Origin of the sequence: Pseudomonas sp. F9001 (assembly GCF_013385435.1) — a bacterium.
Lineage (GTDB): Bacteria > Pseudomonadota > Gammaproteobacteria > Pseudomonadales > Pseudomonadaceae > Aquipseudomonas.
Genome location: NZ_JACAPX010000032.1, coordinates 106,034 through 162,891, shown reverse-complemented (window position 1 = coordinate 162,891; position 56,858 = coordinate 106,034). Strand labels below are relative to the sequence as shown.

54 protein-coding genes (1 of these 54 cut by a window edge) are annotated in these 56,858 nt (G+C 61.3%); 20 read left to right on the top strand and 34 right to left on the bottom strand.

The features are described from left to right. From HX818_RS25430 to HX818_RS25415, 4 genes are all read right to left on the bottom strand, one after another. Positions 1-325 carry the 5' portion of a pseudouridine synthase gene (locus tag HX818_RS25430; protein WP_003215483.1) on the bottom strand. It extends 317 nt beyond the left edge of the window, so 325 of the gene's 642 nt are visible here — the first part of the coding sequence; the start codon lies at positions 323-325; its stop codon lies beyond the left edge, outside the window. A gap of 71 nt (positions 326-396) precedes the next feature. Beyond that, positions 397-1,896 (bottom strand): AMP nucleosidase, encoded by a 1,500-nt coding sequence (amn, locus tag HX818_RS25425; RefSeq protein WP_172834544.1) that lies wholly within the window; start codon positions 1,894-1,896, stop codon positions 397-399. 174 nt (positions 1,897-2,070) lie between these two features. After that, entirely contained in the window at positions 2,071-3,723 is a 1,653-nt protein-coding gene (locus HX818_RS25420; RefSeq protein ID WP_177020942.1) for an acyl-CoA dehydrogenase family protein, read from the bottom strand. Positions 3,724-3,811: 88 nt separating this feature from the next. After that, positions 3,812-6,190, bottom strand: a complete 2,379-nt coding sequence (locus tag HX818_RS25415) for a hybrid sensor histidine kinase/response regulator (protein ID WP_102604766.1) — start codon at positions 6,188-6,190, stop codon at positions 3,812-3,814. Positions 6,191-6,476: 286 nt separating this feature from the next. Here HX818_RS25415 and HX818_RS25410 point away from each other — a divergent pair, with 286 nt between their 5' ends. From HX818_RS25410 to HX818_RS25395, 4 genes are all read left to right on the top strand, one after another. Further along, entirely contained in the window at positions 6,477-7,274 is a 798-nt protein-coding gene (locus HX818_RS25410; protein ID WP_003215474.1) for a hydroxymethylpyrimidine/phosphomethylpyrimidine kinase, read from the top strand. An 18-nt stretch (positions 7,275-7,292) separates the two neighbouring features. Beyond that, entirely contained in the window at positions 7,293-7,916 is a 624-nt protein-coding gene (gene thiE / locus HX818_RS25405) for a thiamine phosphate synthase (protein ID WP_177020941.1), read from the top strand. Between the two features lie 17 nt (positions 7,917-7,933). Beyond that, a complete protein-coding gene (gene hemL, locus HX818_RS25400; protein WP_003215470.1) occupies positions 7,934-9,217 on the top strand; it encodes a glutamate-1-semialdehyde 2,1-aminomutase in 1,284 nt (427 codons plus the stop codon). 225 nt (positions 9,218-9,442) lie between these two features. Further along, the gene (locus tag HX818_RS25395) at positions 9,443-10,009 is read left to right on the top strand and encodes a tetratricopeptide repeat protein (RefSeq protein WP_177008851.1); all 567 of its coding nucleotides are present in this window, start codon (positions 9,443-9,445) and stop codon (positions 10,007-10,009) included. On the opposite strand, the gene HX818_RS25390 is transcribed toward HX818_RS25395, so the two are convergent. The 6 genes from HX818_RS25390 to HX818_RS25365 form a co-directional block, all read right to left on the bottom strand. Further along, the gene (locus HX818_RS25390; protein ID WP_003215467.1) at positions 10,001-11,113 is read right to left on the bottom strand and encodes a succinylglutamate desuccinylase/aspartoacylase family protein; all 1,113 of its coding nucleotides are present in this window, start codon (positions 11,111-11,113) and stop codon (positions 10,001-10,003) included. The two genes, HX818_RS25395 and HX818_RS25390, sit on opposite strands and share 9 nt — an antisense overlap. A gap of 9 nt (positions 11,114-11,122) precedes the next feature. After that, positions 11,123-11,833, bottom strand: coding sequence for an ABC transporter permease (locus HX818_RS25385; RefSeq protein WP_003215465.1), 711 nt, complete (start codon positions 11,831-11,833; stop codon positions 11,123-11,125). Further along, entirely contained in the window at positions 11,830-12,546 is a 717-nt protein-coding gene (locus tag HX818_RS25380) for an ABC transporter permease (protein ID WP_003215463.1), read from the bottom strand. Before HX818_RS25380 ends, HX818_RS25385 begins: the two co-directional genes overlap by 4 nt. 31 nt (positions 12,547-12,577) lie before the next feature. Continuing rightward, a complete protein-coding gene (locus HX818_RS25375) occupies positions 12,578-13,336 on the bottom strand; it encodes a transporter substrate-binding domain-containing protein (protein WP_177020940.1) in 759 nt (252 codons plus the stop codon). Positions 13,337-13,374: 38 nt separating this feature from the next. Further along, positions 13,375-15,429 (bottom strand): FAD-dependent oxidoreductase, encoded by a 2,055-nt coding sequence (locus HX818_RS25370; protein WP_177020939.1) that lies wholly within the window; start codon positions 15,427-15,429, stop codon positions 13,375-13,377. A 283-nt stretch (positions 15,430-15,712) separates the two neighbouring features. Further along, the gene (locus HX818_RS25365; RefSeq protein ID WP_003215457.1) at positions 15,713-16,039 is read right to left on the bottom strand and encodes a DUF1820 family protein; all 327 of its coding nucleotides are present in this window, start codon (positions 16,037-16,039) and stop codon (positions 15,713-15,715) included. Positions 16,040-16,171: 132 nt separating this feature from the next. Here HX818_RS25365 and miaB point away from each other — a divergent pair, with 132 nt between their 5' ends. The 5 genes from miaB to lnt all read left to right on the top strand — a co-directional run bounded on the left by miaB (position 16,172) and on the right by lnt (position 21,582). Continuing rightward, positions 16,172-17,497: a tRNA (N6-isopentenyl adenosine(37)-C2)-methylthiotransferase MiaB gene (miaB, locus tag HX818_RS25360; RefSeq protein WP_102369960.1), complete on the top strand. Its 1,326-nt coding sequence runs from the start codon at positions 16,172-16,174 to the stop codon at positions 17,495-17,497. A gap of 218 nt (positions 17,498-17,715) precedes the next feature. Continuing rightward, on the top strand, positions 17,716-18,717 hold the full coding sequence (locus tag HX818_RS25355) for a PhoH family protein (RefSeq protein WP_003215453.1): 1,002 nt from the start codon (positions 17,716-17,718) through the stop codon (positions 18,715-18,717). Continuing rightward, positions 18,710-19,183 carry an rRNA maturation RNase YbeY gene (ybeY, locus tag HX818_RS25350; protein ID WP_003215452.1) on the top strand — a complete coding sequence of 158 codons (474 nt, stop codon included), beginning with the start codon at positions 18,710-18,712 and terminating at the stop codon, positions 19,181-19,183. Before HX818_RS25355 ends, ybeY begins: the two co-directional genes overlap by 8 nt. A gap of 27 nt (positions 19,184-19,210) precedes the next feature. Then, positions 19,211-20,050: an HlyC/CorC family transporter gene (locus tag HX818_RS25345; RefSeq protein ID WP_003215451.1), complete on the top strand. Its 840-nt coding sequence runs from the start codon at positions 19,211-19,213 to the stop codon at positions 20,048-20,050. Between the two features lie 8 nt (positions 20,051-20,058). Next, positions 20,059-21,582 (top strand): apolipoprotein N-acyltransferase, encoded by a 1,524-nt coding sequence (gene lnt, locus HX818_RS25340; RefSeq protein WP_177020938.1) that lies wholly within the window; start codon positions 20,059-20,061, stop codon positions 21,580-21,582. A gap of 123 nt (positions 21,583-21,705) precedes the next feature. Here the strand turns inward: lnt and HX818_RS25335 are convergent, their stop codons facing one another. Beyond that, positions 21,706-22,467, bottom strand: a complete 762-nt coding sequence (locus tag HX818_RS25335; protein ID WP_102369961.1) for a YdcF family protein — start codon at positions 22,465-22,467, stop codon at positions 21,706-21,708. A 103-nt stretch (positions 22,468-22,570) separates the two neighbouring features. Then, positions 22,571-22,888, bottom strand: a complete 318-nt coding sequence (locus HX818_RS25330; protein ID WP_008436575.1) for a hypothetical protein — start codon at positions 22,886-22,888, stop codon at positions 22,571-22,573. 261 nt (positions 22,889-23,149) lie between these two features. Here HX818_RS25330 and leuS point away from each other — a divergent pair, with 261 nt between their 5' ends. The 5 genes from leuS (at position 23,150) to HX818_RS25305 (ending at position 29,165) form a co-directional block, all read left to right on the top strand. Then, positions 23,150-25,756 (top strand): leucine--tRNA ligase, encoded by a 2,607-nt coding sequence (gene leuS, locus HX818_RS25325; RefSeq protein ID WP_177020937.1) that lies wholly within the window; start codon positions 23,150-23,152, stop codon positions 25,754-25,756. 90 nt (positions 25,757-25,846) lie between these two features. After that, complete coding sequence (gene lptE, locus HX818_RS25320; RefSeq protein WP_008436571.1) at positions 25,847-26,452, top strand: LPS assembly lipoprotein LptE; 606 nt, start codon at positions 25,847-25,849, stop codon at positions 26,450-26,452. A 39-nt stretch (positions 26,453-26,491) separates the two neighbouring features. Next, positions 26,492-27,529 (top strand): DNA polymerase III subunit delta, encoded by a 1,038-nt coding sequence (gene holA / locus HX818_RS25315; protein ID WP_008436560.1) that lies wholly within the window; start codon positions 26,492-26,494, stop codon positions 27,527-27,529. 84 nt (positions 27,530-27,613) lie between these two features. After that, positions 27,614-27,778: an alternative ribosome rescue factor ArfA gene (gene arfA, locus HX818_RS25310; protein WP_003176285.1), complete on the top strand. Its 165-nt coding sequence runs from the start codon at positions 27,614-27,616 to the stop codon at positions 27,776-27,778. Between the two features lie 61 nt (positions 27,779-27,839). Beyond that, positions 27,840-29,165, top strand: coding sequence for a lytic murein transglycosylase (locus HX818_RS25305; protein WP_177020936.1), 1,326 nt, complete (start codon positions 27,840-27,842; stop codon positions 29,163-29,165). A gap of 133 nt (positions 29,166-29,298) precedes the next feature. On the opposite strand, the gene HX818_RS25300 is transcribed toward HX818_RS25305, so the two are convergent. The 13 genes from HX818_RS25300 to HX818_RS25240 form a co-directional block, all read right to left on the bottom strand. Beyond that, the gene (locus HX818_RS25300) at positions 29,299-30,234 is read right to left on the bottom strand and encodes an LD-carboxypeptidase (protein WP_003215442.1); all 936 of its coding nucleotides are present in this window, start codon (positions 30,232-30,234) and stop codon (positions 29,299-29,301) included. Positions 30,235-30,467: 233 nt separating this feature from the next. Continuing rightward, positions 30,468-31,487: a lipoyl synthase gene (gene lipA, locus HX818_RS25295; RefSeq protein WP_003215441.1), complete on the bottom strand. Its 1,020-nt coding sequence runs from the start codon at positions 31,485-31,487 to the stop codon at positions 30,468-30,470. 2 nt (positions 31,488-31,489) lie between these two features. Continuing rightward, positions 31,490-32,137, bottom strand: a complete 648-nt coding sequence (lipB, locus tag HX818_RS25290; protein WP_177020935.1) for a lipoyl(octanoyl) transferase LipB — start codon at positions 32,135-32,137, stop codon at positions 31,490-31,492. Beyond that, a complete protein-coding gene (locus HX818_RS25285) occupies positions 32,137-32,412 on the bottom strand; it encodes a DUF493 domain-containing protein (RefSeq protein ID WP_003215438.1) in 276 nt (91 codons plus the stop codon). Before HX818_RS25285 ends, lipB begins: the two co-directional genes overlap by 1 nt. 84 nt (positions 32,413-32,496) lie before the next feature. Beyond that, entirely contained in the window at positions 32,497-33,654 is a 1,158-nt protein-coding gene (locus tag HX818_RS25280; RefSeq protein ID WP_003215437.1) for a D-alanyl-D-alanine carboxypeptidase family protein, read from the bottom strand. Between the two features lie 185 nt (positions 33,655-33,839). Next, positions 33,840-34,838, bottom strand: a complete 999-nt coding sequence (locus HX818_RS25275; RefSeq protein ID WP_003215436.1) for a septal ring lytic transglycosylase RlpA family protein — start codon at positions 34,836-34,838, stop codon at positions 33,840-33,842. Further along, positions 34,838-35,851 carry a lytic murein transglycosylase B gene (gene mltB / locus HX818_RS25270; RefSeq protein WP_003215435.1) on the bottom strand — a complete coding sequence of 338 codons (1,014 nt, stop codon included), beginning with the start codon at positions 35,849-35,851 and terminating at the stop codon, positions 34,838-34,840. The genes HX818_RS25275 and mltB overlap by 1 nt, the downstream gene beginning before the upstream one ends. A gap of 17 nt (positions 35,852-35,868) precedes the next feature. Beyond that, positions 35,869-36,972: a rod shape-determining protein RodA gene (gene rodA / locus HX818_RS25265; RefSeq protein WP_050442794.1), complete on the bottom strand. Its 1,104-nt coding sequence runs from the start codon at positions 36,970-36,972 to the stop codon at positions 35,869-35,871. A gap of 31 nt (positions 36,973-37,003) precedes the next feature. Next, on the bottom strand, positions 37,004-38,902 hold the full coding sequence (gene mrdA / locus HX818_RS25260; protein ID WP_177020934.1) for a penicillin-binding protein 2: 1,899 nt from the start codon (positions 38,900-38,902) through the stop codon (positions 37,004-37,006). A 15-nt stretch (positions 38,903-38,917) separates the two neighbouring features. Continuing rightward, the gene (gene rlmH, locus HX818_RS25255) at positions 38,918-39,385 is read right to left on the bottom strand and encodes a 23S rRNA (pseudouridine(1915)-N(3))-methyltransferase RlmH (protein WP_003185785.1); all 468 of its coding nucleotides are present in this window, start codon (positions 39,383-39,385) and stop codon (positions 38,918-38,920) included. Between the two features lie 9 nt (positions 39,386-39,394). Continuing rightward, positions 39,395-39,889, bottom strand: coding sequence for a ribosome silencing factor (gene rsfS / locus HX818_RS25250; protein WP_003215432.1), 495 nt, complete (start codon positions 39,887-39,889; stop codon positions 39,395-39,397). A 69-nt stretch (positions 39,890-39,958) separates the two neighbouring features. After that, complete coding sequence (nadD, locus tag HX818_RS25245) at positions 39,959-40,603, bottom strand: nicotinate-nucleotide adenylyltransferase (protein ID WP_003215431.1); 645 nt, start codon at positions 40,601-40,603, stop codon at positions 39,959-39,961. Continuing rightward, a complete protein-coding gene (locus HX818_RS25240) occupies positions 40,603-41,868 on the bottom strand; it encodes a glutamate-5-semialdehyde dehydrogenase (RefSeq protein WP_177020933.1) in 1,266 nt (421 codons plus the stop codon). Before HX818_RS25240 ends, nadD begins: the two co-directional genes overlap by 1 nt. Positions 41,869-42,044: 176 nt before the next feature. Here HX818_RS25240 and HX818_RS25235 point away from each other — a divergent pair, with 176 nt between their 5' ends. Then, positions 42,045-42,728 carry a DNA-3-methyladenine glycosylase gene (locus HX818_RS25235; RefSeq protein ID WP_102369965.1) on the top strand — a complete coding sequence of 228 codons (684 nt, stop codon included), beginning with the start codon at positions 42,045-42,047 and terminating at the stop codon, positions 42,726-42,728. A 113-nt stretch (positions 42,729-42,841) separates the two neighbouring features. After that, on the top strand, positions 42,842-44,158 hold the full coding sequence (locus HX818_RS25230) for a bifunctional DedA family/phosphatase PAP2 family protein (RefSeq protein WP_003215428.1): 1,317 nt from the start codon (positions 42,842-42,844) through the stop codon (positions 44,156-44,158). On the opposite strand, the gene HX818_RS25225 is transcribed toward HX818_RS25230, so the two are convergent. The 4 genes from HX818_RS25225 to HX818_RS25210 form a co-directional block, all read right to left on the bottom strand. Next, a complete protein-coding gene (locus tag HX818_RS25225; RefSeq protein WP_102369967.1) occupies positions 44,155-44,361 on the bottom strand; it encodes a hypothetical protein in 207 nt (68 codons plus the stop codon). The two genes, HX818_RS25230 and HX818_RS25225, sit on opposite strands and share 4 nt — an antisense overlap. A gap of 112 nt (positions 44,362-44,473) precedes the next feature. Beyond that, positions 44,474-45,064 carry an LON peptidase substrate-binding domain-containing protein gene (locus HX818_RS25220; protein ID WP_003215426.1) on the bottom strand — a complete coding sequence of 197 codons (591 nt, stop codon included), beginning with the start codon at positions 45,062-45,064 and terminating at the stop codon, positions 44,474-44,476. Positions 45,065-45,085: 21 nt separating this feature from the next. Continuing rightward, positions 45,086-45,802 carry an LrgB family protein gene (locus tag HX818_RS25215; RefSeq protein ID WP_177020932.1) on the bottom strand — a complete coding sequence of 239 codons (717 nt, stop codon included), beginning with the start codon at positions 45,800-45,802 and terminating at the stop codon, positions 45,086-45,088. Then, positions 45,799-46,161 (bottom strand): CidA/LrgA family protein, encoded by a 363-nt coding sequence (locus tag HX818_RS25210; RefSeq protein WP_003215424.1) that lies wholly within the window; start codon positions 46,159-46,161, stop codon positions 45,799-45,801. The genes HX818_RS25215 and HX818_RS25210 overlap by 4 nt, the downstream gene beginning before the upstream one ends. Positions 46,162-46,340: 179 nt before the next feature. Between HX818_RS25210 and HX818_RS25205 the strand changes: the two genes are divergently transcribed. From HX818_RS25205 to HX818_RS25195, 3 genes are all read left to right on the top strand, one after another. Then, the gene (locus HX818_RS25205; protein WP_003215423.1) at positions 46,341-46,796 is read left to right on the top strand and encodes a MaoC family dehydratase; all 456 of its coding nucleotides are present in this window, start codon (positions 46,341-46,343) and stop codon (positions 46,794-46,796) included. 103 nt (positions 46,797-46,899) lie between these two features. Further along, positions 46,900-48,618 carry a C13 family peptidase gene (locus tag HX818_RS25200; protein WP_008436527.1) on the top strand — a complete coding sequence of 573 codons (1,719 nt, stop codon included), beginning with the start codon at positions 46,900-46,902 and terminating at the stop codon, positions 48,616-48,618. 28 nt (positions 48,619-48,646) lie between these two features. Further along, entirely contained in the window at positions 48,647-49,288 is a 642-nt protein-coding gene (locus HX818_RS25195) for an oxidoreductase (RefSeq protein WP_003215421.1), read from the top strand. 137 nt (positions 49,289-49,425) lie between these two features. Here the strand turns inward: HX818_RS25195 and HX818_RS25190 are convergent, their stop codons facing one another. The 5 genes from HX818_RS25190 to HX818_RS25170 form a co-directional block, all read right to left on the bottom strand. Beyond that, complete coding sequence (locus HX818_RS25190; protein WP_023659172.1) at positions 49,426-49,710, bottom strand: YceK/YidQ family lipoprotein; 285 nt, start codon at positions 49,708-49,710, stop codon at positions 49,426-49,428. Next, the gene (gene ubiX, locus HX818_RS25185) at positions 49,703-50,332 is read right to left on the bottom strand and encodes a flavin prenyltransferase UbiX (protein WP_177020931.1); all 630 of its coding nucleotides are present in this window, start codon (positions 50,330-50,332) and stop codon (positions 49,703-49,705) included. Before ubiX ends, HX818_RS25190 begins: the two co-directional genes overlap by 8 nt. Then, a complete protein-coding gene (mpl, locus tag HX818_RS25180; protein WP_177020930.1) occupies positions 50,329-51,678 on the bottom strand; it encodes a UDP-N-acetylmuramate:L-alanyl-gamma-D-glutamyl-meso-diaminopimelate ligase in 1,350 nt (449 codons plus the stop codon). The genes ubiX and mpl overlap by 4 nt, the downstream gene beginning before the upstream one ends. A 218-nt stretch (positions 51,679-51,896) precedes the next feature. Continuing rightward, a complete protein-coding gene (locus HX818_RS25175) occupies positions 51,897-52,883 on the bottom strand; it encodes a hypothetical protein (RefSeq protein ID WP_256346377.1) in 987 nt (328 codons plus the stop codon). Positions 52,884-53,116: 233 nt separating this feature from the next. Then, positions 53,117-55,027 carry a sigma-54-dependent Fis family transcriptional regulator gene (locus HX818_RS25170; RefSeq protein ID WP_177008860.1) on the bottom strand — a complete coding sequence of 637 codons (1,911 nt, stop codon included), beginning with the start codon at positions 55,025-55,027 and terminating at the stop codon, positions 53,117-53,119. Positions 55,028-55,313: 286 nt separating this feature from the next. Here HX818_RS25170 and HX818_RS25165 point away from each other — a divergent pair, with 286 nt between their 5' ends. Next, the gene (locus HX818_RS25165; protein WP_003219398.1) at positions 55,314-56,834 is read left to right on the top strand and encodes an aldehyde dehydrogenase family protein; all 1,521 of its coding nucleotides are present in this window, start codon (positions 55,314-55,316) and stop codon (positions 56,832-56,834) included. The last annotated feature ends 24 nt before the right edge of the window (positions 56,835-56,858 follow it).

Below are 56,858 nucleotides of genomic sequence, written 5' to 3'. Positions count from 1 at the left end.
CCACCTGCACCCAATAGGTTTTCGCCAGCTTGTGCTTGGGGTCCGCGATGCGCGCCTGCAATTGGCCGTCGTTGGTCAGCAGCAACAGGCCTTCACTGTCACGGTCCAGGCGCCCGGCCGGGTAAATGCCGGGGATGTCGATGAAATCCTTGAGGGTCGCCCGCCCGCCTTCATCGCTGAATTGGGTCAGCACATCGAAGGGTTTATTGAACAGGATCAACTTGGGATCGGCCGGTGGCGCCTTGGCGACACGACGCGGGGCTGACGAGGTTTGCGGACTTTTCACACCGGGGCGGCGAGAAACAGGACGGGCAGGACGGGACATGGCAAAGGAACATCTAACGGTCAGGACCGACAATGCTAGTGGCCTGACCGTTAAATAACCATCCCAACCGTTTAGCGAAACGGCGGCTCGTCGAAGCTGCGCAGTTTGCGCGAGTGCAGCGAGTTGAGTTCGGTGCGCAACAGATCCACCGCCTCGATACCGATCTTCAAGTGCTGGCTGACCGCACGCTCATAGAACGCGTTGGCCGATCCCGGCAGCTTGATCTCGCTGTGCAGCGGTTTATCCGACACACACAGCAACGTGCCGTACGGCACCCGCAGGCGGTAGCCCTGGGCGGCGATGGTGCCGCTTTCCATGTCCACGGCCACGGCGCGGGACAGGTTGATCAGCGGACGTTCCTGGGCCCAGCGCAGCTCCCAGTTGCGGTCGTCGTAGGTCAGCACGGTGCCGGTGCGCAGGCGTTTTTTCAGCTCTTCGCCTTTCTCGCCGGTGACGTTGGCCGCGGCTTGCTGCAAGGCCATCTGCACTTCGGCCAGGGCCGGGATCGGAATGTTCGGCGGCACTACCCGGTCGAGAATCCCGTCGCGACGCATATAGGCGTGAGCCAGCACGTAGTCACCGATGGTCTGGGATTGGCGCAGCCCGCCGCAGTGACCAATCATCAGCCAGCAATGCGGGCGCAATACGGCGAGGTGGTCGGTGATGTTCTTGGCATTGGACGGGCCGACGCCGATGTTCACCAGGGTCACACCATGGCCGTCGCTCGCCTGCAAGTGGTAGGCCGGCATCTGATAACGGTGCCAGACCACGCCGGCAGCAATGGCAGACGCTTCGCCGTGGTCCATGCTCTTGTCGATGATCACATTGCCCGGCAGCACCATGCGGATAAAGCGCGGGTCGCTGCGCAACTGTTCCAGGCCATGCACGATGAACTGGTCAACGTAGCGGTGGTAGTTGGTCAGCAAAATCCACGGCTGCACATGGCGCCAGTCGCTGCCGGTGTAGTGCACCAGGCGGCGCAGGGAGAAGTCGACGCGGGCGGCATCGAACAATGCCAATGGCAGCGGGTCGGTGTTTTCCCAGTCGTACAGCCCGTCGGCGATGCCATCGGTGGCGGCAGACAGGTCGGTACTCGGGAACACCCGCGCCAGCGTGGCGGCAGTCACACCGGAGCCGGCCAGTTCGTCACCCTGCTCCACCACGTACGGGTAGGGAATGTTCTGCTGGCTGACGCCCACTTCCACCGTCACGGTGAAGTCGTGCATCAACGGCACCAGTTGCTCCAGCAGGTATTTGCGGAAGGCCGACGGATGGGTGACGGTGACGCTGTAGGTCCCCGGCAACTGAACCTTGGCATACGCCCGGGTGGTCTGTGGGACTTCGCCCTGCACCAGGTAGGTCAGGCGCAGTTCCGGGTAGCGAAACATCGCACGTTGTTCAGCGTCGGGTTCGACGCGGTCTTTGAGGTAGCGCTTGAGGGCTTGATTGAGCGCGCCAGTGGCACGCTCATGGAGAGCCGCCAGCCGATCCACGGCTTCTTCGGCGGTTTGAACGACAACAAAAGCTTCGGTCACGGTAAGCATCCTGTGTTCTGACTTGCAGGCCTTCATCTTGCCTGTATCCCTGGCGCACTGGAACACCGGAATTGGAATGCGATCAATAATGTGGGAGCGGCGGTGCGACGATTCGACTTGCTCGCGAAAGCGGTAGGTCAGTCAGCACATGTATTGGCTGATCCACCGCCTTCGCGAGCAAGCCCGCTCCCACATTTTGACCGTGTTTGTTCAGGAAAAAGGAGGTGTCGAGCGCGCGACAATCGCTTCCACATTCACACCCCGCGGCAAGGTGCCATAGACCCGGCCCGACGACTCACCCAGTCGGCTGGCGATAAAACCGTCACTGACACTGGCATTACCCGCCTCCAGCAACAACTTGGCCTGCAGTGCCACGGCAATGTCCTCGGTCAGTTGTCGGGCACGGTACTGGATGTCCTGGGTGTCCATAAAGCCCGACTTCAACTGCTCGATGTGCCGCGCCAGGTGCTTGTGACCGTGGCCATCCCCCAGCTCGACAAACAGCGCTTCCAGCACGCCCGGTTCTTTGGACAAGGCCCGCAGCACATCCAGGCACTGCACATTGCCGGAACCTTCCCACGTCGAGTTGACCGGCGCCTCACGGTACAAGCGCGGCAGGATACTGTCCTCGACATACCCCGCACCGCCCATGCACTCGGCGGCTTCGTTGATCATCGCGGGCGCGCGCTTGCAGATCCAGTACTTGCCCACCGCCGTCACCAGCCGGGCGAATTTGGCTTCCTGTTCGTTATCCAGATGGTCCAGCGCGCGCGCCATGCGCATGCTCAAGGCCAGGGACGCCTCGCTTTCCAGGGCCAGGTCGGCCAGTACGTTCTGCATCAACGGTTGCTCGCTGAGCACCCGGCCACCTACCAGGCGGTGAGCGCAATGATGGCTGGCCTGGGTCAGCGCCTGGCGCATCAGGGCGCTGGAGCCGACCATGCAATCGAAGCGGGTCATCGCCACCATCTCGATGATGGTCGGTACGCCGCGCCCTTCTTCGCCGATCATCCAGGCCAGCGCGCCACGAAACTCCACTTCGCTGGAAGCGTTGGAGCAGTTGCCGAGCTTGTTTTTCAGGCGCTGGATGTAGAACTCGTTGCGGGTGTCATCCGGGCGGTGCCGGGGCAGCAGGAAACAGGTCAGGCCCTTGTCGGTCTGGGCCAGGGTGAGGAAGCCATCGCACATCGGCGCCGAACAGAACCACTTGTGCCCCACCAACTCATACGCCTGGCCCGGGCCGCCAGCGCCCACCGGGTAAGCGCGGGTGGTGTTGGCGCGCACGTCGGTGCCACCCTGTTTCTCGGTCATGGCCATGCCGATGGTGGCGCCGGCCTTGTGGGCGATGCCGACGTTGCGCGGGTCGTATTCGGTGGCGAGGATTTTCGGCAGCCAGGTTTCAGCCAAGTCTGGCTGCAGGCGCAGGGCCGGGACGCAGGCGAACGTCATGGTCAGCGGGCAGCCGGTACCGGCTTCGGCCTGGCTGTGCAGGTAGGTCATCGCCGCGCGGGCCACATGGGCGCCGGATTGCGGATGGGCCCACGGCAACGACGGCAGGCCGTGTTCGACGGCGGTGCGCATCAGCTCGTGGTAGGCCGGATGAAACTCCACCAGGTCGATGCGATGGCCAAACCGGTCATGGCTGTTGAACACCGGTTTGTTCTGGTTGGCCAGGAACCCGGCTTCCATCAGCGGCCCGCCCGCCAGCGCACCATAGGTGTCGATGCGCTGCTCGGCCCAGCCGGCGCCGAAGCGCCGGGACCAGTCTTGCAGCGGCAAGTCGATACGGTACAGGTTGGTGCCGTCCAGGGACGGTGGCTGGTTGGTGACGTCGTGGGTTTCGGCGAACTGGTGCAGGTTCATGACGGGCCTCCTGAAAAAAGGCCACGTTCATTGAGGCCTGAATTTCAGTTAAGCACCGTCACCCGGGTTAAAAAAGTGGCATAAACGCCTAATTGGCGGCGCTTTCACCCTCAACCATATGCAACAACCGCAGTTGCAGCACCCGTTGCAGGGCCTCGAAACGTACCGGCTTGGCCACTCGGTCGGTGATACCCACGCCGTGGCAGCGCTCGCGTTCCGGGGCTTGTAACGAGGTGCTCAAGGCGATCACCGGCAGCTCACCACAACCGGGCAACGCACGGATCTGGCAGCACAGCGAAAAGCCGCCCTCGGGCACATCCAGCAACACTGCGTCGAAGGTTTGACTCTGCAGCAACGCCAGGGCGGCCGGCCCATTGTCGACGGTTTTCACCCGATAACCGAGCTTGAGCAACATGCCGCGCACCACCAGTTGCGCCACGCTGTTGTCGTCCACCAGCAGCACCGTGCACTCCTGCGGCGTGCGTTGCGCCTGCGGTACTCGCCGCACGGCAGCGAGTTCGGGCTGGACGGGGCTGACCGCAAGCTCCAGCTGGAAGCGACTGCCGCGCCGCGGCTCGGAATTGTGGGTGAGGCGCCCACCGAGCAACTCGATCAATTGCCGGCAGATCGCCAGGCCAATGCCCATGCCGCCGTATTGACGAGTGGTCGAGCCATCGAGCTGGAAGAAGCGCTGATACAGGGTCGCCTCATCGAGGTAGGCGAAGCCGATGCCGGTGTCAGTGACAATGAAGGTCAGGCGCAGCGTTCCATCCGCCTGGGGTACACCGACCACCCGTACACGCACCGAGCCCTCGTGAGTGAACTTGAAGGCATTGTCCAACAGGCAATCCAGGCATTGCGCCAGCTTGCCAGGATCACCGTTGATGCGGTCCGGCAGGTCTTCTGCCAGATCAATGGAGAACGCCAACCCCTTGTTCTGGGCGCTGGCCGCGAACTGCTGGCGCAAGGTGTCGAGCAGCCCACGCAGGCTGAACACTTGGGGTTGCGGGCTGAGGCGCCCGGCCTGCAATTCGGTGAGGGTGAGGATGCCGTTGACCATGCGCATCATCTCGCGGGCCGCACCGGAGGCGGTTTGATGGTACTGCGCGAGGTCGCCTGGCAGCGGCTCGGTCTGCATCAATTCCAGGGAGCCGATCACACCGTTCATCGGCGTGCGCAGCTCGTGGGTCAAGGTGGCGAGGAATTCATCCTTGAGCTGGTTGCTGTGGGCCAGTTGCGTGTTGAGCACTTCGAGTTTCTGGCTGGCGTCGAACAGGATTTGCGCCTGTTGCTCGCGCATCGAATTGATCCGGTCGGCCAGCGCCAGGGACAGCAAGGCCACTTCCAGTGCCGAGCCGATCTGGCTGGCGTACATCGTGAGGAACACATTGGGCAGGTAGCCCAGCACCATCATCGTATTGACTACACCGCCCAGCAGGAACGCGGTCCAGGCGATGATGAAGTAGCGCGCCATGCGCTGGCCGCAATACCAGGCCTTGATGGCCGCGACGAAGATGGTCACGGTAAAGACCAGCGCCAGGGCGGTGGCCAGGCGCAGCGCCAGCGCATAACTGGTGAACAATGCCAGCACCATCACCACCCCGCCGCTGACCGCCAGGGCGAGCAACAGCCGGTTGATCCAGCGACTGTAAAGCGCGGTGTGCAGAAAACTGCGGGCAAAGAGGCTGCCGAACAGCGCCGCCGAACCGATCAGGAAGGGCACCGCCGCGTTCGCCCACCACGGGTTATTCGGCCAGAAATACTGCACGGCCACACCGTTCACCGACAGCTGATACAGGCCGAACGAGGCGATATAGAGGATGTAATAGAGGTAGCTGGTGTCGCGCACGCTCAGGTAGATGAACAGGTTGTAGATCAGCATGCCGAGCAGCACGCCGTAGATCACACCCAGCACGTACAGGCGCAATGGCTGTTCTTCGAGGTACGCGGTGGTGGACCAGAGGGTCAGCGGTGCCTGGATCGAGCCCTGGCTTTGCAGGCGCAGGTACAGGGTTTCCTGCTGGCCAGGGACGAAGTCGAGCTTGAACAGGTAGTTGCTCTGGCGGATTTCGCGGCTGGAAAACGGCAGGATGCTGCCGGTGCGCGACACCAGTCGATAGTTGCCGACACTGTCAGGCTCGTACAGCTCCAGTTGGTTCAGCGGCGGGTAAGCCAGTTCCAGCAGCCAGCGGCGCGGGGCATCCGGGCGCTGTGCACGGTAATGCAAATCGACCTTGAGCCAGAACACCGAGCGCGAATAGCCGGCATTCAATGTGGCTTTGTCGTGGGTCTTGAAACGACTGGCGAGGACCGGCGAGCTGATATCGCCAATGGTCAGGGCGCCACTGGGGTCCTCAAGGACTTGCATCACTTGGCCCAGGGGCAACCGCGTGGTGGTCTCGTTGAACTCGACTGCGCCGGCCAGCATCGGCAGCCCGGTCAACAGTAACATCAGCAAATAGCGCATAGAGCCCCAGCGTGACCTGTCCGGTTATGTCAAAAGCCTCCATTCCTTTTGAGCAGACGTAAACCGGCGATACAGTTATTGGTTTGAATCCACTCTAGCATAGCCATTACAGGCCAAAAGACACCATTGAAATAATTTTTTGAAAGGCTCTAGAGCGGGCATTACAGGGCATTTGACCTGTATTTCACGATGATAGCAAACAGCCATTTCCACCTTCGCCTCCGCTAAAAATTCAACCATCGCCCGACAGCCACCCAAAAAGCGTTTGGTGGTAAGCTCGCGCACCATGAATATCTACAGCTCTCGCCCCGTTGTCCTCTGTCTCTCCGGCCATGATCCCAGTGGTGGCGCCGGCTTGCAGGCAGATATCGAAGCCCTGCTCGCCCAGGGCTGTCATGCGGCCCCGGCCGTCACCGCGCTGACTGTGCAGAACACCGTCAACGTCAGCGATTTCCGCGTGCTGGATCGCGAGTGGGTGCTGGCCCAGGCCAACGCCGTGCTCGGTGACTCCGAAGTGGCCGCGGTGAAACTGGGCATGCTCGGTTCCCTGGAGATGGTCGACACCGTGGTCGAACTGCTCAAGGCGCACCCGCATTTGCCGGTGGTCTGCGACCCGGTGCTGCGCGCCGGCGGCGGCGGCAGCCTGGGCAAGGACGAGGTCGGCTACGCCATGCGCGAGCGGCTGTTGCCGCTGTCGTTGATCGCCACCCCCAACCTGCCTGAAGCGCGCATCCTCGCCGAATTGCCCGAGGGCACGGCGGACGAATGCGCCGCAAAGCTGCTGCCCTTCATCAAGCACCTGCTGATCACCGGCGGCCATGGCGACGAGCACGAAGTGCACAACCGCCTCTACAGCCGCGACGGCACACACCAGACCTTTACCTGCCAGCGCCTGCCCGGCAGTTATCACGGTTCGGGCTGCACCCTGGCCAGCGCGCTGGCCGGTCGGTTGGCACAAGGCGAAGGGTTGGTCAGCGCGGTGCAATCGGCCCTCAACTACACTTGGCGCACCCTGCGTGACGCTGAACAACTCGGCCAGGGGCAATTCGTGCCTCGTCGTCTGCCGCTGGATTTCTGCTCGTAACACCAAGAGGCCTGCCCGATGAAACTACGTGGCCTTTATGCCATTACCGACAGCCAACTGTTGGCCGGCAAGTTCCTGGCCTACGTCGAAGCGGCGTTGGACGGTGGCGTGACCCTGCTGCAATACCGCGATAAAAGCAGCGACGAAGCGCGCCGCCTGCGGGAAGCCGAAAAACTGCGGGAGCTGTGCTCGCGCTACAAGACCCAACTGATCATCAACGATGACGCCGAACTGGCCGCACGCCTCGGCGTCGGCGTGCATCTGGGCCAGACCGACGGCCCGCTGACCCCGGCCCGTGCGCTGCTCGGTTCCAAGGCGATCATCGGCTCCACCTGCCACAGCCAGATCGAACTGGCCGAGCAGGCTGCCCGCGAAGGTGCCAGTTATGTAGCCTTCGGCCGCTTCTTCAATTCCAACACCAAGCCCGGCGCGCCGGCAGCCACCGTTGAACTGCTGGCCCAGGCCCGCGCGCGGTTGCACCTGCCGATCTGCGTGATCGGCGGCATCACCCTGGAAAACGCCGAGCCGCTGGTGGCCCACGGTGCCGACTTGCTGGCAGTGGTCCACGGCCTGTTTGGTGCCGACAGCACCCAGGAAGTCACGCGCCGCGCCCGCGCTTTCAACGATCTTCTAAAATCTTGAATTCAGAGAACACGATCATGTCCCGTTCCGAAACCCTGTTTGCCAATGCCCAGAAACACATCCCCGGCGGTGTGAACTCTCCCGTGCGAGCGTTCAAGAGCGTTGGCGGCACCCCACTGTTCTTCAAGCATGCCGAAGGCGCCTACGTCACCGACGAAGATGACAAGCGCTACGTCGACTACGTGGGTTCGTGGGGCCCGATGATCCTCGGCCACAGCCATCCGGAAGTACTGGACGCGGTGCGCCAGCAGCTGCAACACGGCCTTTCCTATGGCGCACCGACCGCCATGGAAACCGAGATGGCTGACCTGGTGTGCTCCATCGTGCCCTCCATGGAGATGGTGCGGATGGTCAGCTCCGGCACTGAAGCCACCATGAGCGCGATTCGCCTGGCCCGTGGGTTTACCGGCCGCGACAGCATCATCAAGTTCGAAGGCTGCTACCACGGCCACTCCGACAGCCTGCTGGTCAAGGCCGGTTCCGGTGCGCTGACCCAAGGCGTACCGAGCTCCGCCGGGGTGCCGGCCGCGTTTGCCAAACATACCCTGACCCTGCCGTTCAACGACATCGCTGCCGTCGAGCAGATGCTCAGCGAAGTCGGCCAGGAAGTGGCGTGCATCATCGTCGAGCCGGTGGCCGGCAACATGAACTGCGTGCCGCCGGCGCCGGGCTTCCTGGAAGGCCTGCGGGAACAGTGCGACAAGCACGGCGTGGTGCTGATTTTTGATGAAGTGATGACCGGCTTCCGCGTTGCCCTCGGCGGCGCCCAGGCTTACTACGGCGTCACGCCGGACCTGAGCACCTTCGGCAAGATCATCGGCGGCGGCATGCCGGTGGGCTGCTTCGGCGGCAAGCGCGAAATCATGCAGCACATCGCGCCGCTGGGCCCGGTGTACCAGGCAGGCACCCTGTCGGGTAACCCGCTGGCCATGGCCGCCGGCCTGACCACCCTGCGCCTGATCAGCCGCCCGGGCTTCCACGCCGAGCTGACCGACTACACCACTCGCCTGCTGGACGGCCTGCAACAGCGCGCCGATGCCGCCGGCATTCCGTTCGTGACCACCCAGGCGGGCGGCATGTTCGGCCTGTACTTCAGCGGCGCCGACGACATCGTCACCTTCGACGACGTGATGGGCAGCGATGCCGACCTGTTCAAGCGCTTCTTCCACCTGATGCTGGAAGGGGGCGTGTACCTGGCACCGAGCGCTTTTGAAGCCGGCTTCACCTCGATCGCCCATGGCGACGCCGAGCTGAAACTGACCCTCGATGCCGCCGAGCGCGCCTTCGCCGCCTTGAAATAAGCGGCGCAAAAATCCGACGTCGCCCCTCGCGGCGTCAGATTTGCTACTTTGCTTACAGACATTTCCGTCTTTTTTCGAGAATTCACCTGCAATCCGGCAGATAACTTGCCCACGCAGCAGAAAAACGAGTAAAGACTTTGTAAGCAGGTGCCTGCTTATTTCATAATGCGCGCTTATTGGATCCCCCCGTGGGTCCCGCGCCCCGTCAGAGGTAAGTCGATTCCCATGAAACGCACCGGCCGCACCCTGGTTCTGGGCTGCCTGTTGCTCCTTCAGCCGCTGCTGGCGTATGCCCAGGCAGGCGGCAACTCGTTGTTAATCCCAGCGATGGGTCGTTGCACCCTCAATACCCAGCCGGAAAGCCAGGCCGAAGCCCTGAGCGCGTGCCAGAAACAGGCCGATGGCGGGGATGCGCAGGCGCAATACGAGTTGGGCGAGTACTTCTACGACAGTAAAAACCCCGCACGCGACCTCAACAAAGCCTTGAGCTATTTCGAGAAAGCCTCGTTGCAGGGCCACGCCCAGGCGCAATTCCAGCTGGGCACCATGTTTTTCCACGGCGAAGGCGTACCGGCCAATAACGTCCAGGCGTACATCGTGCTGAAAATGGCGGCGGTGAACGGCGCCGAAGATGCACTGGACACGGCCGACGAAGTGGCCGAACACATGCAGCGCGACGAACTGGAAGTGGCTACCCAAGTGCTGGGACAGATTTTCCGCAACTACCTGCAGGAACTGCAGAGCGCAGATGGCAGCTCGCCGTTTTCGCCGCTGCCGGATCCTTCAAGGTGATAACAGATAACCCTGTCGATGCGCCTTCGGGCCAGCTACATGGGCAATCGTCATACCGGCACTCGCCATTCGCCGCACTGATCGAACATACAAAAGCCCTTCTCGGGTGCAAGCAACCGGTGTCACCCGATCAGTGATCGGATCGATAACTTCGGCGAGGATTTGCCCGGCCGCCAGGTAATCCCCTACCTTCGCGCAAAACACAATCAAGCCTCCCACTGGGCTCACCACCGGTTCTACTCCCGCCAACGGCGTTGGCGCATTCAGTAATGGCGGTAGCGGTGGTGCCTGGCCGTCAATGGCTCCCCGTTGAATCAAGTAGTCGATCAACGCCTGGCAATCCTGACGCGCCAGTCCGTGATCCACATCGGCAACACCCCGCAGCTCTACAGTCACAGCAAACCCCGGTGCCGAAAAGCGCCCGGGAAAACGCGCCTGCATGTGCGCCCAGAACAACGTAAAACACTCATCGAACGATTGCCCGCCGGCCTCTTTGGCCAAAAAACACGCCCTGGCTCCCAGGTAACGGGCCAAAGGCTCCACGTGCAACCAGAAATCCGGCGACAAATACAAATGCTGCACGGCCTCGAAATCGCAATGAAGGTCCAGCACGATATCGGCATCGCAAGCCAGCGTTTGCAGGGTCAAGCGCATGGATTGCAACTGTGTCGCCGGCTCCTGGCTGGCCAGTGTTTGCAGCAAGGCGCCACGGATCAGTTGCAGATTGGCGCCCGGTTCATCCGCCAACAGGGCTTCGACGCGATCACCGACCTGCTGGCTGACGTCGAGGAAGAAACGATTGAAGTTTTCCCGACTGTCGTTATCGAAGCGCCCCTGGGGCACATCCATCAACACTTGCTCCAACCCCAGCGGATTGGCCACCGGCACCACCACAACCGACCAACGCATCAACCCTGCTGCCTCCAGGTGCGCCAGCCGCTGCTTCAGATGCCATAAGACCAGCATGCCCGGCAGTTCATCGGCGTGCAGGGACGCCTGGATATAAACCTTGCCGGCTGCATTGGCCGGGCCGTAATGAAAACTGCGAATCTGTCGCGTCGTCCCCGGTACGACCTCCAACAACTCATGCACGTGGGTCTGCATTTCGATCTCCTATCGGGCCGCATCCAGAAAACGCAGCCAGCGCCGTTCAGCCAGGCGAAACAAACCTACCAAGGCAAAGGTAATGCACAGGTAAAGGGCTGCTGCGAAGCCGAATGATTCAAAGGTCAGGAAGGTTGCGGCGTTGGCATCCCGTGCCACTTTCAGGATATCCGGCACCGTGGCGGTGAACGCCAACGTGGTGGAATGCAACATGAAAATCACCTCATTGCTGTAGTAGGGCAATGAGCGGCGCAATGCGGATGGCATGATCAGGTGGACATACAGCTTCCAGCCGTCGAACCCCAGGGATCGGGCGGCTTCGACTTCACCACGAGGCATCGCCCGAATGGCGCCCGCGAGAATTTCCGTGGTGTAGGCGCCGGTATTCAGGGCAAATGCCAACAGCGTACAGTTCAGCGCCTCACGGAAAAACGCATCCAGCACGGGCTGTTCACGCACGGCGGCAATGCTGTAGATCCCGGTATAAAAGATCAGCAACTGGATATACAGCGGCGTGCCGCGAAACAGGTAGGTGAAGCATTGCACCGGCCAACGCAGCCAGCATCTGGATGACACCCTGGCGATGGACAAGGGCAGTGCCAGCAGTAGGCCAAGACACAGCGAGGCACTGGTCAGCCATAGGGTCATGGCCAGGCCGGTAAGTTGTTGACCGTCGGAATAGATGAACGGCCGCCAGTATTCCTGGATCAACTCGATCATGGTGACGACTCCTGCGCACCGACGCCGTAACGACGCGCCAGCCAGCGCAAGGCAAGGTTTGAAACGCTGCTGAGCAACAGGTAGATCAATGCGGCCATCAGCAAAAAGGCCAATAACTGCTGGCTACTTTTGCCCGCTACCTGGGCGACCTTGACCAAATCCGCCAAGCCAATGATCGACACCAGCGCAGTCGCCTTGAGTAAAACCATCCAGTTATTGCCCAGCCCCGGAAGGGCGAACCGCATCATTTGCGGGAATATCACGTGCACGAAGCCCTGACTGAAGGTCATGCCCAAGGCCTTGGCGGCCTGGAACTGGCCGCGAGGTACAGCCAGCAGGGCACCACGAAAGGTTTCGGTGAAATAGGCGCCGTAGATAAACCCCAAGGTGAGTACGCCTGCGCTGAATGGGTCGATTTCGATGTAGGCCATGCCCAGTTCCTGCGTCAGACGACTCAAACCGGTTTGCACCCCATAGAAAATCAACAGCATCAACAGCAGGTCGGGCACCCCGCGAATCAGAGTGGTGTAGAGCTGTGCGCAGAGGCGCCAGGCCCTGACCCTGGACAGCTTGGCGCCAGCACCGAGCAGGCCGAACGCCAGCCCCAGCAGCAGTGACAGTAGCGCCAGTTGCAGTGTGACCCAGACACCGCCCAACAAGAGTGGCGCAAAACTGTCCAGGGTCGAGGTGAATTGAGTGAAGGTGGGCAACATGTTTGCGCTCTCGCTCGCCATTGAAGGACGGTCATTGACCGCTGAACATGTTCACACCCGGAAAATACTGGTCTTGCAGCCGAGCGTAGGTACCCTCGGCGTGCAGTGCCGCGAGGCCCTTATCCAGCAGGGCTTTCAGGGCATGATTGCCCTTGGCGATGCCGATGGCGCTTTTGGAGGGCATCAATGCACTTTCGATCGGCGGCCCGAGGACGAACCCCGCACCCTGGGCTGTGCGCATAAATCCGCTTTGCGCTTGCTGTGCATCCTGCAATGAGGCTTGCAGCCGCCCTGCCACGAGATCGGCATACACCTGTTCCTGATCGGCATAAGCCACGATCTTTATGCCCTGCCCGGCGAGCACTTGGCGGGCATAGACTTCCTGGGTACTGCCTTGCAGATAGCCAACAGCCGTACCCTTGGCCAGCTCAGCGCCGGGGCGGAGCACCATGGCGGTGGGGCTGGAAAATACCTCCGAGGAGAAATCAATCACCTTTTCTCGTGCGGCGGTGACCGTCACTGAGGCGAGGATGGCGTCGATCTTGCCGGCATTCAGACTGGGAATCAGCCCGTCAAAATCACTTTCAACCCATTGGCAGCGAACACGCAACTGAGTGCAGAGGGCGTTACCGATATCAACTTCGAACCCCGTCAACGTGCCTTTGTTATCTTTATAGGCAAAAGGCGCGTAATTGGGATCAACACCAAAACGGATGACGGTATAGTCATTGGCAAACAGTGGCGTGTTTAATAAAAGAACAGCGAATAACATCAGGATTGTTTTTTTCATTATTGTATTCCTCGTTATTAAATAAACAGCGAGACTGACTACACCTCGATAAGCGGAATCTCTCGCCGGACCAATAAAGAATCAACGGGTGCATCAAACTCCCGTGCCATTCGATGCCCCGAATACACCGCAGCAGCAATCGTGCCGGGCGCCACGCAATCGCCGATCAACGTCAGCGTGCCGATCCCGGCCGCGCGCACCTGTTCGGGTGCGCTGTTCAACGCCTGATACAACGCCTGCTCGGGTTCGCGTGAGGTGACCAACAGCAAGGAAGCGGCGGGAATGAAGCGTGTCCGCTCGGTGTAGACGCACCCTGCGACAAGGCCTTCAGGCATACACCTGACCAACGTATGGGACGGGACGATCGTGACGTTCAGCTCCAGCAGGCGGCGCTGGATGCGGTGTTGCTCAAGGGTGTTGTGGGTCCAGGCCGCCACATCCGCCGCCGGGGTGACGAATATCACTTGCACGCCCCGCGCCACCAGCTGTTCAGCCAATACGCTGCCCATGTAATAGTGATCGTCATCGAACAGCAGCACCGGTGAAGCCGGCAGGACACCGGCCATCAGATCATCCGGCGTGATGACGGGCAGGCTTTCCAGGCCCGGTAACGGTTGACGCAAGGCTCGTCCCAACCCGTCCCGCCGCCAGCGGGAGCCGGTGGCGATAAATACATGCTCTGCGGCGAAGTCCAGGATGTCCTGGGCCTGCAATCGACTCTCCCGATAAATCTCAACCGACGCCAGGCGACTCAAGGCGTCCAACCGATAGTCGATTACCCGCCCCCAGCTCGCCAACCCTGGAAGCCGGGACTCCAGCGCCACCCGTCCGCCAAGGGTGCGCAAGCTGTCCACCAGCGCCACCTCCATACCCCGAACGCCCAGCATCCGCGCGCACTCCAGCCCTGCGGGCCCTGCGCCGACCACCAGCGCCCGCCCAGGGTGATGCGCACGATTGACCGACTCGGGGTGCCAACCGCGCCGCCACTCCTCGCCCATGGTCGGATTTTGCGTGCAGCGCAACGGCGTGCTGGTGTGGTCGCCACTGACACAGACATTGCAGCCAATGCATTCGCGAATCTCATCCGCTCGACCCTCTTCAATCTTCTTCGGCAAGAACGGGTCAGCAATCGAAGGGCGGGCCGCGCCAATCAAGTCCAGGACGCCACGGCGGACCAGCGAGACCATGGTGTCTGGCGAGGTGAACCGCCCGACGCCCACCACCGGCTTGCGGGTCAGAGCCTTCAGACCCGACAGGAAGGTCTCTTGATAACCCTCCGAGGCAAAGCGCGCCGTTACACTGTCGTTGGACCAATCGGCGACGTTGACGTCCCACAAATCCGGCAAGTCCGCCAGCATCGAGAATATTTCAGCGCCCTCTCCATCGCGAGACAGGCCGTCGACCCTCTGCTCGTCTACCGCCAGGCGCACCGCCACGGCACACCGATCACCCACCGCATCGCGGGTGTCTTCAATCAACTCGCGCAACAGCCGCACGCGGTTTTCCAGCACACCGCCATACTCATCAGTACGGCGGTTGTTGCGTGGCGTGAGGAAATGGAACGGCACGCCGAGGTCATGCCCGGCATAGACATAGATGATGTCAAACCCCGCGTCGCGCGCCCGCAGTGCGGCGGCACGGTGCATGGCGCGCAGTTGCTGGATATCGGCACGACTCATGGCCCGGGCCTGTACCGGGTCATAACCACGCACCGGCGTATTGGAGGGCGCCCAGGGAATCTCACGACTGTAGCGGTTGGGGGCCGAGTAACCATTGAATGCCAACTCTACGCCGGCCAGTGACCCGTGCTGGTGGACGGCCTCACACATTCGCGCCAGCGCCGGGATGTCGCGTTCATCCCACAAGCGCGCCTCTATGTAGGGAGAGAACTCGCTCAGCGGGCTGATCTCACATTCTTCAGTGCAGACTACGCCCCACCCACCTTCGGCTTTTATCCCGCGCATGCGTGCCATGGCGGAAGGATGCACATGGCCCATGCCATTGCAGTGGGGAACTTGATAAAAGCGGTTACGGGTGCGAACCGGGCCTATTTGTACCGGCTCAAACAAAATGTCATAACGAGGATCGCGCACAGGGCTACTCCCGAACAGATAAGTCCGTTGATGACTGCGTCATAAGAAATTCGGTGTTAACTAATGCCAGGCGATAAAACGCTAATACCCTTGTATTCCAGGGCAGAGCCTTTTTGATGGAGAGTTAATTAAAAAAGTGGAACTCACGTCCCATTGAAACAGGCTTTTTATTATTGATGTATTCATGGCGCCCTCTCTGCATAAACAAAATCTGCTGTTTTTTAAACAGAATGTCCATGCACGAGAGGCAAGAATCAGAAATGCCCTACAAAATAGTTGAACGTCACTTCTCAGGCATCGGCATCGGAAACGGCATGACATTGCTCATGCCCCGGGCCTCGCTGATTTTCGGCGTGCCCAGGCGCTCGACTTCATCGATGCGCACGATCGAATGCATCGGCACAAAACTGCGCACCACGCCTTCGAACTGAGCCTTGAGTTTTTCCTCGCCCGGGTCGACGACCAGCTGTGTGCGCTCGCCAAAGACGAACTCTTCCACTTCCAGGAAGCCCCACAGATCACTTTGATAGATCTGCTTGGCGTACATTTCGAACACCTGGCCCTGGTTAAGGAAAATCACCTTGTAGATTGGAGCTTCACGTTTGGTCATGGTGGGCGGGTAACACATCGGGGGATTTAAAAGAGGGCGCGAACTATAGCATGGCGTCCGATGCACAGTGCTAGGAACCTATCGGCATGCCCCCTATAATGCGCGGTTCTTTACCACCAGTTGACGATCCCCATGGCCAAGAAGCTTTACATCGAAACCCACGGTTGCCAGATGAACGAGTACGACAGCTCGCGCATGGTCGATCTGCTGGGTGAACATCAGGCCCTGGAAGTCACCGCTCGCGCTGAAGACGCCGACGTGATCCTGCTCAATACCTGCTCGATCCGCGAGCGGGCCCAGGACCGGGTCTACTCGCAGCTGGGCCGCTGGCGTGAACTGAAACTGGCCAACCCGGACATGGTGATCGCCGTCGGCGGTTGCGTGGCCAGCCAGGAAGGCGCCGCCATTCGCGACCGCGCACCGTACGTCGACGTGGTCTTCGGCCCGCAGACCCTGCACCGCCTGCCGGAAATGATCGACGCCGCGCGCATCACCAAGCTGCCGCAAGTCGACGTCTCGTTCCCTGAAATCGAAAAATTCGACCATTTGCCCGAGCCGCGCATCGACGGCCCAAGCGCTTATGTGTCGGTAATGGAAGGCTGCAGCAAGTACTGCACCTTCTGCGTGGTGCCATACACCCGCGGCGAAGAAGTCAGCCGCCCGTTCGACGACGTGCTGGCAGAGATCATTCACCTGGCCGAGAACGGCGTGCGTGAAGTGACCCTGCTGGGGCAGAACGTCAACGGCTACCGTGGCCAGACCCACGACGGGCGCCTGGCGGACCTCGCGGAGTTGATCCGCGTAGTGGCCGCCGTCGACGGGATCGAGCGGATTCGCTACACCACTTCGCACCCGCTGGAGTTCTCCGACAGCCTGATCCAGGCCCACGCCGAAGTGCCGGAGCTGGTCAAGCACCTGCACTTGCCGGTGCAATCGGGCTCGGACCGCATTCTCTCGGCGATGAAGCGCAACCACACCGCCCTGGAATACAAATCCAAACTGCGCAAATTGCGTGCGGCGGTGCCGGGGATCTGCATCAGCTCGGACTTTATCGTCGGCTTCCCAGGGGAAACCGAGAAAGATTTCCAGCAGACCATGAAGTTGATCGAAGACGTCGGCTTCGACTTCTCCTACTCCTTCGTCTACAGCCAGCGCCCGGGCACCCCCGCGGCAGACCTGCTCGACGAAACCCCGGAAGCGTTGAAGAAGGAGCGTTTGAACGCCCTGCAACACCGCCTCAACCAGCAGGGTTTCGAGATCAGCCGACAGATGGTGGGCTCGACCCAGCGCATCCTGGTGACCGACTACTCGAAAAAAGACCCTGGCGAATTGCAGGGCCGGACCGAGAACAACCGGATCGTCAACTTCCGCTGTGATAATCCGACGCTGATCGGGCAGTTCGCCGACGTGCACATCGACGCGGCACAACCGCACTCGCTGCGCGGTTCGCTGGTGTAACAATAATTCGGCCACCGGGAACCAATGTGGGAGCGGGCTTGCTCGCGAAGGCGGTGTATCGGGCAACGAACAGGCTGACTGCCCCATCGCATTCGCGAGCAAGCCCGCTCCCACATTAGAACGGTACCAGCTTCGGGCTATATAAGTGCTTTCGCACGCAGCCTGCTGGCGTTATCCTTGATTTCATCTTAATTGCCCCAGGGCGGCTAAAAACGACCTTGAACGCACCCATAGAACCACATCGTTTTCTCCTCGAGCCCTTTGAGGCTCGCCGTTTCGCCAATCTGTGCGGACAGTTCGACGAGCACCTGCGCCTGATCGAACAACGCCTGAGCATCGAGATCCGCAACCGCGGCAATCAATTCGAGCTGATTGGTGAACCCCAGCACACCACCTCGGCAGAAAACCTTCTGCGCCGCCTCTACCGGGAAACCAAAGGTAGCGAGCTGTCGCCGGAAACGGTGCACCTGTACCTGCAGGAATCCGCCGTGGAGGACCTGGCCAATAACCCGGTAGCCGAAGCCAGCGTCGCGTTGCGCACCAAGAAAGGCATGATTCGCCCTCGCGGCTTGAACCAGCAGCGCTACGTCAAAGAGATCCTGGGCAACGACATCAACTTCGGCATCGGCCCTGCCGGTACCGGCAAGACCTACCTGGCCGTGGCCTGCGCGGTCGACGCCCTGGAGCGCGAGCAGGTGCGACGCATCCTGCTGGTGCGTCCGGCGGTGGAAGCCGGCGAGAAGCTGGGCTTTTTGCCCGGCGACCTGGCCCAGAAGATCGACCCGTACCTGCGCCCGCTCTACGACGCGCTCTACGAGATGCTCGGCTTCGAATACGTGGCCAAGCTGATCGAGCGCCAGGTGATCGAGATCGCCCCGCTGGCCTACATGCGTGGCCGTACGCTGAACAACAGCTTCATCATTCTCGACGAAAGCCAGAACACCACCGTTGAACAGATGAAGATGTTCCTGACCCGGATCGGTTTCGGCTCCACCGCCGTGATCACCGGCGACGTCACCCAGGTCGACCTGCCCAAAGGCACCAAGTCGGGCCTGGCCCAGGTGATCGACGTACTCAAGGACGTGCCGGGGATCAGCTTCACGCACTTCATGCCCAAAGATGTGGTACGTCACCCGTTGGTGCAGCGCATTGTCGAAGCCTACGAGCGCTTCGAACACCGCGACGACCAACCGGCCAAGGACACTCGCCGCGATGCTTGAGCTTGACCTGCAGCTGGCCACCGAAGCGCCCGCCCCCAGCGAAGAACAGTTCCGCCAGTGGTGCACCCTGGCCCTGCGCCAGCGCACCGCCGACTCGGAGCTGACCATTCGCCTGGTGGACGAGCCCGAAGGCCGTGAACTGAATCACACCTGGCGACAAAAAGACTACGCGACCAACGTGCTGTCGTTTCCCGCCGACGTACCCGATGAGCTGCTGGATATCCCGTTGCTGGGCGACCTGGTGATCTGCGTCGAAGTGGTCGAGCGTGAAGCAAAGGAACAGGGCAAGGAACTTGAGGCCCATTGGGCCCATCTAGTCATCCACGGCTGCTTGCATCTCTTGGGTTACGACCATATAGACGATGACGAAGCCGAAGAAATGGAAGCACTGGAACGAACGTTGCTTGCAGAACTGGGTCATCGTGACCCGTATGCAGACGACGAAATTGCAACTACACCTAACTGAAACAATAAAGGATTTAGAGTAATCGCTATGAGCGAAGACCGATCGAGCAACGGGCAAAAGTCATGGCTGGGGAAACTCACCCAGGCCTTTGCCCACGAGCCGAAAAACCGCCAGGAGCTGCTGGAGCTGCTGCGCGAGGCGCATCAGAACAAGTTGCTGGACAGCGAAGCGCTGGCCATCGTCGAAGGCGCCATCCAGGTAGCTGACCTGCAAGTACGGGACATCATGGTTCCGCGCTCGCAGATGGTCAGCATCAAGGCGACCCAGACCCCTCGGGAATTCCTCCCGGCCGTGATCGACTCGGCGCACTCGCGCTACCCGGTGATCGGCGAAAGCCATGACGACGTCATGGGCGTCCTGCTGGCCAAGGACCTGCTGCCGCTGATCCTCAAGGAGAACGGCGACAGCTTCAACATCAAGGACCTGCTGCGTCCTGCCACCTTCGTCCCCGAATCCAAGCGCCTGAATGTGCTGCTGCGCGAATTTCGTGCGAACCACAATCACATGGCCATCGTGATTGACGAGTACGGCGGTGTAGCGGGTTTGGTGACCATCGAAGACGTGCTGGAACAGATCGTCGGCGACATCGAAGACGAGCACGACGTCGAAGAAGACAGCTACATCAAGCCGCTGCCCAGCGGTGATTTCCTGGTCAAGGCCCTGACGCCGATCGAGAACTTCAACGAGTTCTTCGACAGCGAATTCTCCGACGATGAATTCGACACGGTTGGCGGCCTGGTGATGAGTGCGTTCGGGCACCTGCCCAAGCGTAACGAGACCACGGAAATCGGTGCCTATCGCTTCCGCATCCTGAATGCCGACAGCCGCCGTATTCACTTGATCCGTTTGACACCTATTGCCCGCTAAGGACTGACATGCGCCGTATGATTGCACCCGGCTGGCCCGGTAACTTGCTGGCCGTGGTGGCCGGCGCCATCACTACCCTGGCGCTGGCGCCGTTCGACCTCTGGCCGTTTGCGCTGGTGGCGGCCGGGTTCTTTTATGCGGGATTGCGTGAACTGACGCCGCGCCAGGCCCTGTGGCGTGGCTGGTGTTTCGGTTTCGGCCTGTTTGGTGCCGGTACCAGCTGGATCTACTACAGCATTCACCACTTCGGCGGCGCTTCGGTGCTGCTGGCGGGCATGCTGATGCTGGCGTTTACGGCGGCCATTGCCTGGTTCTTTGCCCTGCCCGCCTGGCTGTGGGCGCGCTGGCTGCGCCGCAACGAAGCGCCACTGGCCGATGCCCTGGCCTTCGCGGCCTTGTGGGTTGGCCAGGAAGCGTTTCGCGGCTGGTTCCTCACCGGTTTTCCCTGGCTCTATTCCGGTTACAGCCAGCTCGACGGCCCTCTCGCCGGCCTCGCGCCGCTGGGCGGGATGTGGCTGATTTCCTTTGCCCTGGCGCTGACCGCCGCACTGATCTGCAACCTGCCGCGTCTGCTGGCGGCTAAGCGCAACCTGTTCATCGGTGCCGGCTTGCTGTTGTTGGTGGCGCCATGGGCTATCGGCCTGGCACTCAAGCATCACGCCTGGACCAGCCCCTCTGGCGCACCGCTGACCGTGGCGGCCGTCCAGGGCAACGTCGAACAAAGCATGAAGTGGGACCCCGAGCAGTTGAATGCGCAGCTCGCGCTGTACCGCGACATGAGCTTCAGCTCCAAGCCTGTCGACCTGCTGGTATGGCCGGAAACCGCCGTGCCGGTGCTCAAGGAATCCGTGGAGGGTTACCTGGGCATGATGGGCAAGTTCGCCGCTGACCGGCACACTGCGCTGATCACCGGTGTACCGATCCGCCAGGAAGTGCATCACCACAAGCGCTTCTTCAATGGCATCACGGTGGTGGGCGAAGGCGACGGCACCTACCTGAAGCAGAAGCTGGTGCCGTTTGGCGAGTACGTGCCGCTGCAGGACATGCTGCGCGGCTTGATCGCGTTCTTTGACCTGCCGATGTCGGACTTCGCCCGCGGGCCGTCCGACCAGGCTTTGCTGCAAGCCAAGGGCTATCAGATTGCGCCGTTCATTTGCTATGAAGTGGTGTACCCGGAGTTCGCCGCCGGCCTGTCGGCCCGCAGCGATTTGTTGCTGACCATCAGCAACGACACCTGGTTCGGCCGCTCCATCGGCCCGCTGCAACATTTGCAGATGGCCCAGATGCGCGCCCTGGAAGCCGGTCGCTGGATGATTCGCGCCACCAACAACGGCGTCACCGGGCTGATCAACCCGTACGGGCAGATCACCGTGCAGATCCCGCAGTTTGAACGCGGGATTCTCTACGGTGAAGTGGTGCCGATGCACAACCTCACCCCGTACCTGGAATGGCGTTCGTGGCCGTTGATCATCCTGTGCCTTGGCCTGTTTGGCTGGGCGCTGTTGGCGGGCCGGATGTCGAAAACGGTTTAACAGAAATACTCGGACGACAATGTGGGAGCGGGCTTGCTCGCGAATGCGATCTGTCAGTTAAAGCACCAGTGACTGACACACTGTATTCGCGAGCAAGCCCGCTGCCACATTTGCCCGGCGGTATTACCTGTAAAACATCCGGTAACCCACCTGCCCCACAGCTTCATTCAGCAACTGCCCGCTCTGCCATACCGACTTGAACTCCGGCATCCAGCCCCCCAATGGCCGGGCATTGTCCAAACCAAGAAACCCCACTGGCGCCGGAACAACCGTGAACCCGGCCTTTTCGAAGCTCCAGCGCGAGCGCGGCATATGCCAGGCCTGAGTCACGACCACCACACGCTTGATCCCCTGCGGCAGCAGAATCTCGGCACTCATCTGCGCGTTTTCCCACGTGGTACGGCTGCGCTCTTCCTTCCAGCGCACGCTCACGCCAAAGTCATCCTGCATCGATACCGCCATCAACTCCGCCTCGCTGGGCGGTGTGCCGTAGTGCAAGCCGCCGGTGGTCAGCACCGGCAAGCCCGAAGCCTTGGCCAGGCGGGCTGCATAGCGCTGGCGCTCAAGGCCGATACCCGTCGGCTGATCGGAGCCCCACGCCGGATCCCCGCGCTCACGCCCCGAGCCCAACACCACGATGGCATCAGCCCGCTGCGCCAGGGTCGCCCATTCGTCACGGGCCAGAGGCGGCTCGGTCTCCAGGGCCTTTGCGCCCCATTGAACCGCCACCGGCAGGCTCATCAGCAACATCCCGCCAAATCCCAGGGCAAAGCACACGGCCGCAAGCCGCGGTCGGCTGCGACGAAACCACCAGGCAAGGGCCAGCAACAGCAACAGGATGCCGGGCGGCAACAACAATTGTTTAATGAAATAGCGAATAGGCATCGGGCATCTCCAAAGATGCCCGAAGCCTAAGGTGTAACGGGGTTAAGCGACAATCTTTACAGGAACAGACGCTGAGAAGGCTACAGATCACTAACGCGGTACTTCACTTGAAACGCACGGACCGGAGTTTTTCCGGGCTGCGACCGGCCGAAAAATCCTTGAGCCATACCACCTTGGCCGATCGCGAAAACTCCTGGGCTGGCGGGGAGGCCATGCCATGGGACGCGCGATGCTCATTCAATTCCAGATACACCCTGATCACGTCCAGCTCTGCCTGGCTCAAGCCACGCAGTTCCAACTCCAGAGGCCGTTCATCACACAATCGGCCTGCGGTTTTTGCTGCATCCAGTGCTCGACCCAAACGGTCGATCAGTCCTTCGTACACCTGCGGTTTCGTTAAAGTTCGCTGCGAATCAACCATCCCTCACCTCATTGAAGATAAGACTCACTCCCCACTAAACAGCGTAGTCCTGCTTGCCCTGCCTGCCTGGCGCCGCGACCAACGGCCTCGGCGGCGCAATCAGGGTTTCCCTCGATAGAGTGGGGTCATGTATGCTACGGCGCTTCCTGTAACTCCACTTCCCGCAGGGTTTGGGCACGGACGCGCCGCTTTTTGGTGTCGATCAACCTGAACGTTGCACCGAAGAGGATTAGGCCACCCCTATTCAGTTCAAAAGTAGCCATGCACGAACAATATCAGCCCCGTGAAATAGAAAATGCCGCCCAGTCGTTCTGGGATGAGCAAAAGTCCTTTGAAGTCAGTGAACAGCCAGGCAAGGAGACTTTCTATTGCCTATCGATGTTCCCTTACCCCAGCGGCAAGCTACACATGGGGCATGTGCGCAACTACACCATCGGCGACGTCATCTCCCGCTACCAGCGCATGCTGGGCAAGAACGTCCTGCAACCCATGGGTTGGGACGCCTTCGGCATGCCGGCGGAAAACGCCGCGATGAAGAACAACGTAGCGCCCGCCAAGTGGACCTACGAAAACATCGCCTACATGAAGACCCAGCTGCGCAGCCTGGGCCTGGCGGTGGACTGGTCCCGCGAGGTGACCACCTGCAAGCCTGATTACTACCGCTGGGAACAATGGCTGTTCACTCGCCTGTTCGAAAAAGGCGTGATCTACAAGAAGAGCGGCACCGTGAACTGGGACCCGGTGGACCAGACCGTACTGGCCAACGAACAAGTGATCGACGGCCGCGGCTGGCGTTCCGGCGCGCTGATCGAAAAGCGCGAAATCCCGATGTACTACTTCAAGATCACCGCCTACGCGGATGAACTCTTGTCGAGCCTCGATGATTTGCCGGGCTGGCCCGAGCAGGTCAAGACCATGCAACGCAACTGGATCGGCAAGTCCCGTGGCATGGAAGTGCAGTTCCCCTACAACGTCGACTCCATCGGCGCAGAAGGTGTACTGAAAGTCTTCACCACCCGTCCGGACACCCTGATGGGCGCGACCTACGTCGCCGTGGCCGCCGAACACCCGCTGGCCACCCAGGCCGCACAGAACAACCCTGAGCTGCAGGCGTTCATCGCCGAATGCAAGGGCGGCAGCGTCGCCGAAGCCGACGTCGCCACCCAGGAGAAAAAAGGCCTGCCGACCTCGTTGTTCGTCGAGCACCCATTGACCGGCGAGAAGCTGCCGGTGTGGGTCGCCAACTACGTGCTGATGCACTACGGTGATGGCGCAGTAATGGCTGTGCCGGCCCACGACGAGCGCGATTTCGAATTCGCCGTCAAATACAACCTGCCGATCAAGTCCGTGGTGCGCACCAGTTCGGGCGACACCAACCCGGCTCCGTGGCAGGACGCGTACAACGAACACGGCACACTGATCAATTCCGGCGAGTTCGACGGCCTGGATTTCGAAGGCGCCTTCGACGCCATCGAAGTCGCGCTGATCAAGAAAAACCTCGGTGCCTCGCGCACCCAGTTCCGCCTGCGTGACTGGGGCATCAGCCGCCAGCGCTACTGGGGCTGCCCGATCCCGATCATCCACTGCGAAACCTGCGGTGACGTGCCGGTACCGGAAGACCAACTGCCGGTCGTATTGCCCGAAGACGTGGTGCCGGACGGTGCTGGCTCGCCATTGGCGCGCATGCCCGAATTCTACGAGTGCACCTGCCCGAACTGCGGTGCCCCGGCCAAACGCGAAACCGACACCATGGACACCTTCGTGGAGTCTTCGTGGTACTACGCCCGCTACGCCTCGCCGCACTATGAAGGCGGCCTGGTGGAAAAATCCGCGGCCGACCACTGGCTGCCGGTAGACCAGTACATCGGCGGTATCGAACACGCCATCCTTCACCTGCTGTACGCGCGCTTCTTCCACAAGCTGATGCGTGATGAAGGCCTGGTGAGTTCCGACGAGCCGTTCAAGAACCTGCTGACCCAGGGCATGGTGATTGCCGAGACTTATTACCGCCGCGAAGCCAATGGCGCCTACACCTGGTTCAACCCGGCAGATGTCGAGCTGGAGCGTGACAGCAAGGCCAAGGTGATCAGCGCCAAGCTGAAATCCGACGGCCTGCCGGTGGAAATCGGCGGCACCGAGAAGATGGCCAAGTCGAAGAACAACGGCGTCGACCCACAGTCGATGATCGACCAGTTCGGCGCGGACACCTGCCGCCTGTTCATGATGTTCGCCTCGCCGCCTGACATGAGCGCGGAATGGTCGGACTCCGGCGTCGAAGGTTCGCATCGCTTCCTCAAGCGCGTCTGGCGCCTGGCGCAAGCCCATGTCAGCCAAGGCTTGCCGGGCAAGCTGGACGTGGCGACCCTGAGCGATGAGCAAAAAGTCATTCGCCGCAGCACCCACCTGGCCATCAAGCACGCCAGCCAGGACGTGGGCCAGCACCACAAATTCAACACCGCCATCGCCCAGGTGATGACGCTGATGAACGTGCTGGAGAAAGCGCCGCAGGCTACCGAACAGGACCGCGCACTGGTACAGGAAGGCCTGGAAACGGTCACCCTGCTGCTGGCGCCGATCACGCCACACATCAGCCACGAACTGTGGAACCAGTTGGGCCACAGCGGTGCCGTCATCGATGCCGGCTGGCCGGTACAGGATGACAGCGCCCTGGTACAGGACACGCTGCAACTGGTGATTCAGGTCAACGGCAAGCTGCGTGGCCAGATCGACATGCCGGCCAGCGCCAGCCGTGAAGACGTCGAAGCCGCCGCCCGTATCAATGAGAACGTGCTGCGCTTCACCGAAGGCCTGACGATCCGCAAAGTGATCGTGGTGCCCGGCAAACTGGTCAATATCGTCGCTAGCTAATCGGATCGGGCGCCGAGGGAATAACCCTGGCGCCGAACAAAACCTCCAGGGCCTCGATAAGGCCCACATGGTTTCAAGGGGAGCATCAAAATGATCAAACGCAATCTGCTGGTTATGGGCCTTGCCGTGCTGCTGAGCGCTTGCGGCTTCCAGCTGCGCGGCACCGGCACCACCGAACTGGCGATCAAGGAACTGGACGTCACCGCCCGCAACTCCTACGGCGAGACAGTGCAACAGCTGCGCCAGGTCCTGGAAAACAGTGGCGTCAAAGTCTATTCAGGCGCGGCTTACAAACTGAACCTGGTGGATGAAAAAGAAGAGCAGCGCAGCCTCAGCTACGCCAGCGCCGGGCGTGCTTCGGACATTGAGCTGAGCACCACGCTCTTCTTCGAAATCCAGGGCCATGACCACCTGCCGCTGATGGGCGACAAGATCCAGATACAGAAAGTCGTGAGCCACGACGGCAACAACCTGGTGGGTTCGGACTCCGAAACCATCCAGGTGCGCAAGGAAATGCGTCGTGAACTGGTGCAGCGCATGGTCCTGCGCCTGCAACTGATCACGCCGGAGCAACTGGATAAGCTGCAGCAAACCGCGGATGCCAAGGCCAAGGCAGATGCCGATGCGCTGAAAGCGGCGCAAGAGTATGAAGACAGCCAACCTAAACAGTCGCCTGTCGAAGTTCCTGTCGAGTAAGCCAGACGGGGCGCCCCAGGCGCCCCGTTCACCCTGCCTATGAAACTCGCCCCCGCCCAACTCGCCAAGCACCTGCAAGGCAGCCTTGCGCCCGTCTACATCGTCAGCGGTGATGACCCGCTGCTGTGCCAGGAGGCTGCGGACGCAATTCGCACCGCCGCCCGCCAACAGGGCTTCGATGAACGCCAGGTATTCAGCGCCGACGCCAGTTTCGACTGGGGTACGCTGCTGCAAGCCGGGGCGAGCATGTCGCTGTTCGCCGAAAAACGCCTGCTGGAACTGCGCCTGCCTTCGGGCAAACCCGGCGACAAAGGCGCGGCGGCGTTGATGGAATACTGCGCACGCCCTGCCGAAGACACGCTGCTGCTGATCAGCCTGCCCAAGCTCGATGGCAGTGCGCAGAAAACCAAGTGGGGCAAGGCGCTGGTGGAAGGTGGCCAGACTCAGTTCATACAGATCTGGCCGGTGGACAGCAGCCAACTGCCGCAGTGGATTCGTCAGCGCCTGTCGCAATCCGGGCTGAGTGCCAGCCAGGATGCGGTGGAGCTGATCGCGGCGCGGGTGGAAGGCAACCTGTTGGCCGCCGCCCAGGAAATCGAAAAGCTCAAGCTGATGGCCGAGGGTGGCCAGATCACCGTCGAAACCGTACAAGGCGCCGTGGCGGACAGCGCGCGCTTTGACGTATTTGGCCTGGTGGATGCGATCCTCAACGGCGAACCCGCCCACGCCCTGCGCATGCTCGAAGGGCTGCGGGGCGAAGGCGTCGAGCCGCCGGTGATTCTCTGGGCCCTGGCGCGAGAATTACGGCTGCTGGCCAATATTGCCCTGCAGTACAGCCAGGGCATCCCACTGGACAAGGCCTTCAGCCAGGCGCGACCACCGGTATGGGACAAGCGCAAACCGCTGATCAGCAAAGCCCTGCAACGGCACTCGGCGCAACGCTGGGCGCAATTGCTGCTGGAAGCCCAGCGCATTGACGCGCAGATCAAGGGGCAGGCGGCTGGATCGCCGTGGATGAGCCTGAGTCGTTTGTCACTTTTGATGTCAGGACAGCGCTTGGCGCTGCCTGCTGAATAGTCCTACGTATCGCTGGGCTGGACAGAATCCAAACTTCGGCAGATGATTCGCACCGCATCATCAACCCGCCAGAGAGTACCCATCATGAGCAAAAAGCCATCAAAGCATGGCCCCAACAAGGCCAAATCCATCATCGCCCAGCCGTTGTTCCGCAGTCGCCAGGAACGAGCCGGCAAAGGCAAAGGCAGCTACCGCCGCGAAGCCTTCCAGTCTAATAGCTGGGAGGCTTCTTACTTTCTGGCTGCCTGAAGGCAAGCGCCCCTCCGGCATGATAAGGTCTGTACCTGATTCGTATTCCCTGGACCTGTGCATGCCCTCTAGTCTTTCCCGTCGTTGGCACCTTCGCCAACTGATCGCTGCCTCCAGCCTCATTCTGTTAGTCGCCTGCGCGGAAAAACCCACCGCTGCCGATGCCCAACCCCTGCCCCCACTCCAGACTGCACCGGTAGCTGCGCCTGCCGTCGTTGCGCCACTGGTGGCAGACAATCTTGATATCCAGCCGACCCAGACCTTTGCCGAATGGCAGGCGGGGTTTCGCGTGGAAGCCTTGAAGGCCGGTATTACGCCGCAGGTTTTCGACACAGCCTTTGCCAATGTCGTACCCGACATGGCGGTGATCCGCGCCGACCGCAGCCAGCCGGAGTTCTCCCGCCCGGTATGGGAATACCTCGATGGTGCGCTGTCGCCGCTGCGGGTGCGCAATGGCCAGTCGCTGCTGGTGAAGTATGCCGACATTCTGCAACGCATTGAGGACCGTTACGGCGTCGACCGCCAGGCGCTGGTCTCGGTGTGGGGCATGGAGAGTAACTTCGGCCAGTTCCAGGGCAACAACTCGGTGATCCGCTCACTGGCGACCCTGGCCTATGAAGGCCGTCGCCCGGCCTTCGCCCAGGCGCAGCTGCTGGCGGCGCTGCAAATCATCCAGCATGGCGATATCGCCGCCGACCAGATGAAAGGCTCCTGGGCCGGGGCCATGGGCCAGACCCAGTTCATCCCGACCACCTATAACACCCACGCCGTAGACTTCGACGGTGACGGCCGCCGCGATATCTGGAACAGCCCGGCCGACGCCCTCGCCTCCACCGCGCACTACCTGCAAAGCTCCGGCTGGCAGAAAGGCCAGCCCTGGGGCTTCGAGGTGCAGCAACTGCCGTTGAATTTTGATTACGCCCTGGCCGATGGCAGCGTACGCAAGACCGTTGGCGAGTGGCTGAAACTGGGAATCCAGGTGCCGCCGGGCGCCAGTGTCCCGGCCAACGTCGACCAGCTTTCCGCCGCCCTGTTGCTGCCGGCCGGCTATCGTGGCCCGGCGTTCCTGGTGCTGGATAACTTCCGCGCGATCCTCAAGTACAACAACTCGTCGTCCTACGCGTTGGCAGTTGGCTTGTTGTCGGAACGCTTCAGGGGCGGTGGCTTGATTCGTGGGAGCTGGCCGAAAGATGAACTGCCGTTGACTCGCTCGCAGCGAATTGACTTGCAGACGGTGCTCAGTGCCAATGGTTACGACGCAGGCAACCCGGACGGTATCATCGGTGCGAATACCCGCAAGGCGATTCGTGCCGCGCAGCAGTCCCTGGGCTGGCCGGCGGATGGGTATCCGACGGTGAAGTTGCTGGAGTCGCTGCAAAGCCGATAGATCGGCGTATGGCTGCTACCGCATTCGCGAGCAAGCCCGCTCCCACATTTTGACCGTGCACTTCCTGAAGGAACGCGATCGAAATGTGGGAGCGGGCTTGCTCGCGAAGAGGCCTTTATCGGCGCTACAAAGTTCAGGCCTTAAACACCACATCCTGCTCCAACACCAACCGCTTCTCCCCCGCATCCAGCCGCACCCTGGCGCCCAACGGCAAGGTCAGGTTCGGGTTGCAGTGCCCGCTGCGCCAGCCGGACAGCACAGGAATGCACAACGGCCCGAAGGTCTGCTTCAGCAAGCGCTCAAGCGCAAGGCTATCAACCCCAGCCACATCCCCCACCACCACGCCCGCCACCTGGGCCAGCTTGCCCGCCAGGCGCAAATGGGTGAGCAACCGGTCAATGCGGTACAACGGCTCGTTCACATCTTCGATAAACAGAATGATGCCCTCGGCATCAATCTCGTAATCCGTGCCCATCACTGCTGCGATCATCGATAGATTGCCGCCCAGCAGCCGCCCACAGGCGATGCCTGGCTCGACGGTGGTCAGCGGGTAGGCCACAGGGTGAGCCAGCTGGCTGCCGGCCTTCACTTGCCCACGCAGCATGCTGAACAGCGACGACTCGGTAGGCTGTTGCTTTTCACCTAACAGGTCAGCGTTGAACATCGGACCATGGAAGGTGACGAAACCGGCGTACCGGTTGATCGCCAGGTGCAGGGCGGTGATATCGCTGTAGCCTACGAATGGCTTGGGGTTGGCCCGGAGCAGGTCAAAGTCCAGGCGGTCCAGCAGGCGTGGCGTGCCGTAGCCGCCGCGCAGGCAGAAAATCGCGTCGATGGTCGAATCGGCGAACGCCGCGTGCAGGTCATCAAGGCGTACCTCATCACTGCCGGCCAGATAGCCATCACGCTGGCTCACGCCCGGAAAGATCCGCAGTGTGTAGCCCCGGGCGCGCATCCATTGCGTGGCCGTGTCGATATCCAGCTCGGCCGGCCCGGCAGGGGCAATCAGTCCGATCACGCCTTCGGCGCGCAGCGCAGGTACCGCACAAGTGGTCAATTGAGTCGTCATCCATGGTTCTCCTCGTGTGGATTGCCCAAGGCACTCTAAACAGCAATGGTTGCAAACAGAAGAGGAAGAGTCAGTAGCAAATGTGGGAGCGGGCCTGGGTGGGAGCGGGCTTGCTCGCGAAGGCGGTCAGTCAGTCACCGGACAGGTCAACTGATCCAACGCATTCGCGAACAAGCCCGCTCCCACTCAAGCCGGCTCCCACATGGGTCCTGCAGTGTCCGGCGTTCCGCGTATCAGGACACCAGGCTGGCCTTGACCAGTTTCGCCTGCTCGTCGGCGTGGTACGAGGAACGTACCAGCGGGCCGGAAGCGACGTTCTTGAAGCCCATCTTGTAGCCTTCTTCGGCAAACCAGGCGAACACATCCGGGTGCACGAAGCGCTGTACCGGCAAGTGGCTGCGGGACGGCTGCAGGTACTGGCCGAGGGTCAGCATGTCGATGTCGTGTTCGCGCATGCGCTTCATGACTTCGATGACTTCTTCGTCGGTTTCGCCCAGGCCCAGCATCAGGCCGGATTTGGTCGGAATGTGCGGCATCATCTGCTTGAATTTCTGCAGCAGGGTCAGCGACCACTGGTAGTCCGAACCCGGACGCGCAGCCTTGTACAGGCGCGGCACGGTTTCCAGGTTGTGGTTGAACACATCCGGCGGCTCGGCGGCGGTGATTTCCAGCGCCACGTCCATACGGCCACGGTAGTCCGGCACCAGGGTCTCGAGCATCACGTTCGGCGACAGCTTGCGGATCTCGCGGATGCAGTCGGCAAAGTGCTGGGCGCCGCCGTCACGCAGGTCGTCGCGGTCTACCGAGGTAATCACGACATACTTGAGTTTCAGGTCGGCGATGGCGATGGCCAGGCTTTCCGGCTCGTTGACGTCCAGTGGCTTCGGCCGGCCGTGGCCAACGTCGCAGAACGGGCAACGACGGGTGCAGATGTCACCCATGATCATGAAGGTCGCGGTGCCACCGGAGAAGCACTCGCCCAGGTTCGGGCAGGACGCTTCTTCGCACACGCTGTGCAGCTTGTGTTTGCGCAGCAGGGCCTTGATGCGGTCGACTTCCGGCGAAACCGGGATACGCACGCGAATCCAGTCAGGCTTTTTCGGCAGTTCGGTGGTCGGAATGATCTTCACCGGGATGCGTGCAACCTTCTCGGCGCCGCGCAGCTTGACGCCGGCTTCTACCTTGGCACGCGGGGCCGGACGCTCGGTAACATCCAGCGTCGGGATCATGGTTTGCACTGCATCAGTAGTCATAATCAGTCGATTCCGCCCGTTAGGGTCGTCTGCTCAGCATAGTCGAGGTGTTTGACGAGCTGCGCGCGCAGCCGGGCACTTACCTCGGCAAATTCTAGTGGTGTTGCGTGATCGCTCAACTGGGTCATCGCCAAACCGGCGTAGCCGCAGGGATTGATCCGTCGAAACGGCGCCAGGTCCATGTCCACATTCAAGGCCAGGCCATGAAAGGAACAACCGTGGCGAATCCGCAAGCCCAGGGAGGCGATTTTCGCGCCATCAACATAAACCCCCGGAGCATCCGGCTTGGCCGCCGCGGTCACACCGTAGCTGGCCAGCAGCTCGATCAGGCATGACTCCATGCGACTGACCAGCTCACGTACGCCAAAACCCAGCCTGCGCACGTCCAGCAACAGATAAGCCACCAATTGACCTGGGCCATGGTAAGTCACCTGCCCGCCGCGGTCGACCTGCACCACCGGGATTTCTCCCGGCAGCAGCAAATGCTCGGCCTTGCCGGCCTGGCCCTGGGTGAAAACCGGCGGGTGCTCCACCAGCCAGATTTCATCCGGGGCTTCGGTGTCGCGCTCGTTGGTGAACCGCTGCATGGCGTGCCACACCGGTTCGTAAGCCATTTGGCCGAGCTCGCGAAAGCCCAGGGTCTGTGACATCACAACACCATGTGCACGAAGCCGGTAGCCCGCAGTTCGCTGTTGATGTTGTAGAGCTGGTCCTGGTCAGTCGCCACGATGTGCAACTGAATAGTGGTGTACTTGCCGTTGGTGCTTTGACGCTCATCCACACGGTCATGGTTGATCGTTGCGTGTTTCTTGACGATCTCGATGATCTTGTCCTTGTTGCCCACGCCCGTATCGCTGATCACCTTGACGGGATAGTCCACGTTTGGGAATTCGATCTTTGGCGCCTTTACTTCGGTATCGGTCATGGCGTAACGGCCTCGTAAGCGTAAGCCGTGGCGACGGGCATAACCCCGCGCCGGATCAGCGCGGGGTCATGCAGGTGCACACTATCAGTTGAACAAGCTGTAGAAGAATAGACGGATGCTATCCCACACGCGTCGGAAGATACCACCTTCGTCGACGGCGTCCAGAGCGATCAGATCGGCGCTGTGCACCACCTTGTCGTCCAGCTTCACTTCGACTTTACCAATCACATCGCCCTTGGCGATCGGTGCGACCAGTTGCGGGTTCATGGTCATGCTGGCCACCAGCTTCTTGAGCTGGCCTTTAGGCATGGTCAGGGTCAGGTCTTCAGCCAGGCCGGCCTTGACTTGATGGGTCGCGCCTTTCCACACAGGGGCTTGAGCCAGCTCGGTGCCTTTCTGGTAGAAGGTCTGGGTTTCGAAGAAACGGAAGCCATAGGTCAGCAGCTTTTGCGTCTCGGCCGCACGGGCCTGCTCGCTGTTGGTACCGAATACCACGGCAATCAGGCGCTGGCCGTCACGGACAGCGGACGACACCATGCAGTAGCCGGCTTCTTCGGTGTGGCCGGTTTTCAGGCCATCGACGGTCTTGTCACGCCACAGCAACAGGTTGCGGTTAGGCTGCTTGATGTTGTTCCAGAAGAACTCTTTCTGGGAGTAGATCGCGTAGTGCACCGGGTCGACACGAATGATCGCGCGAGCCAGGATCGCCATGTCGTGAGCCGACGAGTAGTGCTCAGGGTTCGGCAGGCCGGTCGGGTTCATGAAGTGGCTGTTGGTCATGCCCAGGTCGGCCACGGTTTTGTTCATCATGTCGGCGAACGCATCTTCGCTGCCGGCGATGTGCTCGGACAGGGCTACGCTGGCGTCGTTACCCGACTGGATGATGATGCCGTGCAGCAGGTCGCTGACGGTCACTTGCGAGCCGACCTTGATGAACATCCGCGAACCGCCGGTGCGCCAGGCGTTTTCGCTGACGGTCACCGGATCGTTTTCGCCGATCTGGCCGCGACGGATTTCCAGGGTCGCGATGTAGGCGGTCATCAGCTTGGTCAGGCTGGCTGGGGGCAGGCGCTGGTCACCGTTGTTCTCCACCAGCACGTTGCCGCTGGCGGCGTCCATCAGGACCCAGGCCTTGGCAGCCAGTTGCGGGGAAGCTGGCACCATTTCAACCGCCCAGGCGGCCGGGGTGATGATCAGCGAAAGAAGCAGGCACGTGCGTTTGGCTAAGGTGGTGATGTTCATCCGTCTCTCGAAATTGCTTATGGAAACTTGCCCTCGCGGGCAAAACTATTCAGACAGCCCGTCGCCAGACTGTCGCGTGTTCGGTTGCATGCCCACCCCTTGCCCCTGGGTTTTTATTGTTCAACGAGCCAACAACCAGGGCTCAAACCCGCATGCGAGCCTGAGCCATCAATCCTTTGTACTGCTTACTCGGCGGTGACCACGCTGGGTTGCCCCAGGTTGGCCAGGCGCACGCTGTTCTGCACTTGCGCAACTTCACTCGGCGAGCCGATCGGCCCCATGCGCACACGGTGCAGGGTCTGCTGGTTACGCACAATAGAGCTGATAAAGACTGGCGCGCTGACCATCCCGCTGAGCTTGGACCTTAGCAGCTCTGCCGCGTCCGGGTTGGCGAAAGCGCCGACTTGCAGGTACTGGCCGCCCACGGTAGAGGCTCCCGGTGCTGCATGCGGAATGACCACCGTGTCCGGGGCGTGCTGCGCCGGCGGCGGGGTCCACTGTTCGATCTTGCCGGCCGAGGCCGTGACTTGCGGTTGCGGGGTTTGCGGTTCGTTGAGCATCAACGGCGCCGGCTTGCCGCGCTGGGCCCAGTACTGGGCCGGGTCGATACCTTCGACCTTCACCCGGGCGGTGCCGATTTCGGCATACCCGAGTTTCTTGGCGGCGGCGTAGGACAAGTCGATGATCCGGTCCGAATAGAACGGCCCACGGTCATTGACCCGCAGGATTACCGAGCGGTTGTTGTCCAGGTTGGTCACGCGTACATAGCTGGGCAGCGGCAGGGTCTTGTGCGCCGCGCTCATGCCGTACAGGTCATAGACTTCGCCGTTGGCGGTGTTCTGGCCGTGGAACTTGGTCCCGTACCAGGACGCCGTACCCGATTGCACGTAGGTCTTGGAGTCTTGCAGCGGGAAGTAGTTTTTGCCCAGCACGGTATAGGGATTGGCCTTGTAAGGGCCGGTGTGCAGGGTCGGCGTGGCATCCGGGATCTTCGAAACATCCACATCCCACCACGGCGCGCCGTCTTTGTGGGCGCGGTTGATATCCAGCCCCGGCTGGGAGCGGATCGCCGTGCCAGCGGTTTTTTGCACCGGTGCACGACTGGTGGAGCAACTGACCACCAATAACGACAATGCGGCGTACGCCAACAGCTTCAGGGGTTTGTACATCGGTGATACCGGCATTACTTGACGCCCCGTGCTTGGACCAGCATGTCTGACAGTTGATGCACGGCCATGGCGTACATCACGCTGCGGTTATAACGCGTGATTGCGTAGAAATTCTTCAGGCCCATCCAGTATTCGGGGCCATTTTCGCCTTCGAGGCGGAACGCCGTCACCGGCATATCATCGCGTGGCGCATTCTGACTCGACCAGCCCAGCGCCCGCAACTCCCCGACCGTCTTGACCGGCTCGATACCCTGGGTCAGGCCTTCATCGGCGCGCTCACCGGTCACATCGGCGCGAATCACCACCGGCTCGCCGGCTACCCAGCCGTGACGCTTGAAATAGCTGGCGACGCTGCCGATGGCGTCATCGGGGTTGCTCCAGATATTGATATGGCCGTCGCCGTCAAAATCCACGGCGTAGGCGCGAAAGCTGCTCGGCATGAACTGCGGCAAGCCCATGGCCCCGGCGTAGGAGCCCTTGAGGGTCAACGGGTCGACCTGTTCTTCACGGGCCAACAACAGGAACTCGCGCAGCTCTTTGCGGAAGAATTCGGCGCGTGGCGGGTAGTCAAAGCCCAGGGTCGACAAGGCGTCGATCACCCGGTAGCTGCCGGTGTTGCGGCCGTAGAAGGTTTCGATGCCGATGATTGCCACGATCACCTGGGCCGGTACGCCGTATTCCTGCTCGGCGCGGGCCAGCACCGCTTCGTGCTGGCGCCAGAAGTCCACGCCCCGCGCCACGCGGGCGTCGGTCAGGAACATCGGGCGATATTCCTTCCACTGCTTCACGCGCTCGGCGGGCCGGGAGATGGCGTCGAGGATCGCCTGCTTGCGCTGGGCCTCGCGGAACACGCCCATCAGCTGTTCACCGGCGAAACCATAGTCACGGGTCATCTCACCGACAAACTCGGCGACCTGGGGCGAACCGTCGTAGTCGCCGGCCTGCGCTTCCTGCACAGCGGCTCCCAGCAGGCCCAACAGGCCCATCCAGGACACGTGCCGGGCAGCCCAGCCGCGCATTACTTGCATTGACATCTTCACCTTATTCAAACCTGTGCGATCCACTTACGATGGGTATGGATCGACATCAAAACCCCAAACGCTGACAGCAATGTCACCAGCGAAGTTCCGCCGTAGCTAATGAACGGCAACGGCACCCCAACCACCGGCAACAGGCCACTGACCATACCGATGTTGACGAAAACGTAAACAAAAAACGTCATGGTGAGGCTGCCGGCGAGCAATTTGCCAAACAGGGTTTGCGCCTGGGCAGTAATCACCAGGCCGCGCCCGATCAGCAGCAAGTAAATCAGCAACAGTGCGCAGATGCCCACCAGGCCGAACTCCTCGCCCATCACCGCGATAATGAAGTCGGTGTGGCTTTCCGGCAAAAAGTCCAGGTGCGACTGGGTGCCCAGCAGCCAGCCCTTGCCGAATACGCCGCCGGAACCGATGGCCGCCTTGGACTGGATGATGTTCCAGCCGGTGCCCAGCGGATCGCTCTCCGGGTCGAGGAACGTGAGGATTCGCTGCTTCTGGTAGTCGTGCATGAAGAAGAACCACATGGCCACGGCCACCGGCACGGCCGCGGCCAGCACGCTGAGGATCCAGCGCCAGCGCAGCCCCCCCATGAACAGCACGAACGCGCCGCCCGCCAGGATCAGCAGCGAGGTGCCGAGGTCGGGCTGGCGCACGATCAGGATAAACGGCACGCCGATCAATATCAGGCTGATGCCCACGTGCTTGAGCTGGGGCGGCAGTGTGCGTTTTGACAGGTACCAGGCGATGGTCGCCGGCATCAAAATCTTCATGAATTCCGACGGCTGGAAGCGAATCACCCCCGGGATGTTGATCCAGCGTGTCGCGCCCATGGCGTTGTGGCCCATGACATCCACCACCACCAGCAGCAACACCCCGGCGACATACCCCAGCGGCACCCAGCGCGCCATGAAACGCGGCTCCAGCTGGGCGATCACCACCATCGACAACAGACCCAGGCCAAACGACGACGCCTGTTTGATCAGCAAGTCCCAGTTCTTGCCACTGGCCGAATACAACACGAACAGGCTGCCGGCGGCCAGGGTCAGCAGCAGGATCAGCAACGGGCCATCAATGTGCATGCGCTGCAGCAAAGTGGCGCGGCGGCGCATCACATCCTCGCTGGAGAGGATGCGGTCAAAATTACTCTTCAAGGGCCGTAGCCTCCACACTGGATGGGGTGCCGCCATATTCGGGCTTGAGCTTGCCGTCTTCGGTCAACAGCCAGGCATCCATGACTTGACGCACCACAGGCGCGGCCACGCCGGAACCGGATTCACCGTTCTCGACCATCACCGCCACGACGATCTTCGGGTTGTCGGCCGGGGCAAAACCGACGAACAAGGCGTGGTCACGGTGGCGCTCCTGAACCTTGGAGCGGTCGTACTTCTCGCCCTGCTTGATCGCGACTACCTGGGCCGTACCGCTCTTGCCGGCAATCCGGTATTGCGCGCCGGCTGCCGCTTTACGAGCGGTACCCCGGGCGCCGTGCATCACTTGCTGCATGCCGTGGTTGACCTTGGTCCAGTCGGACGGGTCGCGCAGCACAATGTCGGGAATCGGGTTTTCGTCCACCGGGCGTTCACCCTCGATGGTCTTGGCCAGGTGCGGACGGTTCCACACCCCCTTGTTGGCCACCAGCGCGGTGGCCTGGGCCAGCTGCAGCGGCGTGGCCTGCATGTAGCCCTGGCCGATCCCCAGGATCAGGGTTTCGCCCGGGAACCAAGCCTGGCGCCGCGTCGCACGCTTCCACTCGCGGGACGGCATCAGTCCCGGGGATTCTTCGAACATGTCCAGGGAGACTTTCTGACCAAGGCCGAACTTGCCCATGTAGGCCGACAGCCGATCAATCCCCAGCTTGTGGGCCAGGTCATAGAAGTAGGTGTCGTTGGAACGCATGATCGCCGTATCCAGGTCCACATAGCCGTCTCCGGTGCGGTTCCAGTTACGGTATTTGTGATCGTAGTTGGGCAGCATGTAGTAGCCGGGGTCGAACACCCGGCTCGATGCCGTGACCACGCCCGAGTCCAGGCCGGCAATCGCTACCGCCGGCTTGATGGTCGAGCCCGGCGGATACAGGCCGCGCAATACGCGGTTGAACAGCGGCCGGTCGATGGAATCACGCAGCTCGGCGTAGGCCTTGAAGCTGATCCCGGTGACAAACAGGTTCGGGTCAAAACTTGGCTGGCTGACCATCGCCAGCACTTCGCCAGTGCTCGGATCCAGTGCCACCACGGCACCCCGACGCCCGCCCAGGGCCATCTCCGCCGCTTCCTGCAACTTGATGTCCAGGCTCAGCACGATGTCCTTGCCGGGCACCGGGTCGGTACGCTTGAGCACCCGCAGCACGCGGCCACGGGCGTTGGTCTCGACTTCCTCGTAACCCACCTGGCCGTGCAGTTCCGGCTCGTAGAAACGCTCGATGCCGGTCTTGCCGATATGGTGGGTGCCGCTGTAGTTGACCGGGTCGAGGGTCTTGAGCTCTTTCTCGTTGATCCGGCCCATGTAGCCGACCGAATGCGCAAAGTGCGCCCCTTGCGGGTAGTGCCGCACCAACTGCGCCACCACTTCCACACCCGGCAGCCGGAACTGGTTCACCGCGATCCGGGCGATCTGCTCTTCGGTCAGCTCGAACAGGATCGGCACCGGCTCAAACGGCCGGCGCCCCTGTTTCATGCGCTTTTCGAAAATCACCCGGTCTTCCGGCGTCAGTTGCAGCACCTCGACGATCACATCGAGGATCTGCTGCCAGTCACCGGAGCGTTCGCGGGTCATGCTCAGGCTGAAGCTGGGCCGGTTATCCGCTACCACCACGCCATTGCGGTCGAAAATCAGCCCACGGGTCGGCGGAATCGGCTGCACGTGCACCCGGTTGTTTTCCGACAATGTGGAGTGATAGTCGTACTGGATCACCTGCAGGAAATACAGGCGCGCAATCAGCACCCCCAGCAATGCCACCACCAAAATCGCGCCAAACACCACCCGCGCGCGTACAAGACGTGCGTCTTTCTCGTGGTCCTTGATGCGGATCGGCTGGGTCATCAGGCAGGGCGCAGATTATTTGTGGTAAGGGTGCCCGGACAGAACTGTCCAGGCGCGATACAGCTGTTCACCGATCAGAATTCTTACCAGCGGGTGCGGCAGTGTCAGGGGCGACAGCGACCAGCGCTGGTCCGCCCGCGCGCACACTTCCGGCGCCAGCCCCTCGGGGCCGCCGACCATGAAGTTGACCGTGCGCGAATCCAGGCGCCAGCGATCCAGTTCCACCGCCAACTGCTCGGTGCTCCAGGGCTTGCCGTGCACTTCGAGGGTCACGATCCGCTCGTTGGGCCCGACCTTGGCCAGCATGGCTTCGCCTTCCTGACGGATAAAGCGGGCCACGTCGGCATTCTTGCCCCGGGTATTGAGCGGTATTTCCACCAGTTCCAGCGCCAATTCGGATGGCAGGCGCTTGGCATATTCATGCCAGCCTTCTTCCACCCACTTGGGCATGCGTGAACCGACAGCGATCAGACGCAGGCGCACAGCCGTTCCTTATTCCTGGTCTTTGTTGAGCTTGTCGAAGTGCGCGTGGCCGACTTCAGGGCTGTGGTGCTTGCCATCGGCGGCACGGCTCTGCTCGGCGCCTTTCCATAGACGCTCCAGGTCGTAGAACTGACGGGCGTTGCTGGTCATCATGTGAACGATCACGTCGTCCATGTCCAGCAGTACCCAGTCGCTGTCGCCCTTGCCTTCTTCACCCAATGGCTTGACGCCCTGGGCTTTGACCGCTTCGCGAACCTTGTCCAGCATCGCGCCGATCTGGCGGTTGGAGGTACCGGTGGCGATGATCATGAAGTCGGTGATGCTCTGCTTGTCGCGCACGTCCAGGACCTGGATGTCCTGGGCCTTCACGTCTTCCAGGGCAGCCACGGCAACCTTCACCAGCTCTTCGCCGGCCAGCTCAGGGCCGGTGTGGGCTTCTACTGGCAGAGGAGCGCTCTTGAACGTGCCTTTGCGCTTAACTTTGCTTACGTCTTTGTTCGTCATATAAAACTCGTTTTGCTCGTATGTTCGGGCGCTCGCTGCACGACTGTTCGTGCGTTCAAGCGCGCCTTTTCAGTTCGACGCACGGTAAAGCCCGTGCGCATCGATGTAGGCCAGGACCGCGTCAGGCACCAGGAAACGTACCGACTTCCCGCTGGCCAGCAGTTGACGGATCTGGGTGGCAGACACCGCAAGCGGGGTTTGCCAGACGAATGCAATATTCCCGCTCGGCCCGGTCAGGGCCAAAGGGTCACTTACCGACCGCGCCGCCAGCAGGTTGCGCAAGGCATCCGGCGATTCTGCGTCGGCATCCGGGCGTTGCAGCACCAGGATGTGGCAATGCTGGAGCAACTCTTCCCAGCGATGCCAAGTGGGCAGGCCGCAAAACGCGTCCCAGCCCAAAAGTAGAAATAACTGGTCATCCGCGGCCAACTCGGCCCGCATCAGTTCCAGGGTGTCGACAGTGTAGGACGGTTTGTCGCGCTTGAGTTCGCGGTCGTCCACCACCAGCGGTGCAATGCCGGCCACAGCAAGGCGGACCATCTCCAGGCGCTGCTGCGCAGACACCTGCGGCGTATCGCGATGCGGCGGCCGGGCATTCGGTGCCAGGCGCAGTTCATCCAGCCCGAGGGCGTCCGCGACTTCCAGTGCACTGCGCAAATGGCCGATGTGCACGGGGTCGAAGGTGCCGCCGAGCAGCCCGATGCGTTTACCCATCAAGTGCGCACATGACCGTCACCGAACACCACGTACTTCTCGCTGGTCAGCCCTTCCAGGCCAACCGGGCCGCGTGCGTGGAGCTTGTCGGTGGAGATACCGATCTCCGCCCCCAGGCCATACTCGAAACCGTCGGCAAAACGCGTCGAGGCGTTGACCATCACCGAAGCGGAATCCACTTCGTTGAGGAAACGCCGGGCATAACTGAAATGCTCGGTGACAATGGCGTCGGTGTGCTTGGAGCCGTATTGATTGATGTGCTCGATGGCCTGGTCCAGGTCGTCGACGATGCGGATCGACAGGATCGGCGCCGTGTATTCGGTGTACCAGTCCTGCTCGGTGGCCTCGATCACGTCGCTGCCGAGGATCGCCCGGGTACGCTCGCAACCACGCAGTTCAACGCCCTTGTCGCGGTAGATGGCAGCCAGCGGCGGCAGCACGCGATCGGCAATGCCGACGTGCACCAGCAGGGTTTCCATGGTGTTGCACGGGGCGTAGCGGTGAGTCTTGGCGTTGTCGGCAATGCGGATCGCCTTGTCGAGGTCGGCGGCGATGTCGATGAACACGTGGCAGACGCCGTCCAGGTGCTTGATAACTGGCACCTTGGCATCACGGCTCACGCGTTCGATCAGGCTCTTGCCACCCCGTGGCACGATCACGTCGACGAACTCAGGCATGGTGATAAGCGCACCAACGGCAGCGCGGTCAGTGGTCTCGACCACTTGCACCACTTCGGCCGGCAGTTCGGCCACGGCCAGGCCCTGCTGAATGCACGCAGCGATGGCACGGTTGGAATTGATGGCCTCGGAACCGCCCCGCAGGATGGTGGCATTGCCCGACTTGAGGCACAGGCTTGCGGCGTCGATGGTCACGTTCGGGCGCGACTCATAGATGATGCCGATCACGCCCAGGGGCACGCGCATCTTGCCGACTTGAATGCCGGAGGGCAGGTAGCGCATGTCGCGGATTTCACCGATGGGGTCAGGCAGCTTGGCCACCTGACGCAAGCCTTCGATCATGTCGTCGATCCGCGCCGGCGTCAGCGCCAGGCGATCCAGCAATGCAGGCTCCAGGCCATTGGCGCGACCGTTGGCCAAATCCTGTTCATTGGCGGCGCTCAGCTCGGAGCGCGAAGCATCCAGAGCGTCGGCGGCTGCCAGCAAGGCGCGGTTCTTCTGCGCAGTGCTCGCACGGGCGATCAACCGCGAGGCCTGACGGGCAGCGCGACCCAGGCGGGTCATGTAGTCAAGAACGGACTCAGTCATGGTCTGGTGGGGTCTTGGCAAAGAGGAAAGCGGCAGATTATAGCTGTGACGCCGTCCTACGGACAGCGGTGAGGGGCGGATGGTCGAAATGAACTGTAAAAACCCGACGTTCAGCGGGAATTAAGGCTGGAGTTGTTATCATCCTGTCACATTTAGCCGTATTACTTTTGATCGCCATGTCCAGTTTCTCGCCGCTGATCCCCGCCAACGCCCTGCCCGACGGCTTTTTCGACCGTGACGCGCAACTGCTCGCGCGCGAATTGCTCGGAAAAGTCATTCGCCATCGTGTTGGTGATTTGTGGCTGTCGGCACGAATTATCGAAACCGAAGCGTATTACCTCGCCGAAAAAGGCAGCCACGCGTCCTTGGGCTACACAGAAAAGCGTAAGGCTTTGTTTCTGGATGGCGGGCACATCTATATGTACTACGCCCGCGGCGGTGATTCGCTGAACTTCAGCGCCCACGGTCCGGGCAATGCGGTGCTGATCAAATCAGCCTATCCGTGGGTCGACGAAGTCTCCGGCCCGGCCAGCCTGGCGCAGATGCTGCTGAATAACCCGGACGCCAGCGGCAGGCCACGACCCTCGCAAAAGCTGTGCGCCGGCCAGACCTTGCTGTGCAAGGCGCTGGGTTTGAAGGTGCCGATGTGGGACGCCAAGCGCTTTGACCAGGAACTGCTCTACGTGGAAGACGTAGGGCTGGCGCCAGCGCAGATCATCCAGACCACCCGCCTGGGCATTCCCGGTGGGCGCGATGAACACCTGATGTACCGCTTCGTCGATGCCGGTTATGCGCCGTATTGCACACGGAACCCGCTGCGCCGGGGCCAGGTCGAAGGCCGCGACTATTTTTTGATTTGAAAACATACATAAACCTGTAGGAGCCCGGCTTGCCCGGCGATAGCGGACTCAAGGACGCCATCGCCGGCAAGCCGGGCTCCCACAAGGACGATCTACAAAAGGGAGTTGATTGTATGGGCCCATGGCTCGATAGCATTACCGGCTGGCTGACCCTGAACCCGCAATGGCTGGCCGTGGCGGTGTTTATCGTGGCGTGCGTGGAGTGTCTGGCCATTGCCGGCCTGATCGTACCTGGCACGGTATTGCTGTTTGCCATCGCCGCCCTGGCCGGCAGCGGCGCACTGTCACTGGGAGAAACCCTGTTGCTGGGCTTCCTCGGCGGCGTGCTGGGCGATGTTGTTTCCTACTTCCTCGGTCGCCATTTCCACCAGAACATCCGGCGCCTTCCCGGCCTGCGGCATCACCCGGAATGGATGAGCGGCGCCGAGGCTTACTTCCAGAAGTACGGCATCGCCAGCCTGCTGGTAGGCCGCTTCATTGGCCCGCTGCGGCCGATGTTGCCGATGGTTGCGGGCATGTGCGACATGCCCTTCCCACGTTTTGCCGCCGTGAGCCTGCTGGCCGGTGCAGGCTGGTCGGTGGCGTATCTGTTGCCGGGCTGGGCCACCGGCGCGGCCTTCCGCCTGCCATTGCCCGAAGGCTTCTGGCCAGAGGCCGGGATTGTCGCCGCCTGTCTCGCAGTGTTGATCGGCGTAAGCCTCAACAGCAGCCTGCGCGGCCATCGGCGCGCCACCCTATGGATTGGCTGCATTGGCGGCACACTGTTGATCGCGTTGTTTATCGGCTATCCCTACCTCAACGACTTTGACCAGGGCTTGATGGCACTGGTGCAGGAACACCGCGGCCCGGCGATCGACCGGGCGATGGTGATGGTGACCCAGCTCGGCGAGTTCAAGAAGATGTTCGTCGCCAGCGCGGTGCTGACCGGCCTGCTGGTGGTGGCGCGGCAATGGCGCCAGGCAATCTTTGTCGGCGCCACCCTGCTGGGCGCGGCGCTGATCAATACCGGGACCAAGCTGTTTTTTGCGCGGATGCGCCCCGAAGTGCTGACCGACCCACTCACCAGCTTCAGCATGCCCAGCGGCCATGCGTCCGGCTCGTTTGCATTCTTCCTGGCCTTGGCAGTGCTTGCCGGTCGCGGTCAACCGACACGACTGCGCCTGACCTGGCTGGTGCTTGGCTGCATTCCCGCCGCCACCATCGCGATTTCCCGGGTGTACCTGGGTGCACACTGGCCGACGGACATCCTGGCCGGCACCCTGCTGGCAATGACGGTGTGCGCCTTCAGCCTGACGTTAAGCCAGCACCGCAGCCTGTTGCCACCGATGCCGCCGAGAGTCTGGTGGCTGATCCTGCCGGTGTGTGGCGCGGTGCTCGGGTTCATTGCGTTTACCGGCACTTCCCACGCGCTGCTGAGGTATGCCTACTAGGCAGGCCCCAGCCAATCCAGGGGTGCAGCGCGGCGTTCGACGCTGCGCTCGCGCCGCTCCAGAAGCATTTCGTCAGCCATCTCCGCGGCGCGTTCGGCGATGTACTCCGCGCTGCGACCGTCGTTCATATGAAGAATTTGCGTGGTGACGGCCATAAAAAACGCATCCCACACGACTTGCTCCGATTGCGAAAGCCGAATCATCCTTTCCCCCTGATCATCGTTACGTGACTGCCAACTATTTCAGGCAACGGGATCAGGACAACCACGGAAAATCTGAAGACCGGGAAGGACAAGTCCGAGTGACACTCGCGGGTCAGGTGAACAGCTCGCCCTGCAACTCATCCAGCAGCAACTGGATCGCGTCCAGGCGCTGTTGCGGATCATCGAGTTGCAACAGGTCGATCTTGTCGGCCTCGGTAAAGGGCAGCAGATAGGCCAACTGATTGCCCAGGGCTTGCTGGCCATCGGCGTGGGTGCCCATATCCAGGGACGCCACCATCGGATGCTCGGCCAGGGCATGAAGCAAGGCCAGCAAGTCAGCGTCTTCCTCTTCCAGCGGTTGCTCGGGATGCTCGTGCAGCCATTGCACCTCGGCCACCAGCAACTGGTCCTTCTGCACACCGGCATCACGCACGCGGAAACGCCGGCCACCCTCGACCCGAATCCCCAGCAGGCCATTGTCCTGCTGCTTGAAGTCGCGGATCAGCGCCTCGCAGCCAATCAACGCATAGCCATCCGGCGCCAGCCCCACTTCCTTGCCGTCGAGGATGCACACCACGCCAAAGCTTTCGCCCTTTTTCATGCAGCGGCTGATCATGTCCAGGTAACGCGCCTCGAACAGCTGCAGGTCGAGGGTGCACCCGGGAAACAGCACGGTATTGAGCGGGAAAAGCGCCAGACTCATAAAGGTTTCCTTAAACCCGACTTAAATAACCAGCGACACGGCCAACGGCAGGAACACCGCCGTGGCCACGCCCATCAGACTCATGGCCAGCGCCGCAAAGGCCCCGGTCTCTTCGCTTTCCTGCAAGGCCACCGACGTACCTACGGCGTGAGCGGTCATGCCCAGCGCCATACCGCGCGCTTCGGGGCTGTGCACGCCCAGCCGTGACAGATACGCCGGACCGATCATCGCGCCGATCACCCCGGTGATCAGCACGAACACCGCCGCCAGTGCCGCCACGCCGCCGATCTGCTCGGCCACCAGCATCGCAATCGGTGAGGTCACGGACTTGGGTGCCATGGTCATCAGCATCATGTGTTCGGCGCCAAACCACCAGCCCAACAGCACGCACAGGCCGGTGGCCAATACGCCTCCCACCAACAGCGTAGTAAAAATCGGCCAGAACAATTGGCGAATTCGTCGCAGATTCAGGTAAAGCGGCACCGCCAGGGCTACCGTCGCAGGGCCCAGCAGGATGCTCATGATCTCGGTGCTCTTGCGGTACTCGACGTACGTCAGGCCACAGCCGAGCAACACGCCGATCACCAACAGCATCGACACCAGCACCGGTTGCAGGAAAATCCAGCGGGTTTTCTCGAAACCGGCCAGCACCAGTTGATAGGCGCCGAGGGTGATGCCGATGCCGAACAACGGGTGATGAATCACGGCCGCCCAGGCGCCCTGCCAGTCCAGTGTCATTGGCCGTCCTCCCGCTGCGCCTGGCGCTTGACCAGTTTCTGCATCAGCACGCCGACAAAGCCCATGGCGATCACCAGCGACAACACCAGCGCGCCGACGATGGCCCAGAAGTCGGCGGCGATGTCCTTGGCATACACCATCACGCCGACCGCAGGCGGCACCAGCAGCAATGGCAAATAACGCAGCAGGCTGCTGGCCGCCAGGCTCAGGGGTTCACCGACTTCGCCGCGCCACACCAGGAAGGCCAGCATCAGCAGCAGCCCGATAATCGGCCCCGGCAGCACCGGGACAAACAAATGATTGATCGCCGTGCCGAGTAATTGAAACAGCACCAGCCATGTCAGACCGCGTAACAGCATCCGTTCTTCCCCCCAAAAGCGTGTCGGCATTATAAGCACGCTGCCTCTATGGAGCGGCATTCGCCAAAAGCATGGTGGGTTGACCGGGCCAAGTGCCCGTGATGATCTACATTGGTTCTCTGGACCTGTCCAAAACTACAAAAACGATGAAGCCAACCGAGCAAAGAAGGAGAGTCGCAATGCCCTCAGTACCCGTAGCGCAACTCAAAGAATATGTCGGCAAGGAACTGGGACGTTCTGCATGGCTCACCATCGACCAGGAACGTATCAACCTGTTCGCGGAAGCCACCGGCGATTTTCAGTTCATCCACGTCGACCCGGTGAAAGCCGCCCAGACCCCGTTTGGCGGCACCATCGCCCACGGTTTCCTGTCGCTGTCGCTGATACCCAAGCTGATCGAAGACATCCTGATCATGCCCGAAGGCCTGAAGATGGCGGTCAACTATGGCCTGGACAGCGTGCGCTTCATCCAGCCCGTGAAGGTCGACTCCAGGGTGCGCCTGGCCGTGACCCTGACCGACGCCACCGAGAAAAAACCTGGGCAATGGTTGCTTAAAGCCACCTGCACCCTGGAAATCGATGGCCAGGAAAAACCGGCCTACATTGCAGAATCGTTGTCACTCTGCTTCGTCTGAAGCCTGGCTGTGGTGAGCCCGTCCGCTCACCACAATTCATGTAAATTTATGTATAGATCTCGCAGCTGCGGCATACTCGGCGCTCAATTATCCGGATCCCGCTATGCGCCCACTCGCTCCCCTTGCTCTTGTCCTGTTGCTCACCGCGTGCGGCGACGGCGAATCGCTGTTGCCGCCCGATGCGCGGCTGCCCGATGGCGGTCGTTACCGTGGCGATGTGGTCAATGGCTTGCTGCAAGGCCAGGGCCGGGTGGATTACCCCAATGGCAGTTGGTACGCGGGCCAGTTCGATAAAGGCCAGTGGCACGGCCAGGGCGAATGGCATGGCAGCAACGGCGAGGTCTATAAAGGCCAGTTCCAGCAGGGCCTGTTCGACGGCCAGGGCAGCCTGACCACGTCGGGCAACAGCTACGTCGGCGGTTTCAAACAAGGTAAGCGCAACGGCGAAGGCACCCTCAAAGAGGGGCAGATGACCTATCGCGGCGAATTCAAGGACGACCAGTATTCCGGCCTCGGCCGCCTCGAGCTGGCCGACGGCAGCCAGTACCAGGGCCAGTTCGCCCACGGCAAGCCCAACGGCGAAGGCCAGCGCAACGACGACAGCGGCAACCAGTTCAGCGGCCGCTTCGTCGATGGCCAGCTGGAGGGCAACGGCACCTTCAACAGCGCCGACGGCGACATGTACATCGGCCATTTCAAACAAAACCAGCTCAACGGCAAGGGCCGCTACGAAAACGCCGACGGCGACGTATGGATCGGCGAATTCAAGGAAGGCGCCCTCAGCGGCAAGGGCGAACTGATAGGCGTCGATGGCAGCCACTACGTCGGCCAGTTCGTCGACTGGCGCTTCACAGGCACAGGCCGCCTGAACCTCACCGACGGCAGCTTCTATATTGGCGGCTTCGACAGCGACAGCTATCAAGGTCGTGGCACTTTGGTGCTCACCGACGGCACCGTGCAGGCCGGCACCTGGGTCAACGGCATGCGCGTGCGCGACGCCGAGGGCAAATTGTTGCCTGACCCGCTGGAAATCGGCCTGTTTGCCCAGGGCCACTTGCTGGATGCCGCCCTCGCCGCCGTGCCCGCGTCCAAATCGGGGGTGGAGCTGTACACCCTGGTGGTGGCCGGCGACGGCAAACAAAGCGTGTTCCTGCGCGAAGCCGACTACGTCAGCAACATGCTTGCAACACGCTTCGGCGCCTACGGCCAGATCCGCCTGGTGAACCATCGCGACCATATTGCCGACCGCCCGATGGCCACTCGCGAAAGCCTGCGCCGCGCAGTCCAGACCCTGGCCGAACGCAGTGGCCCGCAAGACCTGGTGTTTATCTACCTGACCAGCCACGGCACCCACGAGCACGAACTGGTGCTCGACCAGCCGCGCATGGAGCTGGCCGACCTGCCGGCCGATGAGCTGGCCGCCGTGCTGGCACCGCTGAAGAACCGCGACAAGATCATCGTGATTTCGGCCTGCTACTCCGGCGGGTTCATCCCGGCCCTGAAGGACGAACACACCCTGATCATGACCGCCTCGCGCGCCGATCGTGTGTCGTTCGGCTGCTCCGAAGAGGCCGACTTCACCTACTTCGGCGACGCCCTCTTCGCCCAGGCCTTCAACCAGACCGACGACTTGCAGCAAGCCTTCAAGCTGGCACAGACCCACGTCGCCGAACGCGAACAGGCGGACAACTTCGAAGCCTCCGAACCGCAGATCTGGGCCCCCAAAGGCGTAATCGCCCATTGGCAATTATTACGCAAACAGCAGGCACGAAAGGCGCTCGAAAGCGTCTCAATGAATAGCAAGGAAGCCAAGAGCAACTAAGCTGAATCTGTATCAAGGGGGAAACATCATGTACCTGACGCCTCAGCATATCTTGCTCGCCGGAGCCTCCGGCCTGACCGGGGAGCACCTGCTGGACCGCCTGCTCAACGAGCCGACCGTGACCCGCGTGCTGGCACCCAGCCGCAAGCCTCTGGCCGAGCATCCACACCTGGAAAACCCGGTGGGCGACCCTGCAGTATTCCTGCCGCAACTGAGCGGCCAGGTGGACATCGCCTTCTGCTGCCTGGGCACCACCATCAAGCAGGCCGGCTCCGAAGAAGCGTTCCGCGCCGTCGACCTGGACATGGTCGTGGCCTTTGCCAAGCGCGCCCGGGAAATGGGGGCGCGGCACCTGATCGTGATCAGCGCAATCGGTGCCGACCCGAAATCCTCGATCTTCTACAACCGCGTCAAGGGCGAGATGGAACAGGCGTTGAAAGCCCAGGATTGGCCGCAGTTGACCATCGTCCGACCTTCGCTGTTGTTGGGTGAGCGATTGGAACCGCGGCTGGCCGAGCAACTGGCCGGGCCATTGTCGCGGCTGATTCCGGGCAAGTACCACGGCATTGAAGTGTGCGAACTGGCGCGGGCGATGTGGCGACTGGCGCTGGAAGAGCAGGATGGGGTGCGGGTTATAGAGTCGGACGAGCTGCGCAAGCTCGGCAAGTAATTTTGCAGTGAGGCGACGGGCCTCATCGCGGGCAAGCCCGACTCCCACATTGACCGCGCTGTCATGGCGAACACAGTCTCATGTGGGAGCTGGCTTGCCTGCGATGAGGCCGGCATAGGCGCCGACCCTTTCAGGCTCTAGAGCCCGCCCGTCGCGTTAAACCCAACCCCCAGCACCGTCAGCACCGACAGCGGCAACAGCAGCGTGTCGAGCAAGGCACTGGCCGGCAGGTCGACATGGGGATAGCTCGGCGCCTCGGCCCCAAAACGGTCCATCGCGCAGCACCCGCCCTGAATCGCATACATGTCCAGCCGCGTGCCGGCATACACCACCGGCGCGCCGGGCTGGGCTGCGTCCAGGGTTCGCGCAGTCGCACACCCGGTCAGTTGCAGCGCCAGCAGCACCATCAATAGTTTATTCATCACTGCTCAAATGGTGCTCGCCCCAGCGCGGCAGCATGTCCTGGGGAATGTTCAGCAGGTTAAGAATCCGCGCCACCACAAAGTCCACCAGGTCATCGATGGTCTGCGGCTGGTGATAGAAGCCCGGCGACGCCGGCAAGATAGTCACGCCCATGTTCGACAGCCTGAGCATGTGCTCCAGATGGATGCTCGAATACGGCGCTTCGCGCGGCACCAGAATCAACTGGCGACGCTCCTTCAAGGTCACGTCCGCCGCGCGCTCGATCAGGTTGTTGCAGGCGCCCGTGGCAATCGCCGACAGGGTCCCGGTGGAACACGGCACCACCACCATCGCGGCCGGCGCACCGGAGCCCGACGCCACCGGTGACATCCAGTCTTCCTTGCCATAGACCTTGATCTGCCCCGCCGCCGCACCGGTGTACTCGGTGAGGAAGGCCTGCATCATCTGCACTTTGGGCGGCAACGCCACATCGGTCTCGGTGGCCAGCACCAGTTGCGCGGCCTTGGAGATCAGGAAGTGCACCTCGCGGTCTTCGCGCACCAGGCAGTCCAGCAGCCGCAAGCCATAGGGCGCGCCGGACGCGCCGGTCATCGCCAGGGTGACGCGTTCCGGGCCGCTCACTTCAGGGCCTCGGCGAGTTTTCCATGCAGCCCGCCAAAGCCGCCGTTGCTCATGATCACCACGTGAGTGCCGGGCCTGGCCTGGTGTTTCACGTGCTCGATGATGCCTTCCAGTGAGTCGCGGCAAATCGACGGCACCGTGCACAACGCGGCGATGGCAGGCAGGTCCCAACCGAGGTTGGCCGGCGCGTACCACACAACCTGGTCGGCATCGTTGACGCTTTCCGGCAAACCATCACGGTGGGCGCCCAGCTTCATGGAGTTGGAGCGCGGCTCGATAATCGCGATTACCTGGGCATCACCCACACGCTTGCGCAAGCCATCCAGGGTGGTGGCGATGGCCGTCGGGTGGTGGGCAAAGTCGTCATAGATGGTAATCCCATTCACTTCGGCGACCTTTTCCATCCGGCGCTTGACGCTTTTGAACGCGCTCAAGGCCGCAATGCCCATGGACGGCACCACGCCGACATGCCGCGCAGCCGCCAGGGTGACCAAGGCATTGGCGACGTTGTGCTGGCCGGTCATGTCCCAATCGACGATGCCTTGGGCGACGCCTTCGAACAGCACTTCAAATTTGCAGCCATCTTCGCTCAGCAGTTTGACCTGCCATTGGCCGCCAGCACCGGTGGTTTGTACCGGGGTCCAGCAGCCCATCTCGATAACTCGCTGCAGGGCAGGTTCGGTGGTGGGGTGAATCACCAGGCCTTCGCTGGGAATGGTGCGCACCAAGTGGTGGAACTGCCGCTCGATGGCCGCCAGATCAGGGAAGATGTCCGCGTGATCGAACTCCAGGTTGTTCAGGATCGCCGTACGCGGGCGGTAGTGAACGAACTTGGAGCGTTTGTCGAAGAACGCGCTGTCGTATTCATCGGCTTCGATGACAAAAAACGGGGTGTCGCCGAGGCGCGCCGACACCGAGAAATTCTGCGGCACGCCACCAATCAGGAAGCCCGGGCTCATGCCCGCATGCTCCAGCACCCAGGCCAGCATGCTGCTGGTGGTGGTCTTGCCATGGGTACCGGCAACGGCGAGTACCCAACGGCCTTGCAGCACATGGTCGGCCAGCCATTGCGGGCCAGACACGTACGGCAAACCTTTATTCAGTACATATTCGACTGCCGGGTTACCGCGCACCATGGCATTGCCGATCACGACAAGGTCCGGGACCGGGTCGAATTGCGCCGGGTCATAACCTTGGGTCAGCTCAATGCCCTGGGCCTGCAGTTGCGTGCTCATGGGTGGGTAAACGTTGGCATCGGAGCCAGTAACATGATGGCCCAGTTCTTTGGCGAGCACCGCCATGGAGCCCATGAACGTACCGCAAATACCGAGAATATGAATGTGCATAGTCGACCTCGTAAAACATCGAGGCAGGTTAGCGCAGGGAAGGGAAAATCGCACTCTTTAGCTGTAGCACGCAGGCCTTGGGGGGTAGCCGCCATTGTTTGTCAGAGCGTAGGGGAATATTCGATAAGTCCGGTGCCACAGGATGCATGCATGGCATCGGACCCATCGCCAGTTTGACTGAGCATCATCCATGACTCGAAAGTTTACGCGGGGTTATGTCACACGACTTTTGTTTCGGCAGACTCTGCCGGTAATGACAGCGTTCCCATGTGCAACAACTTCCCTATGAACTTGTTTAATGCGTCGAATTTTTTATCAATAACATCCAGACGGCCTTTGTCATCGGTGCCGTCTGCGGGAGTGGCAATGTAAGGCCGGAATACCATGTCGTTTTCGTCCGCCAGTTTTTTAAGCTGTTCCTCCGCAGTTTTATACAAGGCCTCAAGCGTTTCCAGGCGCTCGCTTGGCGTACGCGACGAGGAGTCGCTCATTTTAAGTGCCGGAGCATTCGTTCCTTGACGCATTGCCATAATATTGTTGGCAATGACTTCCATGCGCAACTCGGCCAGGCCCAAGCGCGCGGTCGTGGCACCCGTGTCGGTGTCCTGCGTGGCGACGACCGATGTTGTCCCGTCGGTTTTCGCGGCAGGCACCTGCGTGCTTGGAGCCGGCTGGTGAGCCGGAGGGAGCAGTGGCGTATTGTTTGTAAACTGCGCCTTGATTTTCTCGCCCGACCAAACCGAGCCTGCGTAGGTACCAATACTCAGGGGAGCGCTGACCAATCCGCTTATACCCGCACTGACAAAGGCGTCACGGGCTACCGTTGCCGCCTGGGGCGAGGTATTGAACACCCCGGCCTTGACCAGGCGATCAGCAACCATCAGGTTTTGAGTCACCTGTGCCAAATCTTTAGGATCTGCGCTGGCCTGAGGCTTGAACGGCCGGTTGGCAGACCCTTGGTTCAACAATTTTTGTTGTGTCAGCGTTTGAAAATTATTGGGTTTCTCGGGCTTGGGTAGCGTTGTGGAGGTGTCTGTGGCCGGATTTTTCCCTAACCGGGTTTTAGGTTGGGGAGCTATTGGAGGGGAGCTGCCCTGGCCACCGGGACGTACTATCGGAGGCGTTACACCGCCATTGCGCGGGGCCGGTGGTGTATTCACTGGAGGTAGATTGACCGTGTTGGACCGAGATCTAAAAATGTGCATGGTTATTATCTCACTTGTTGTTACTATTTACGCATAAGCGCTATCAGCGAGTTATCGAGAAAATCGATAACCGCAAACTTAGTAACTAAACAGATAATGAACGTTCCAGAAGACAGTCACCTACGCACAAAAATACATGACAAAACATTAATACGGTGCGACTCCTATTACTTAACGCACAGTCACCCACGACACAGATTGATCACTCACAGCCAGAACAGGTAACGTCATCATTAAACCTGACGCGCTATACCATACTTACGTAACTTTCTATAAAGCGTATTTCTACTGACTCCAAGCACGGTCGCCACGTGCGTCATATGCCAGCGTTGCTGCACCAATGTTGCCAGCAATGCCTGGCGCTCGGCAGCATCCAGCAATGAGTTTGCCGGTTCACTCACCGCCACCGGAACGGTTTGCACGGCACGAATCTGTGCAGGCAGGTCATCAAGCCTCACCCGCCCGTCCTCACACAGTGCGGCGAGGGTGCGCAACACCGTGCGCAACTGCCGCACGTTGCCCGGCCACGCGAACGCCAACAGGGCCTGGCGGGCCTCGCCGTCAAGCTGCACCGCCTGATCTCCCGCTTCTTCGGCCAGCAGGAAGTCCAGCAGCTGCAATTTGTCACTGCGCTCGCGCAACGGCGGCAAGGCCACTTCCAGGCCATTGAGCCGGTAATACAGGTCTTCACGAAAACTACCGTCCTGCACCCGATCAAGCAGATTACGGTGGGTAGCGCTGATAATTCTGACGTCCACCGCTTGCGGTTCACCGCCGATGGGCACTACCAAGCGGTCTTCAAGCACCCTTAATAGCCGGGTTTGCAAAGCCAGCGGCATATCGCCGATTTCATCCAGAAACAACGTGCCACCATCCGCCTGCTGCAGCTTGCCGCGCATGCCTTCCTTGCGGGCGCCGGTAAAACTGCCGCCGCGATAACCGAACAGCTCGCTTTCGATGAGGCTTTCCGGGATGGCTGCGCAGTTGAGGGCCACAAAGGCTTTATCTGCGCGCAGGCTTGCATGGTGCACGGCCTTGGCAAACGCCTCTTTACCAGACCCGGTTTCCCCCTGGATCAGCAAAGGCACATCACGCTCGAACACCCGCAAGGCTCTGCGGAAATCGTTTTGCAGCGCCGCGTCTCCAAGGCAAATGCCCGGCAATCGCGGCCGCTCCGGCAAGGCGTGGGCCACCGGCACCGGTACGCTGCGTGGCTGGCCGCGCAACACCGCGAACAAGCCACGGCCATCGCGGGTACGCAGGGGCCAACTGGCGCTGGCGTTCGCGCTGGCACGCCCGAGCAACTCATCGAGCGAACAATCGAAAAACGCCTCGACCGGCTGCCCCAACAACCCGCCACGGATTTGCCCGAGCAGGTTCAACGCACTCTGGTTAACCGCACAAATGCGCCCTTCACCATCGAACGCCAGCAGCCCTTCGCTGAAAAGGCCCACAGACTCGGCCTGCAAATGAAAGCGCAGCAACCAGTGGTGCTCAAAATGGCGCAGGAAGTAACAGCTCTCGATCATCTTCGCCGAAAGATTGACCAGCGCCATGGTGTGGAACTGGCTCTGGCGCGACACCGCCTCCCGGGCCGAGGACACGTCCAGCACCGCCAGCAGTTCGCCATGAGGGTCGAACACCGGGCTGGCCGAGCAGGTCAGGCCGGTATGTCGGCCACGAAAGTGTTCATCGCGATGAATCGTCAGGGACTGGCGCTCCACCAGGCAGGTGCCGATGCCGTTGGTGCCTTCGCAAGCCTCGCTCCAATCGGCACCCAGCCACAGCCCGGCACCCTCGAAGATCTTGCGCTCGCTGGGGGCGGTGACGCAGTTGAGGATCACCCCACGGGCGTCGGTCAGCAGCACCGCATGGCCGGCGCCGGAGAGCTGTTGATGCAGGCTGTTCATTTCATTGCCGGCGATGCTCAGCACTTGTTGCAGGCGTTCGCGGCTTTCCAGCAGGCGGCCATGTTCGAGCACCGTGGGCGCGATGGTCAGTGCGGGGTCGAGGTGATAGTCCTCAAGACAACGCAGCCAGGAGCGGGCGATGGACGGATCGCTGCCGGGGCCATGCAGCGGGTCCTGCCCACGGGTGACCGTCAGGACTTGTTGGGCATGGCGACTGAAATGATCGTTTTGCATGTTCTTATTATTCTCCCTGCGTGAAGTACACCGCGCGCGAGTGCCCAGCATCCTCCAGCCTCCCGACCATTGCAATCCCGGGCAGACCCACCGGTCACAGGCTGTACCGCTTATGGCACAAACTGTTACCCAGGCTGTACCAAGCTTGCCACAGCAACGGTTTGCAACAACCTCTAAACCCTTGATTTACAGGCTCTACGAGGCACTGGCCCGACCTTTGCTCTACGCTTTAACAAGCACAACCGTGCGTCCTCCAATAAACACAAAAAGCCAGGAGATACCCACCATGCGTTACGCACACCCCGGTACTGAAGGCGCGATCGTTTCGTTCAAGGCCAAGTACGGCAACTACATCGGCGGTGAGTTTGTCGCGCCGGTCGATGGCAACTATTTCACCAACACCTCGCCGGTCAACGGCAAGCCCATCGCCGAATTCCCGCGCTCCACTGCCAAGGATATCGACAAGGCCCTGGACGCCGCCCACGCCGCCGCTGACGCCTGGGGCAAGACCTCGGCCCAGGACCGCTCGCTGGTACTGCTGAAAATCGCCGACCGCATCGAACAGAACCTCGAACTGCTGGCCATCACCGAAACCTGGGACAACGGCAAGGCCGTGCGCGAAACCCTGAACGCCGACATCCCGCTGGCCGCGGACCACTTCCGCTACTTCGCCGGCTGCATCCGCGCCCAGGAAGGCAGCAGCGCCGAGATCAACGAACACACCGCCGCTTACCACTTCCACGAACCGCTGGGCGTGGTCGGCCAGATCATCCCGTGGAACTTCCCGCTGCTGATGGCCGCCTGGAAACTCGCGCCAGCCCTGGCCGCCGGTAACTGCGTGGTGCTCAAGCCTGCCGAGCAAACCCCGCTGGGCATCAACGTGCTGATGGAACTGATCGGCGACCTGCTGCCGCCGGGCGTACTGAACGTGGTGCACGGCTACGGCAAAGAAGCCGGCGAAGCCCTGGCCACCAGCAAGCGCATCGCCAAGATTGCCTTCACCGGCTCCACGCCAGTGGGCTCGCACATCATGCACGCGGCCGCCGAGAACATCATTCCGTCCACCGTTGAGCTGGGCGGCAAGTCGCCGAACATCTTCTTCGCCGACATCATGAAAGCCGAACCGCAATTCATCGAGAAGGCCGCCGAAGGTTTGGTGCTGGCGTTCTTCAACCAGGGCGAAGTGTGCACCTGCCCTTCCCGCGCGCTGGTGGAAGAGTCGATCTACGACGACTTCATGAAAGTGGTGATGAAAAAGGTCGAGTCGATCAAACGTGGCGACCCGCTGGACACCGACACCATGGTCGGCGCCCAGGCGTCCGAGCAGCAATTCGACAAGATTTTGTCCTACCTCGAAATCGCCAAGGGCGAAGGCGCCGAGCTGCTGACCGGCGGCAAGGTCGAGAAGCTGACCGGCGATCTGGCCACCGGCTATTACATCCAGCCAACCCTGCTCAAAGGCACCAACAAGATGCGGGTGTTCCAGGAAGAAATCTTTGGCCCGGTGGTGAGCATCACTACCTTCAAGGATGAAGCCGAAGCCCTGGCGATTGCCAACGACACCGAGTTCGGCCTGGGTGCCGGCCTGTGGACCCGCGACATCAACCGCGCGTACCGCATGGGCCGGGCGATCAAGGCCGGGCGTGTATGGACCAACTGCTATCACCTGTACCCGGCGCATGCCGCGTTCGGTGGTTACAAGAAGTCCGGTGTGGGCCGTGAGACTCACAAGATGATGCTTGATCACTATCAGCAGACCAAAAACCTGCTGGTGAGCTACGACATCAACCCGCTGGGCTTCTTCTAACTGACAACCCGCTCCCACATTTGA

Coding starts and splice junctions, on each gene's coding strand:
- amn (WP_172834544.1), bottom strand. CDS start 1,896: ATGAAGGCCTGCAAGTCAGAACACAGGATGCTTACCGTGACCGAAGCT.
- HX818_RS25420 (WP_177020942.1), bottom strand. CDS start 3,723: ATGAACCTGCACCAGTTCGCCGAAACCCACGACGTCACCAACCAGCCA.
- HX818_RS25415 (WP_102604766.1), bottom strand. CDS start 6,190: ATGCGCTATTTGCTGATGTTACTGTTGACCGGGCTGCCGATGCTGGCC.
- HX818_RS25410 (WP_003215474.1), top strand. CDS start 6,477: ATGAATATCTACAGCTCTCGCCCCGTTGTCCTCTGTCTCTCCGGCCAT.
- thiE (WP_177020941.1), top strand. CDS start 7,293: ATGAAACTACGTGGCCTTTATGCCATTACCGACAGCCAACTGTTGGCC.
- hemL (WP_003215470.1), top strand. CDS start 7,934: ATGTCCCGTTCCGAAACCCTGTTTGCCAATGCCCAGAAACACATCCCC.
- HX818_RS25395 (WP_177008851.1), top strand. CDS start 9,443: ATGAAACGCACCGGCCGCACCCTGGTTCTGGGCTGCCTGTTGCTCCTT.
- HX818_RS25390 (WP_003215467.1), bottom strand. CDS start 11,113: ATGCAGACCCACGTGCATGAGTTGTTGGAGGTCGTACCGGGGACGACG.
- HX818_RS25385 (WP_003215465.1), bottom strand. CDS start 11,833: ATGATCGAGTTGATCCAGGAATACTGGCGGCCGTTCATCTATTCCGAC.
- HX818_RS25380 (WP_003215463.1), bottom strand. CDS start 12,546: ATGTTGCCCACCTTCACTCAATTCACCTCGACCCTGGACAGTTTTGCG.
- HX818_RS25375 (WP_177020940.1), bottom strand. CDS start 13,336: ATGAAAAAAACAATCCTGATGTTATTCGCTGTTCTTTTATTAAACACG.
- HX818_RS25365 (WP_003215457.1), bottom strand. CDS start 16,039: ATGACCAAACGTGAAGCTCCAATCTACAAGGTGATTTTCCTTAACCAG.
- miaB (WP_102369960.1), top strand. CDS start 16,172: ATGGCCAAGAAGCTTTACATCGAAACCCACGGTTGCCAGATGAACGAG.
- ybeY (WP_003215452.1), top strand. CDS start 18,710: ATGCTTGAGCTTGACCTGCAGCTGGCCACCGAAGCGCCCGCCCCCAGC.
- HX818_RS25345 (WP_003215451.1), top strand. CDS start 19,211: ATGAGCGAAGACCGATCGAGCAACGGGCAAAAGTCATGGCTGGGGAAA.
- lnt (WP_177020938.1), top strand. CDS start 20,059: ATGCGCCGTATGATTGCACCCGGCTGGCCCGGTAACTTGCTGGCCGTG.
- HX818_RS25335 (WP_102369961.1), bottom strand. CDS start 22,467: ATGCCTATTCGCTATTTCATTAAACAATTGTTGTTGCCGCCCGGCATC.
- HX818_RS25330 (WP_008436575.1), bottom strand. CDS start 22,888: ATGGTTGATTCGCAGCGAACTTTAACGAAACCGCAGGTGTACGAAGGA.
- leuS (WP_177020937.1), top strand. CDS start 23,150: ATGCACGAACAATATCAGCCCCGTGAAATAGAAAATGCCGCCCAGTCG.
- lptE (WP_008436571.1), top strand. CDS start 25,847: ATGATCAAACGCAATCTGCTGGTTATGGGCCTTGCCGTGCTGCTGAGC.
- holA (WP_008436560.1), top strand. CDS start 26,492: ATGAAACTCGCCCCCGCCCAACTCGCCAAGCACCTGCAAGGCAGCCTT.
- arfA (WP_003176285.1), top strand. CDS start 27,614: ATGAGCAAAAAGCCATCAAAGCATGGCCCCAACAAGGCCAAATCCATC.
- HX818_RS25305 (WP_177020936.1), top strand. CDS start 27,840: ATGCCCTCTAGTCTTTCCCGTCGTTGGCACCTTCGCCAACTGATCGCT.
- HX818_RS25300 (WP_003215442.1), bottom strand. CDS start 30,234: ATGACGACTCAATTGACCACTTGTGCGGTACCTGCGCTGCGCGCCGAA.
- lipA (WP_003215441.1), bottom strand. CDS start 31,487: ATGACTACTGATGCAGTGCAAACCATGATCCCGACGCTGGATGTTACC.
- lipB (WP_177020935.1), bottom strand. CDS start 32,137: ATGTCACAGACCCTGGGCTTTCGCGAGCTCGGCCAAATGGCTTACGAA.
- HX818_RS25285 (WP_003215438.1), bottom strand. CDS start 32,412: ATGACCGATACCGAAGTAAAGGCGCCAAAGATCGAATTCCCAAACGTG.
- HX818_RS25280 (WP_003215437.1), bottom strand. CDS start 33,654: ATGAACATCACCACCTTAGCCAAACGCACGTGCCTGCTTCTTTCGCTG.
- HX818_RS25275 (WP_003215436.1), bottom strand. CDS start 34,838: ATGCCGGTATCACCGATGTACAAACCCCTGAAGCTGTTGGCGTACGCC.
- mltB (WP_003215435.1), bottom strand. CDS start 35,851: ATGCAAGTAATGCGCGGCTGGGCTGCCCGGCACGTGTCCTGGATGGGC.
- rodA (WP_050442794.1), bottom strand. CDS start 36,972: ATGCGCCGCCGCGCCACTTTGCTGCAGCGCATGCACATTGATGGCCCG.
- mrdA (WP_177020934.1), bottom strand. CDS start 38,902: ATGACCCAGCCGATCCGCATCAAGGACCACGAGAAAGACGCACGTCTT.
- rsfS (WP_003215432.1), bottom strand. CDS start 39,889: ATGACGAACAAAGACGTAAGCAAAGTTAAGCGCAAAGGCACGTTCAAG.
- nadD (WP_003215431.1), bottom strand. CDS start 40,603: ATGGGTAAACGCATCGGGCTGCTCGGCGGCACCTTCGACCCCGTGCAC.
- HX818_RS25240 (WP_177020933.1), bottom strand. CDS start 41,868: ATGACTGAGTCCGTTCTTGACTACATGACCCGCCTGGGTCGCGCTGCC.
- HX818_RS25235 (WP_102369965.1), top strand. CDS start 42,045: ATGTCCAGTTTCTCGCCGCTGATCCCCGCCAACGCCCTGCCCGACGGC.
- HX818_RS25230 (WP_003215428.1), top strand. CDS start 42,842: ATGGGCCCATGGCTCGATAGCATTACCGGCTGGCTGACCCTGAACCCG.
- HX818_RS25225 (WP_102369967.1), bottom strand. CDS start 44,361: ATGATTCGGCTTTCGCAATCGGAGCAAGTCGTGTGGGATGCGTTTTTT.
- HX818_RS25220 (WP_003215426.1), bottom strand. CDS start 45,064: ATGAGTCTGGCGCTTTTCCCGCTCAATACCGTGCTGTTTCCCGGGTGC.
- HX818_RS25215 (WP_177020932.1), bottom strand. CDS start 45,802: ATGACACTGGACTGGCAGGGCGCCTGGGCGGCCGTGATTCATCACCCG.
- HX818_RS25210 (WP_003215424.1), bottom strand. CDS start 46,161: ATGCTGTTACGCGGTCTGACATGGCTGGTGCTGTTTCAATTACTCGGC.
- HX818_RS25205 (WP_003215423.1), top strand. CDS start 46,341: ATGCCCTCAGTACCCGTAGCGCAACTCAAAGAATATGTCGGCAAGGAA.
- HX818_RS25200 (WP_008436527.1), top strand. CDS start 46,900: ATGCGCCCACTCGCTCCCCTTGCTCTTGTCCTGTTGCTCACCGCGTGC.
- HX818_RS25195 (WP_003215421.1), top strand. CDS start 48,647: ATGTACCTGACGCCTCAGCATATCTTGCTCGCCGGAGCCTCCGGCCTG.
- HX818_RS25190 (WP_023659172.1), bottom strand. CDS start 49,710: ATGAATAAACTATTGATGGTGCTGCTGGCGCTGCAACTGACCGGGTGT.
- mpl (WP_177020930.1), bottom strand. CDS start 51,678: ATGCACATTCATATTCTCGGTATTTGCGGTACGTTCATGGGCTCCATG.
- HX818_RS25175 (WP_256346377.1), bottom strand. CDS start 52,883: ATGCACATTTTTAGATCTCGGTCCAACACGGTCAATCTACCTCCAGTG.
- HX818_RS25170 (WP_177008860.1), bottom strand. CDS start 55,027: ATGCAAAACGATCATTTCAGTCGCCATGCCCAACAAGTCCTGACGGTC.
- HX818_RS25165 (WP_003219398.1), top strand. CDS start 55,314: ATGCGTTACGCACACCCCGGTACTGAAGGCGCGATCGTTTCGTTCAAG.